Source organism: Corynebacterium sp. (assembly GCF_030538285.1).
Classification (GTDB): Bacteria; Actinomycetota; Actinomycetes; order Mycobacteriales; family Mycobacteriaceae; genus Corynebacterium.
Map to the genome: position 1 here is coordinate 1 of NZ_JAUNUG010000008.1, position 55,301 is coordinate 55,301.

57 protein-coding genes, 4 tRNA genes and 1 riboswitch are annotated in these 55,301 nt (G+C 66.2%); of the genes, 14 read left to right on the forward strand and 47 right to left on the reverse strand.

Going from position 1 to position 55,301, the window contains the following annotated elements; translation table 11 throughout:
* Positions 1-91: 91 nt before the first annotated feature.
* The 4 genes from Q4G50_RS04100 to rplJ form a co-directional block, all read right to left on the reverse strand.
* Positions 92-3,592, reverse strand: coding sequence for a DNA-directed RNA polymerase subunit beta (locus Q4G50_RS04100; RefSeq protein ID WP_303376375.1), 3,501 nt, complete (start codon positions 3,590-3,592; stop codon positions 92-94).
* A 249-nt stretch (positions 3,593-3,841) separates the two neighbouring features.
* Positions 3,842-4,774, reverse strand: coding sequence for a DUF3068 domain-containing protein (locus tag Q4G50_RS04105; protein ID WP_303376376.1), 933 nt, complete (start codon positions 4,772-4,774; stop codon positions 3,842-3,844).
* A 91-nt stretch (positions 4,775-4,865) separates the two neighbouring features.
* The gene (gene rplL / locus Q4G50_RS04110; protein WP_303376377.1) at positions 4,866-5,255 is read right to left on the reverse strand and encodes a 50S ribosomal protein L7/L12; all 390 of its coding nucleotides are present in this window, start codon (positions 5,253-5,255) and stop codon (positions 4,866-4,868) included.
* Between the two features lie 75 nt (positions 5,256-5,330).
* Positions 5,331-5,846 carry a 50S ribosomal protein L10 gene (rplJ, locus tag Q4G50_RS04115; protein ID WP_303376378.1) on the reverse strand — a complete coding sequence of 172 codons (516 nt, stop codon included), beginning with the start codon at positions 5,844-5,846 and terminating at the stop codon, positions 5,331-5,333.
* Between the two features lie 295 nt (positions 5,847-6,141).
* On the opposite strand from rplJ, the gene Q4G50_RS04120 reads away from it, so the two are divergent.
* Positions 6,142-6,462 (forward strand): DUF6508 domain-containing protein, encoded by a 321-nt coding sequence (locus tag Q4G50_RS04120; RefSeq protein WP_303376379.1) that lies wholly within the window; start codon positions 6,142-6,144, stop codon positions 6,460-6,462.
* Here Q4G50_RS04120 and Q4G50_RS04125 read toward each other — a convergent pair.
* Genes Q4G50_RS04125 through Q4G50_RS04135 form a run of 3 tightly spaced genes read right to left on the reverse strand, consistent with a single transcriptional unit; the run spans position 6,459 to position 9,575 of the window.
* Positions 6,459-7,064: an SIMPL domain-containing protein gene (locus Q4G50_RS04125; RefSeq protein ID WP_303376380.1), complete on the reverse strand. Its 606-nt coding sequence runs from the start codon at positions 7,062-7,064 to the stop codon at positions 6,459-6,461. The genes Q4G50_RS04120 and Q4G50_RS04125 overlap by 4 nt on opposite strands.
* Positions 7,061-7,630, reverse strand: coding sequence for a TetR/AcrR family transcriptional regulator (locus tag Q4G50_RS04130; protein WP_303376381.1), 570 nt, complete (start codon positions 7,628-7,630; stop codon positions 7,061-7,063). Before Q4G50_RS04130 ends, Q4G50_RS04125 begins: the two co-directional genes overlap by 4 nt.
* Positions 7,631-7,664: 34 nt before the next feature.
* Complete coding sequence (locus Q4G50_RS04135) at positions 7,665-9,575, reverse strand: heavy metal translocating P-type ATPase (protein ID WP_303376382.1); 1,911 nt, start codon at positions 9,573-9,575, stop codon at positions 7,665-7,667.
* A gap of 114 nt (positions 9,576-9,689) precedes the next feature.
* Between Q4G50_RS04135 and Q4G50_RS04140 the strand changes: the two genes are divergently transcribed.
* On the forward strand, positions 9,690-11,330 hold the full coding sequence (locus tag Q4G50_RS04140; RefSeq protein ID WP_303376383.1) for an alpha,alpha-phosphotrehalase: 1,641 nt from the start codon (positions 9,690-9,692) through the stop codon (positions 11,328-11,330).
* Positions 11,327-13,318 (forward strand): PTS glucose transporter subunit IIABC, encoded by a 1,992-nt coding sequence (locus Q4G50_RS04145; protein ID WP_303376384.1) that lies wholly within the window; start codon positions 11,327-11,329, stop codon positions 13,316-13,318. The genes Q4G50_RS04140 and Q4G50_RS04145 overlap by 4 nt, the downstream gene beginning before the upstream one ends.
* Before the next feature lie 167 nt (positions 13,319-13,485).
* Here the strand turns inward: Q4G50_RS04145 and rplA are convergent, their stop codons facing one another.
* The 9 genes from rplA to Q4G50_RS04190 all read right to left on the reverse strand — a co-directional run bounded on the left by rplA (position 13,486) and on the right by Q4G50_RS04190 (position 18,628).
* Positions 13,486-14,193 carry a 50S ribosomal protein L1 gene (rplA, locus tag Q4G50_RS04150; protein ID WP_303376385.1) on the reverse strand — a complete coding sequence of 236 codons (708 nt, stop codon included), beginning with the start codon at positions 14,191-14,193 and terminating at the stop codon, positions 13,486-13,488.
* A gap of 71 nt (positions 14,194-14,264) precedes the next feature.
* Entirely contained in the window at positions 14,265-14,699 is a 435-nt protein-coding gene (gene rplK / locus Q4G50_RS04155) for a 50S ribosomal protein L11 (protein WP_303376386.1), read from the reverse strand.
* A 191-nt stretch (positions 14,700-14,890) separates the two neighbouring features.
* Positions 14,891-15,793, reverse strand: a complete 903-nt coding sequence (gene nusG, locus Q4G50_RS04160) for a transcription termination/antitermination protein NusG (RefSeq protein WP_303376387.1) — start codon at positions 15,791-15,793, stop codon at positions 14,891-14,893.
* 114 nt (positions 15,794-15,907) lie between these two features.
* Positions 15,908-16,231, reverse strand: coding sequence for a preprotein translocase subunit SecE (gene secE, locus Q4G50_RS04165; protein ID WP_303376388.1), 324 nt, complete (start codon positions 16,229-16,231; stop codon positions 15,908-15,910).
* A gap of 112 nt (positions 16,232-16,343) precedes the next feature.
* Positions 16,344-16,419, reverse strand: a tRNA-Trp gene (locus Q4G50_RS04170).
* Between the two features lie 80 nt (positions 16,420-16,499).
* Positions 16,500-16,571: transfer RNA gene (locus Q4G50_RS04175), tRNA-Met, on the reverse strand.
* Between the two features lie 66 nt (positions 16,572-16,637).
* Positions 16,638-16,710 (reverse strand) — tRNA-Thr (locus Q4G50_RS04180).
* Between the two features lie 741 nt (positions 16,711-17,451).
* Positions 17,452-17,536, reverse strand: a tRNA-Tyr gene (locus tag Q4G50_RS04185).
* Between the two features lie 75 nt (positions 17,537-17,611).
* Positions 17,612-18,628 carry a polyprenyl synthetase family protein gene (locus Q4G50_RS04190; RefSeq protein ID WP_303376389.1) on the reverse strand — a complete coding sequence of 339 codons (1,017 nt, stop codon included), beginning with the start codon at positions 18,626-18,628 and terminating at the stop codon, positions 17,612-17,614.
* Between the two features lie 92 nt (positions 18,629-18,720).
* On the opposite strand from Q4G50_RS04190, the gene Q4G50_RS04195 reads away from it, so the two are divergent.
* A complete protein-coding gene (locus Q4G50_RS04195) occupies positions 18,721-19,959 on the forward strand; it encodes a geranylgeranyl reductase family protein (protein WP_303376390.1) in 1,239 nt (412 codons plus the stop codon).
* Here Q4G50_RS04195 and Q4G50_RS04200 read toward each other — a convergent pair.
* From Q4G50_RS04200 to Q4G50_RS04230, 7 genes are read right to left on the reverse strand one after another with little or no spacing between them, the layout of a single operon-like run.
* Positions 19,946-20,635, reverse strand: a complete 690-nt coding sequence (locus tag Q4G50_RS04200) for a demethylmenaquinone methyltransferase (protein ID WP_303376391.1) — start codon at positions 20,633-20,635, stop codon at positions 19,946-19,948. The two genes, Q4G50_RS04195 and Q4G50_RS04200, sit on opposite strands and share 14 nt — an antisense overlap.
* A 25-nt stretch (positions 20,636-20,660) precedes the next feature.
* Positions 20,661-21,860 carry a glycosyltransferase family 1 protein gene (locus Q4G50_RS04205; RefSeq protein ID WP_303376454.1) on the reverse strand — a complete coding sequence of 400 codons (1,200 nt, stop codon included), beginning with the start codon at positions 21,858-21,860 and terminating at the stop codon, positions 20,661-20,663.
* Positions 21,861-21,901: 41 nt separating this feature from the next.
* Positions 21,902-22,351, reverse strand: coding sequence for a DUF3592 domain-containing protein (locus Q4G50_RS04210; protein WP_303376392.1), 450 nt, complete (start codon positions 22,349-22,351; stop codon positions 21,902-21,904).
* Positions 22,348-23,952, reverse strand: coding sequence for a 2-succinyl-5-enolpyruvyl-6-hydroxy-3-cyclohexene-1-carboxylic-acid synthase (menD, locus tag Q4G50_RS04215; RefSeq protein ID WP_303376393.1), 1,605 nt, complete (start codon positions 23,950-23,952; stop codon positions 22,348-22,350). Before menD ends, Q4G50_RS04210 begins: the two co-directional genes overlap by 4 nt.
* Positions 23,953-23,962: 10 nt before the next feature.
* The gene (locus Q4G50_RS04220; RefSeq protein WP_303376394.1) at positions 23,963-24,394 is read right to left on the reverse strand and encodes a hypothetical protein; all 432 of its coding nucleotides are present in this window, start codon (positions 24,392-24,394) and stop codon (positions 23,963-23,965) included.
* Positions 24,395-24,405: 11 nt separating this feature from the next.
* Entirely contained in the window at positions 24,406-25,404 is a 999-nt protein-coding gene (locus Q4G50_RS04225) for an o-succinylbenzoate synthase (protein ID WP_303376395.1), read from the reverse strand.
* A gap of 5 nt (positions 25,405-25,409) precedes the next feature.
* Positions 25,410-26,000 (reverse strand): Type 1 glutamine amidotransferase-like domain-containing protein, encoded by a 591-nt coding sequence (locus tag Q4G50_RS04230; RefSeq protein WP_303376396.1) that lies wholly within the window; start codon positions 25,998-26,000, stop codon positions 25,410-25,412.
* A 35-nt stretch (positions 26,001-26,035) separates the two neighbouring features.
* Here Q4G50_RS04230 and Q4G50_RS04235 point away from each other — a divergent pair, with 35 nt between their 5' ends.
* The 3 genes from Q4G50_RS04235 to Q4G50_RS04245 are packed head-to-tail and all read left to right on the forward strand — an operon-like array spanning position 26,036 to position 27,822.
* Positions 26,036-26,329: a 4a-hydroxytetrahydrobiopterin dehydratase gene (locus Q4G50_RS04235; protein WP_303376397.1), complete on the forward strand. Its 294-nt coding sequence runs from the start codon at positions 26,036-26,038 to the stop codon at positions 26,327-26,329.
* A gap of 9 nt (positions 26,330-26,338) precedes the next feature.
* The gene (locus Q4G50_RS04240; RefSeq protein WP_303376398.1) at positions 26,339-27,295 is read left to right on the forward strand and encodes a 1,4-dihydroxy-2-naphthoyl-CoA synthase; all 957 of its coding nucleotides are present in this window, start codon (positions 26,339-26,341) and stop codon (positions 27,293-27,295) included.
* Positions 27,295-27,822, forward strand: coding sequence for a uridine kinase (locus tag Q4G50_RS04245; protein ID WP_303376399.1), 528 nt, complete (start codon positions 27,295-27,297; stop codon positions 27,820-27,822). Before Q4G50_RS04240 ends, Q4G50_RS04245 begins: the two co-directional genes overlap by 1 nt.
* On the opposite strand, the gene Q4G50_RS04250 is transcribed toward Q4G50_RS04245, so the two are convergent.
* Entirely contained in the window at positions 27,823-28,392 is a 570-nt protein-coding gene (locus Q4G50_RS04250; RefSeq protein ID WP_303376400.1) for a YceI family protein, read from the reverse strand.
* 70 nt (positions 28,393-28,462) lie between these two features.
* Here Q4G50_RS04250 and menE point away from each other — a divergent pair, with 70 nt between their 5' ends.
* The gene (menE, locus tag Q4G50_RS04255; RefSeq protein WP_303376401.1) at positions 28,463-29,590 is read left to right on the forward strand and encodes an o-succinylbenzoate--CoA ligase; all 1,128 of its coding nucleotides are present in this window, start codon (positions 28,463-28,465) and stop codon (positions 29,588-29,590) included.
* Here menE and Q4G50_RS04260 read toward each other — a convergent pair.
* Complete coding sequence (locus Q4G50_RS04260) at positions 29,587-30,453, reverse strand: glycosyltransferase (protein ID WP_303376402.1); 867 nt, start codon at positions 30,451-30,453, stop codon at positions 29,587-29,589. The two genes, menE and Q4G50_RS04260, sit on opposite strands and share 4 nt — an antisense overlap.
* Positions 30,454-30,635: 182 nt before the next feature.
* On the opposite strand from Q4G50_RS04260, the gene Q4G50_RS04265 reads away from it, so the two are divergent.
* A complete protein-coding gene (locus Q4G50_RS04265; RefSeq protein WP_303376403.1) occupies positions 30,636-31,541 on the forward strand; it encodes a 1,4-dihydroxy-2-naphthoate polyprenyltransferase in 906 nt (301 codons plus the stop codon).
* A complete protein-coding gene (locus Q4G50_RS04270; protein ID WP_303376404.1) occupies positions 31,542-32,477 on the forward strand; it encodes an AEC family transporter in 936 nt (311 codons plus the stop codon). It abuts the gene before it with no gap.
* A gap of 141 nt (positions 32,478-32,618) precedes the next feature.
* On the opposite strand, the gene Q4G50_RS04275 is transcribed toward Q4G50_RS04270, so the two are convergent.
* The gene (locus tag Q4G50_RS04275; protein ID WP_303376405.1) at positions 32,619-32,954 is read right to left on the reverse strand and encodes a DUF4229 domain-containing protein; all 336 of its coding nucleotides are present in this window, start codon (positions 32,952-32,954) and stop codon (positions 32,619-32,621) included.
* A 35-nt stretch (positions 32,955-32,989) separates the two neighbouring features.
* On the opposite strand from Q4G50_RS04275, the gene Q4G50_RS04280 reads away from it, so the two are divergent.
* The 3 genes from Q4G50_RS04280 to Q4G50_RS04290 are packed head-to-tail and all read left to right on the forward strand — an operon-like array spanning position 32,990 to position 34,298.
* Positions 32,990-33,262 carry a hypothetical protein gene (locus tag Q4G50_RS04280; RefSeq protein WP_303376406.1) on the forward strand — a complete coding sequence of 91 codons (273 nt, stop codon included), beginning with the start codon at positions 32,990-32,992 and terminating at the stop codon, positions 33,260-33,262.
* Positions 33,231-33,713 carry a nuclear transport factor 2 family protein gene (locus Q4G50_RS04285; RefSeq protein WP_303376407.1) on the forward strand — a complete coding sequence of 161 codons (483 nt, stop codon included), beginning with the start codon at positions 33,231-33,233 and terminating at the stop codon, positions 33,711-33,713. The genes Q4G50_RS04280 and Q4G50_RS04285 overlap by 32 nt, the downstream gene beginning before the upstream one ends.
* Before the next feature lie 18 nt (positions 33,714-33,731).
* Positions 33,732-34,298 (forward strand): hypothetical protein, encoded by a 567-nt coding sequence (locus Q4G50_RS04290; protein WP_303376408.1) that lies wholly within the window; start codon positions 33,732-33,734, stop codon positions 34,296-34,298.
* Here the strand turns inward: Q4G50_RS04290 and Q4G50_RS04295 are convergent.
* The 19 genes from Q4G50_RS04295 to Q4G50_RS04385 all read right to left on the reverse strand — a co-directional run bounded on the left by Q4G50_RS04295 (position 34,292) and on the right by Q4G50_RS04385 (position 53,366).
* Positions 34,292-34,561 (reverse strand): helix-turn-helix domain-containing protein, encoded by a 270-nt coding sequence (locus tag Q4G50_RS04295; protein WP_303376409.1) that lies wholly within the window; start codon positions 34,559-34,561, stop codon positions 34,292-34,294. The two genes, Q4G50_RS04290 and Q4G50_RS04295, sit on opposite strands and share 7 nt — an antisense overlap.
* Positions 34,562-34,728: 167 nt before the next feature.
* Positions 34,729-35,724: a c-type cytochrome biogenesis protein CcsB gene (ccsB, locus tag Q4G50_RS04300; RefSeq protein ID WP_303376410.1), complete on the reverse strand. Its 996-nt coding sequence runs from the start codon at positions 35,722-35,724 to the stop codon at positions 34,729-34,731.
* A gap of 76 nt (positions 35,725-35,800) precedes the next feature.
* Complete coding sequence (locus Q4G50_RS04305) at positions 35,801-37,408, reverse strand: cytochrome c biogenesis protein ResB (RefSeq protein WP_303376455.1); 1,608 nt, start codon at positions 37,406-37,408, stop codon at positions 35,801-35,803.
* A gap of 51 nt (positions 37,409-37,459) precedes the next feature.
* The gene (locus tag Q4G50_RS04310; RefSeq protein WP_303376411.1) at positions 37,460-38,254 is read right to left on the reverse strand and encodes a cytochrome c biogenesis CcdA family protein; all 795 of its coding nucleotides are present in this window, start codon (positions 38,252-38,254) and stop codon (positions 37,460-37,462) included.
* Entirely contained in the window at positions 38,251-38,850 is a 600-nt protein-coding gene (locus Q4G50_RS04315) for a TlpA disulfide reductase family protein (protein WP_303376412.1), read from the reverse strand. The genes Q4G50_RS04310 and Q4G50_RS04315 overlap by 4 nt, the downstream gene beginning before the upstream one ends.
* The gene (locus Q4G50_RS04320) at positions 38,850-39,452 is read right to left on the reverse strand and encodes a histidine phosphatase family protein (RefSeq protein ID WP_303376413.1); all 603 of its coding nucleotides are present in this window, start codon (positions 39,450-39,452) and stop codon (positions 38,850-38,852) included. The genes Q4G50_RS04315 and Q4G50_RS04320 overlap by 1 nt, the downstream gene beginning before the upstream one ends.
* A gap of 9 nt (positions 39,453-39,461) precedes the next feature.
* On the reverse strand, positions 39,462-40,787 hold the full coding sequence (gene hemL, locus Q4G50_RS04325) for a glutamate-1-semialdehyde 2,1-aminomutase (protein ID WP_303376456.1): 1,326 nt from the start codon (positions 40,785-40,787) through the stop codon (positions 39,462-39,464).
* 40 nt (positions 40,788-40,827) lie between these two features.
* Positions 40,828-41,142: a multidrug efflux SMR transporter gene (locus Q4G50_RS04330; RefSeq protein WP_303376457.1), complete on the reverse strand. Its 315-nt coding sequence runs from the start codon at positions 41,140-41,142 to the stop codon at positions 40,828-40,830.
* Positions 41,143-41,166: 24 nt separating this feature from the next.
* Positions 41,167-41,231, reverse strand: a riboswitch (guanidine-III (ykkC-III) riboswitch).
* A gap of 8 nt (positions 41,232-41,239) precedes the next feature.
* Entirely contained in the window at positions 41,240-42,649 is a 1,410-nt protein-coding gene (locus tag Q4G50_RS04335) for a protoporphyrinogen oxidase (RefSeq protein WP_303376414.1), read from the reverse strand.
* A gap of 2 nt (positions 42,650-42,651) precedes the next feature.
* Positions 42,652-43,728: a uroporphyrinogen decarboxylase gene (gene hemE / locus Q4G50_RS04340; RefSeq protein WP_303376415.1), complete on the reverse strand. Its 1,077-nt coding sequence runs from the start codon at positions 43,726-43,728 to the stop codon at positions 42,652-42,654.
* Between the two features lie 41 nt (positions 43,729-43,769).
* The gene (locus Q4G50_RS04345) at positions 43,770-46,376 is read right to left on the reverse strand and encodes a cation-translocating P-type ATPase (protein ID WP_303376416.1); all 2,607 of its coding nucleotides are present in this window, start codon (positions 46,374-46,376) and stop codon (positions 43,770-43,772) included.
* Between the two features lie 9 nt (positions 46,377-46,385).
* Positions 46,386-46,883 (reverse strand): hypothetical protein, encoded by a 498-nt coding sequence (locus Q4G50_RS04350; RefSeq protein ID WP_303376417.1) that lies wholly within the window; start codon positions 46,881-46,883, stop codon positions 46,386-46,388.
* A 6-nt stretch (positions 46,884-46,889) separates the two neighbouring features.
* Positions 46,890-47,429 carry a hypothetical protein gene (locus Q4G50_RS04355; RefSeq protein ID WP_303376418.1) on the reverse strand — a complete coding sequence of 180 codons (540 nt, stop codon included), beginning with the start codon at positions 47,427-47,429 and terminating at the stop codon, positions 46,890-46,892.
* A complete protein-coding gene (hemB, locus tag Q4G50_RS04360) occupies positions 47,429-48,424 on the reverse strand; it encodes a porphobilinogen synthase (protein ID WP_303376458.1) in 996 nt (331 codons plus the stop codon). Before hemB ends, Q4G50_RS04355 begins: the two co-directional genes overlap by 1 nt.
* Positions 48,425-48,518: 94 nt before the next feature.
* Positions 48,519-50,201, reverse strand: coding sequence for a uroporphyrinogen-III synthase (locus Q4G50_RS04365; protein ID WP_303376419.1), 1,683 nt, complete (start codon positions 50,199-50,201; stop codon positions 48,519-48,521).
* Positions 50,202-50,372: 171 nt separating this feature from the next.
* Entirely contained in the window at positions 50,373-50,744 is a 372-nt protein-coding gene (locus Q4G50_RS04370) for a hypothetical protein (protein WP_303376420.1), read from the reverse strand.
* 28 nt (positions 50,745-50,772) lie between these two features.
* Positions 50,773-51,660, reverse strand: a complete 888-nt coding sequence (gene hemC / locus Q4G50_RS04375; protein WP_303376421.1) for a hydroxymethylbilane synthase — start codon at positions 51,658-51,660, stop codon at positions 50,773-50,775.
* Positions 51,661-51,674: 14 nt separating this feature from the next.
* Positions 51,675-53,006, reverse strand: a complete 1,332-nt coding sequence (locus Q4G50_RS04380; RefSeq protein WP_303376422.1) for a glutamyl-tRNA reductase — start codon at positions 53,004-53,006, stop codon at positions 51,675-51,677.
* 123 nt (positions 53,007-53,129) lie between these two features.
* Positions 53,130-53,366 (reverse strand): glutaredoxin family protein, encoded by a 237-nt coding sequence (locus Q4G50_RS04385; protein ID WP_303376423.1) that lies wholly within the window; start codon positions 53,364-53,366, stop codon positions 53,130-53,132.
* Positions 53,367-53,455: 89 nt separating this feature from the next.
* On the opposite strand from Q4G50_RS04385, the gene Q4G50_RS04390 reads away from it, so the two are divergent.
* Positions 53,456-54,526, forward strand: a complete 1,071-nt coding sequence (locus Q4G50_RS04390) for an HAD-IB family hydrolase (RefSeq protein WP_303376424.1) — start codon at positions 53,456-53,458, stop codon at positions 54,524-54,526.
* 168 nt (positions 54,527-54,694) lie between these two features.
* Here Q4G50_RS04390 and Q4G50_RS04395 read toward each other — a convergent pair whose 3' ends face one another.
* A complete protein-coding gene (locus tag Q4G50_RS04395) occupies positions 54,695-54,796 on the reverse strand; it encodes an AURKAIP1/COX24 domain-containing protein (protein ID WP_003855542.1) in 102 nt (33 codons plus the stop codon).
* A gap of 203 nt (positions 54,797-54,999) precedes the next feature.
* Positions 55,000-55,191 carry a helix-turn-helix domain-containing protein gene (locus Q4G50_RS04400; protein ID WP_303376425.1) on the reverse strand — a complete coding sequence of 64 codons (192 nt, stop codon included), beginning with the start codon at positions 55,189-55,191 and terminating at the stop codon, positions 55,000-55,002.
* Positions 55,192-55,301 lie beyond the last annotated feature (110 nt).

The following is a 55,301-nucleotide window of genomic DNA, read 5'->3' on the forward strand; positions in this document are numbered from 1 at the left end:
GGAGCTCTTCGAAGAGGTTTACGTCGAACACGTAACTCCCTTTCCCCTCCCGGTGTGGGAGGGATTGAATGGCGAATATCGGGTTAGAGGTTTAGGAGGCGTCGACGTCGGAGTGCTCGTCGCGAGACAGGTTGATGCCCAGCGAGGATCCTGCCGAGTCGAGGTCGTCGTCGTCGGAGCCGGACAGTTCCATCGGGGTGCCGTCGGCGGAGAGGACCTCCACGTTGAGACACAGGGACTGCAGCTCCTTGAGGAGAACCTTGAAGGACTCCGGGATACCCGGGTCCGGGATGTTCTCGCCCTTGACGATGGCCTCGTAGACCTTGACACGGCCGACGACGTCATCAGACTTGATCGTCAGCAGCTCCTGCAGGGTGTAGGCGGCGCCATAAGCCTGCATCGCCCACACCTCCATCTCACCGAAGCGCTGGCCACCGAACTGGGCCTTACCGCCGAGCGGCTGCTGGGTGATCATGGAGTACGGGCCGGTGGAGCGGGCGTGGATCTTCTCGTCCACCAGGTGGTGGAGCTTGAGGAGGTACATGTAGCCCACGGACACCGGGTACGGGAAGGGTTCGCCGGAGCGTCCGTCGAGAAGCATGGCCTTGCCGTCGGGGTTGACCATGACCTCGCCGTCGCGGTTCGGGCGCGAGTTGCGCAGCAGACCGGCGAGTTCCTCGTTGGTGGCGCCGTCGAAGACCGGGGTGGCGGTCAGGGACTGGGCGGGAACGTCGTAGAGATCCTCGGGCAGGGTCTGAAGCAGCTCGGCGTTGGCCGGATCGGAGGGGTCGACGGACCAGCCGGCGGCGGCGAGCCAGCCGAGGTGGATCTCCAGGACCTGGCCGATGTTCATACGACGCGGGACACCGTGGGTGTTGAGGATGATGTCGACGGGGGTTCCGTCGGCCATGAACGGCATGTCCTCCGGCGGCAGGATCTTACCGACGACGCCCTTGTTGCCGTGGCGGCCGGCGAGCTTGTCGCCGTCCTGGATCTTGCGCTTCTGGGCGACGTAGACGCGGATCATCTCGTTGACGCCCGGTGCCAGATCGTCGTCGTCCTCGCGGGCGAAGCGACGCACGCCGATGACCTTGCCGTTCTCACCGTGCGGCACCTTCATGGAGGTGTCGCGGACCTCGCGGGCCTTCTCACCGAAGATGGCGCGCAGGAGGCGCTCCTCCGGGGTCAGCTCGGTCTCGCCCTTCGGGGTGACCTTGCCGACGAGGATGTCGCCGGCGCGGACGTCGGCACCGATGCGGACGATGCCGCGCTCGTCGAGGTCGCGCAGGACGTCCTCGGAGACGTTCGGGATCTCACGGGTGATCTCCTCGGCACCGAGCTTGGTGTCGCGGGCGTCGATCTCGTGCTCCTCGATGTGGATCGAGGTGAGGATGTCCTGCTCGACGACGGACTGGTTGAGGATGATCGCATCCTCGTAGTTGTGGCCCTCCCACGGCATGAACGCGACCAGCAGGTTGCGGCCGAGCGACATCTCGCCGTTGTGGGTGCCCGGACCGTCGGCGATGACCTGGCCGGCCTCGACGCGGTCGCCGATGTTGACCAGCGGGGTCTGGTTGTAGCAGGTGCCCTGGTTGGTGCGCTCGAACTTGCGCAGCAGGTAGGTGTCGCGGATGCCCTCGTCGTCCATGATGGTGATCAGGTCGGCGGAGACATTCTCGACGACGCCGGCCTTCGGCGCGATGACCATGTCACCGGCGTCATAGGCGGCGCGCTTTTCCATGCCGGTGCCCGCGAAGGGGGCCTCGGCGCGGACCAGCGGCACGGCCTGACGCTGCATGTTCGCACCCATGAGGGCACGGTTGGCGTCATCGTGCTCGAGGAACGGAATCATGGCGGTCGCCACGGAGACCATCTGGCGGGCGGAGATGTCGATGAAGTCGACGCCCTTGGCGTCGCGCACACCGATGTCACCGTCCTTGAGGCGGACCTCGACGCGGTCGGTGGTGATGTTGCCTTCGGCGTCGCGCTCGGTGGAGGCCTGGCCGATGGCGTAGCGGTCCTCCTCGTCGGCGGTGAGGTAGTGGACCTCGTCGGTGACCTTGCCGTCGACGACGCGCAGGTACGGGGTCTCGATGAAACCGAAGGCATTGACGCGCGCGTAGGAGGACAGGGATCCGATCAGACCGATGTTCGGACCCTCGGGGGTCTCGATCGGGCACATGCGTCCGTAGTGGGACGGGTGCACGTCGCGGACCTCGATGCCGGCGCGCTCACGGGACAGACCACCCGGGCCGAGCGCGGACAGACGACGCTTGTGGGTCAGACCCGACAGCGAGTTGTTCTGGTCCATGAACTGGGACAGCTGGGAGGTGCCGAAGAACTCGCGGATCGCAGCCGAGACCGGGCGGACGTTGATCAGCGAGGTCGGGGTGATCGACTCGGCGTCCTGCGTGGTCATGCGCTCGCGGACGACGCGCTCCATGCGGGACAGGCCGACGCGGACCTGGTTCTGGATGAGCTCGCCGACGGTACGCAGACGACGGTTGCCGAAGTGGTCGATGTCGTCGGTGTTGACCGGGATGGTCTCGCCGGCCGGGGAGGTCATGGTGCGTTCACCGGAGTGCAGGCGGACCAGGTACTCCAGGGTGGTGGCGATGTCCTCTTCGGTCAGGGTCATCAGACCCTCGTGGTCACCGCCGAGTCCGAGCTTACGGTTGACCTTGTAGCGGCCGACCTTGGCCAGGTCGTAGCGCTTCGGACGGAAGAAGGCGTTGTCGAGCAGGGAACGCGCGAGGTCGCGGGTGGGCTGCTCGCCCGGGCGCTGCTTGCGGTAGATCTCCAGCAGGGCCTCGTCGACGTTGGCGACGCCGTCGGATTCGAGGGTAGACATCATGATCTCGGAGAAGCCGAAGCGCTCCTGGATCTGCTCAGTGGTCCAACCGAGGGCCTTGAGCAGCACGGTGACCGGCTGGCGGCGCTTACGGTCGATGCGCACACCGACGGTGTCGCGCTTGTCGACGTCGAACTCCAGCCATGCACCACGCGACGGGATGACCTTGACGGAGTGCAGCGGGCGCTCCGTGGACTTGTCGATGGTCTGGTCGAAGTAGACGCCCGGGGAGCGGACCAGCTGGGAGACCACGACACGCTCGGTGCCGTTGACGATGAACGTGCCCTTGTCGGTCATCATCGGGAAATCACCGATGAAGACGGTCTGGGACTTGATCTCCTGGGTTTCGTTGTTGATGAACTCAGCCGTCACATAAAGCGGGGCGGAGTAGTTGATGTCCTTGTCCTTGCACTCATCGACGGTGTACTTGACATCCTCGAATCGGGGGGCGGACAGGGACAGCGACATGTTCTCGGAGTAGTCCTGGATCGGGCTGAGCTCGTCGAGAATGTCCTCAAGACCACTGGTGACGCGGGCCTCCGGCCCACGCTCCTCCTGCTGGCGGGCGCGCCACTCGGGCGTACCGATCAGCCATGCAAAGGATTCACGTTGCAGGTCAAGGAGACCCGGAACCTCGATCGGCTCCTCGTACTTGGAGAACGAGTAACGCTTCGGAGTTCCAGGGATATCGGCCACTGACTTGGTCTGGCGGGAGACTGCCAAGATGGGTCCTTCCAGCACCTCACGCGGGACGATGGCTGTTTAGGCGTACAACCACCGAATCCGCTGGTAGATTTAGCATTCGGTCTGCTGTGGAATAGCCGTCCCCAGATAGCACAAAATCACCTTGTCAAGTCGATCTTTTCGGATCGTTGAAACAAGGTTCCTGAGCAGTCCAGAGACGAATTCCAGCGCAACGAAGTAGCCTATATCAAGTCAGGCCTTTTGTAAAGCCCCGGGGTGTTGTGCGGGACTCTATCACGAGTTCGCTTATCGACGCCGCCCGAACGCGCCGAACGCACCCGCCAGGCCAAGCAGTGCCAGCACTGCGCCGATTCCGACGATCACCCACCGGATGATGTCAGCTGTCGCCGGATCCCGCACCTCGGCGGCGTCCGCCAGGTGCGCCTCGACCTGCTCGGCGGGCATGCGGCCCTCGAAGGTCAGGATCTGCTCGCGCTTCTCCCCTTCCAGGGTGCCGTAGTAGGAGTCGATGTCCTCGCGGATCTCCACGACCAGCCCGGAGAGTTTATCGACGAGGATGTCGCGGGTGGCGGAGTGGAAACGGTAGCCCTGTCCGTCCTCAAAGTCGATGGTGTTAAAGGGCGAGGCGTAGAGGGTGGCCAGGTTCGTCGGTTCGATCTCCTGGCGGTAGCGGTAGACGGTGCGCCCGTTCATCTCGAGGGATTCGGCGAACTCGGCCGGGCGGGTCTCCCGCAGGGCGGGGTCGAAGACCTCATAGGTGGTTTGCTCGGCGGGGGCCGGCAGTTTCAGCCAGTGCCCCTCCACGGCAACTTCGCTGACAGGGCTGGCCAGCTGGTCGGTCAGCGTCGCGGAGGTGAGGAACTCGCCGCTGACCCGGTCCACCCCGTAGGTCCACACCTCGGCGCTGATGAGGCGGTCGAGCTCCTCCTGCTGGCTGCCGCGCATGAACGTCTCGCCGACGCGCACAGTCGCGGAATCCTCATCGGCCGGGTTCTGGATCTCCATGTGCAGCTGATGGGTGACCGGGGCGGTAGCCACGCGATTATCGGGGAGTCGGGTGTCCGCGGCGTCGTCGATAAGCGAAAAAGTCCTCGCCCCCAGATCAAGCGGAAGCCTGGCGTCCTCATTGATGAAACGGGGTGCGACCAGCCCCGCCACCAGCAGGGCGACCCCGACGCCGAGCAGGAGGAAGGAGAGCAGGCGGGACTTAGGCAGCATGAGGCAGAGTTTACCCCCCACCCCCGGAAACGGGACAACCCCGCCGCGTCCACACGGGACACAGGCGGGGTTGCAACGATAAGGGATCCTCTTACTTGAGGGAAACCTTGGCGCCAGCCTCTTCGAGCTTGGTCTTGGCAGCCTCGGCGTCGTCCTTGGAGGCACCCTCGAGGATGGCCTTCGGGGCACCCTCGACGAGCTCCTTGGCCTCCTTCAGGCCCAGGCCGGAGACGATCTCGCGGACAGCCTTGATCACGCCGATCTTCTTGGCACCGGCATCCTCGAGGACGACGTCGAACTCGTCCTTCTCCTCGGCAGCAGCAGCGCCGGCATCGCCAGCGGCACCTGCAGCAGCGACGGCGACCGGAGCAGCAGCGGTGACCTCGAAGACCTCCTCGAACTCCTTGACGAACTCGGAGAGCTCGATCAGGGTCATCTCCTTGAAGGCCTCAATGAGCTCGTCCTTGGTGAGCTTAGCCATGGTGGCTTCCTTTCTTTGTGGGCCCGTGGGGCCCGAAATATTGGGGGTTGAAAATGGTGCGCCGTGCGGCGACTTTTAGGCTTCCTTCTTCTCGGCCAGTGCAGCGCCGAGGCGTGCGACCTGAGAAGCGGGAGCGTTGAACAGGCCTGCGGCCTTTGCCAGATTGCCCTTCATGGCACCGGCCAGCTTCGCGAGAGTGGTCTCGCGGTTGTCCAGCTCGGCGATGGCCTTGACCTGGTCGGCAGACAGAGCGTTGCCGTCCATGTAGCCACCCTTGACGATGAACGCCTTGTTGTCCTCGGCGAACTTCTTCATCACCTTGGCAGCGTCGACGGCCTCGCCCTTGATGAAGGCGACGGCGGTCGGGCCGGTCAGGTGCTCGTCAAGACCCTCGATGCCCTGTTCCTGGGCAGCGATCTTGATAAGGGTGTTCTTGGCGACGGAGTACTGGACGTCGAAGCCCAGAGCCACGCGCAGCTCAGAGATCTGCGCAACGGTCAGGCCGCGGTACTCGGTGAGGACGACAGAGGATGCCTCCTCGAACTTTGCCTTGAGCTCGTTGAGCTCGGCGGTGTTCTTCGCGTTTGCCATTACTTCGCCTCCTTCCAATTACGTGTCGTGTTGATCCGCCGGAGCTTTTCTCCCATGAAAAAAGCCCCGTGCAAGAGCACAGGGCGCGCATCTCCTCAAGAAAGGAGGTGAGCTCAAAAGTGTCTCCTGCGTGGGCCGTCCCATTCCTGGGAACCTTCGATCCTGCGAGAGGATGACCGACGGTCTTCGGTGAAACTTGAGCGCGGATCCCCCAACAGGGAGCCGATTCAAACTTCGGTGCATGATGTTAGCGCGCACCCACCCACAGCTCCAAATCGCGTGGAAGACTGGGCGCATGATGCGTGATGATCTCGCCTCGCTTGTCGACGATCTGCGTCGACATGACGGCCCCTGGGAGGAACCGGCCGCCCGCGCCCTGGCTTTCCTGGAGGAACACGGACCCGGCACGCACGACTGGCCCACCTGGGAGACGGGCGCGGAGCTCTACGCCGCGCTCACGCCCGAGCGGGCGTCCACCCTCGACCGGGCGACGACCCTCCTATTGCTGTCTGGTCTGGCCCGCGAGGAGGAACACCGACAGGGCAGCTGGGTGGCGATGTTCGAGTCCGGCCGGGGCACCTGGCTCATCGAGCGTTGGCTGGAGCTGACCCCTTAACCGATCCCGAAGTCGACCGTCACTGACTCGCTGACCGGTATCGTCTCGGGCACGAGGTCCATCTCCAGGGTGCGGGGCGGATGTTCACCTGCCCCCGCTTCGGCCGCCAGCATGCACGGTTCGGGGCCTGCACCGCTGTCCTGCCCGCTGTGGATCGCCCGGACCGACCCGAGGGTGCCACCCAGTGCGCCGATCATGATCTCCGCTTCCCGACGAGCGCGCCGCACCGCCTCCGCCAGCAGATTCTCACGCGCGGCCTGCCGCGCGGCCGCGGACAGGCGCCAGTAGGGGCCGGTGACCCCGACGGACGGGACGGCGGCGAGGCGGGACAGTACTTCCTGGAGCCCCGCGAAGGTGCCGGTGGCAGCCACCTCACACTCCCAGGTGGCGTGTGTGATGCCGTCCCACGAGTTCTCGTGGACGTTTTCCTCACGGACCACGAGGGTGGTGTCCGCGATGACCCGGAGGACCACTTCGCGGGCTTCCAGTCGGGTGCGATAGGCCTGCTGGGGGTCGACGTGCCGCCCGGAGACCAGGATCCGCAGGAAGGCGGTGTCAGCGGGGAACTCACCGGTGGCGGTGCCGGTGCACTGGATACTCACGGGAGCATCAGCCCCCGCGCCATGCGCTGCAGCATCCCCAGCACCCGGGCGCGGTCGGCGCCATCACGGGTGATGTGTTCGGCGCCGCGGTGGACGGCGGCGTCGAGAAGCGGGACCGCATCGGCAGGCAAGTCGGCGATGGCGGCCCGCAGGGCGGCGGCCATTGTCTCATGGGATTCCACGACGCGCTCATCAGTGAACGCCTCCGGGTGCTGCTGGGCGGCGGCCATGAGGGGTCCATGGGTGCCGTCGACGAAGAAGTCGAGGGTCTGGGCGAGGTAGGTGTCCACGCGCCCGGCGGGATCATCGCCGACGGCCTCGATGGCTGCGGCGACGCGCTCGGTCCAAGCGGGGATGGTCTCCAGCAGCAGCTGGATGACCAGGTCAACGCGGGAGGAGGCGTAGGCGTAGACGCTGGAGCGGGCGAGGCCGACCTCGGCGGCGACCTCTCCAAGCGAAGGGACCTGGCCGCCGGAGGCCTCGATGAGGCGGCCGGCGGCGTCGAGAACCGCGCGGTGCTGGGCGGCGCGGTGCTCCTCGACGGTGTCCCGGGTGATCTTCGGCATGTCTCTAGCCTAGGCGCCCGTCAAAGCTCTCCTGTCAACGGTCATCGAAATCACTCAACGGGCCCCGCACCACGGCCACGCGCGCGGCGTTGAGCACCGCCACCACGTCGATGACCTCCTGCGCGATTGCGCCCATGAGTGGGGTGAGCAGGCCGAACACCGCCAGCACCATACCGATGATGCTTAACCCCATGCCGCCGATGACCGATTGCAGCGCGATCCGCCGCATGCGGGCGCCAATGTGCAGCAGGTCGTCGAGGCGCTCCAGGGAGGAGTCGAGAATGACTGCATCCGCGGCCTCCGAGGTGACATCTGAATCCGCACCCATCGCCACTCCGACAGTGGCCACCGCCATCGCGGGCGCGTCGTTGATGCCATCGCCGAGGAACATCGTCGGCCCCCGCTGATTGTGCTTCTCGACGATCGCCAGCTTCCCCTCCGGACTGACCCCCGCATGCACCTCTCCGATGCCCACCTGCTCCGCCAGATAGCGGACCTCCGATTCCCGGTCGCCGGAGATGATCATGAGCTTATCGACGTCGTGGTGCTTCGGCAGGTGCGCAATGAACTCACCCGCCGAGGCGCGCGGTTCATCGCGCAGGCGGATCATGGCGGCGTAGGCGTCGTCGACCAGCACGATGGACTCCATGCCGGAGCTGGTGAGCGGGATGAGCTCGCGGCTGGCCGGGGCGATCTCATGGGCGGTACGGCGGTTAGTGATGCGGATGTGCCGTCCGCCGACCCGGCCCGTCAGGCCCTGGCCGGGGCGTTCGGAGACCTCGGTGACGTCGGGCAGCTCCAGTTCCCGCTTCTGCGCGCCTGCGCGGATCGCCTCGGCCAGCGGGTGGCGGGAGTAGCGCTCGACGGAAGCCGCCAGCGCCAGAACCTCATCCTCGGTGAAGCCGGGGCCGGTGTGGATGTCGGTGATGACGGGGCGGCCGTAGGTCAGCGTGCCGGTCTTGTCGAACATGACCGTTTTCACCTGGGAGGCGTTTTCCAGCATGCCGGGGTTCTTCACGATGATGCCGCGGCGGGCCGCCAGCGCGATCGCACCGATGATGGCCACCGGCACACCGATGAGCAGCGGACACGGCGTGGCCACCACGACCACGGCCAGGAAACGTACCGGATCCCCCGAGAACGCCCAGCCCACCGCGCCGAGGGTGAGAGCAATGACGGTGTACCACGCACCGAGCCGGTCGGCGAGGCGCCGGATGGCGGGCCGATTCTCCTCCGCCTCGCGCAGCACACCGACGATCTGTGCATAACGCGAGTCCTCCGACGGGCGGGTGGCCACGATGGTCAGTGGGTTATTACCGTTGACCGCACCAGACATGACCTGCGAGCCCTTCGATTTGCTCACCACATAGGGCTCGCCGGTGAGGTAAGACTCATCCATCGCGCCGTGGCCGTCGACCACCTCACCGTCGACCGGGCACAGTTCATGCGGGAGCACGGCGAGCAGGTCACCGGGGACGATGTCGGCCACCGCCACCTCCTCGGTGCCGTCCAGAATGCTGCCCCCGATAAGCCGGTGCGCGGTGGTCGGCGCGCGGCGGGCCAGCGCGTCGAGGGTGCCGGACGCGCGTTTCGACGCCGCCTCCTCCAGCGCCTCCCCTCCCGAGAGCATGAGCACGATAATCGCGGCGACCAGCCACTCCCCCAGCGCCACCGCCGTGATGATCGACACCGCGGCCAGGGTGTCCGCCCCACCCTTGGTCCTGATCGCCGACTTCAGCACCTCCCACATCAGCGGCAGGCCACCGATGACCACGATGACCACCAGCGGCCACTCCCGCGCCCAGCCCTCCAGCCCGAAACCGAACCACAACACCAGGTGGACGGCGATGGCCACCAGGGTGGCGATGGTGATCAACCCGTCCCGGGAGCGTAGGAACAGCGCCCAGGGGGTGGTGGCAGCAGGCGGGGCGTCGATAGTGGTCATAACCTCAGTATGACCTCAAAAAACGCCCTTGACCAGCAAGTACAGGCTACCCTCACCGCCCTGCTTTCTGTGGTACACATCATAAGGTACTAGTTTTTGATTACCTTGGGGGCCATGGACGGACGCACCGTGATCTATCAGATCTACCCCAGGTCGTTCCAGGACTCGACGGGCGACGGCATCGGCGACATCCGCGGCATCATCAGCCGCATCCCTTATCTCGCCGAGCTCGGCCCCGACATGGTCTGGTTCAGCCCCTTCTTCGTCTCCCCACAACGTGACAACGGCTATGACGTCGCCGACTACCGCGCCATCGACCCGACCATGGGCACGATGGACGATGTAGAGGAGATGATCGCCGGGCTCGCCGAGCACGATATCGGCGTGATGTTCGACATGGTCTTCAATCACACCTCCACCGAACACGAATGGTTCCAGCGCGCCCTGGCTGGCGATAGAAAATACCGCGACTACTACATCATCCGCCCCTCCGCCCCGGACGGCGGTCCACCCACCAACTGGGAATCGAAGTTCGGTGGCAGCGCCTGGGCCCCCTTCGGCGACACGGGGCAGTGGTACCTCCATCTCTTCGATGTCACCCAGGCCGATCTCAACTGGCGCAATCCCGCGGTGCGCCGGGAGATGGCGGACATCGTCAATTTCTGGTTGGACAAGGGGGTCAAGGGTTTCCGCTTCGACGTGATCAACCTGATCGGCAAGAAGGAGGAGCTGCTCAGTTCGGCGGAGGGGGTCGATCCGCGCGTGATGTACACCGACGGCGAGGATGTTCACCCCTACCTGCAGGAACTGCGCCGCGAGTCCTTCGGCCGGGTGCCCGACACCGTCACCGTCGGCGAGATGTCCTCGACGAGTATCGAGCGCTGCGTCGCCTACTCCAACCCGGCTAACGGTGAGCTGGACATGGTGTTCAACTTCCACCATCTCAAGGTCGATTACCCCGCCGCCGGGCAGAAATGGGCACTGAAGCCCTACGATTCCGCGGACCTGAAGCGGGTGCTCAACGAATGGGCGGAAGGTATGCAGGCGGGCGGGGGCTGGAACGCGTTGTTTCTGTCCAACCACGACCAGCCGCGCGCCGTCGGTCGCTTCGGGGATGCGGACACGCTGCGGGCGGAGTCGGCGATGATGCTCGCCACCCTCACCCACACCCAGCGCGGCACCCCATTCATCTACCAGGGCGAGGAGATCGGCATGACCGATCCCGAGTACACCTCCATCGACGATTACGTCGATGTCGAGGCGCACAATGCCTTTTCCTCGCTTATCGACGCCGGCCTCTCCCCCACCGAGGCCTTCGACATCGTCCATGCCCGCGCCCGCGACAACGGCCGCACCCCCGTCCAGTGGGATAACTCCCCCACGGCTGGTTTCACCACGGGTGAGCCCTGGCTCAGGCCGACGAACCAGGACCGCATCAACGTCGCCGATGAGCTGGCGAACGGTCGCATTTTCCGCCACTACCAGCACCTTATCGAGTTGCGGCGCAGGCACCCCGCCATCGCCGAGGGCAACTACGAAGCCTGGGACCGCGAGCATCCGGCGGTGCATGCCTTCCTGCGCACTGAAGGGGATGAGCAACTGGTGGTGGTGTGCAACCTCACCGCCAACCCCCAACAACTGAATCTTCCGGACGGGTTCGAGGACGGCCCCGTGCTGAGCAACAACTACCCCGAGGTATCCCCCACTCTCCAGCCCTACCAGGCGCTGGTCATAGCTAAAGGAGCACAGTCATGACAGACACCGTGGTCGCGCCCATCGCGGGGCGGATCATCGACTTAAGCGAGATCCCTGATCCGGTCTTCGCCGGCAAATCCATGGGCGAGGGTTTCGGCATCCTCGACACCCCCGGCGGTGAGGTGGTTTCCCCCGTCACCGGCAAGGTGTCCATGGTGGCTAAGACCGGCCACGCCATCGGCATCACGGCCCCCTCGGGGCTGCAGTACCTGGTCCACCTCGGCATCGACACCGTCGAACTGGAGGGCAAACCCTTCGAGATCACAGTGAGCAAGGGCGATGAGGTCTCCGCCGGTGACAAGATCGGCACGATGGATAACTCGGCCATCGAAGAGGCCGGGAAATCCACCGCCACCGTGGTGATTGTCACCAACACAAAAAAGAAGCTCGATAACCTCGACGTTGACTACGGCGCCGCCGAACTCGGCCAGAAAGTCGCCCGCGGCACCGCCCGGACGGCGGAGAAGAAGCAGGAAGTGGCGACGGTGAGTGACGGGGACGTCGATAAGCAACGCCCCGCGGAACTCACCGGATTCGACGCCCTGGCCTGGGACATCATCAACAACATCGGCGGGGCGGATAACGTCCGCTCCGTCACCCACTGCATCACCCGCGTGCGTTTCTACCTCAAGGACGAGGCCAAAGCCGACGACGCCGTGGTCGCGGACCTCGACGGCGTCATCGACGTGGTGAAAGCCGGCGGCCAGTACCAGGTGGTCATCGGGCCCGAGGTGGAAAACGTCTACAATGCCATCGAGGCACAGCTCGGCCCCACCGACGACGCCCCCGAAGACGTCCGCGAGAAACCCACCACCGCGGTCGGCTGGGTGAAATACGGGTTCTCCGAACTCATCGGCGTGATCACCGGCTCAATGATCCCGATCATCGGCCTGCTGGCGGCCTCGGGCATCATCAAGGGAATCCTCTCGCTGCTGCTGACGTTCGACGTCATCACCGACGACTCCAACACCTTCCAGATCATCAACGCCATGTCGGACGCGGTGTTCTTCTTCCTGCCGATCTTCGTCGGCTTCACCGCCGCGCGACGTCTGGGCGCGGACCCCATCATCGTCTCGATTATCGGTGGCGTGCTTACCTATCCGACGCTGGTGGAGATGTCCAACAGCGGAGCCGACGCCAACATCCTCGGCATGCCGCTCAACTCCGACTTCTTCGGTATCCCCTTCCACATGGCCAGCTACAGCTACTCCATCTTCCCGATCATCGTCGCCGCCTGGGTGGCCTCCATCGTGGAACCGTGGCTGAAGAAGGTCATCCCCGCCATCCTGCGCATGATCTTCGTGCCGCTGCTCGAGGTCATCATCGTCTCCGTGGTGATTCTCCTGGTGCTCGGCCCGATCGTCATGTTCATCTCCACCGGCATCGCCAGCACGATCCAGGCGCTCTATGATCTCTCCCCGACGATCTCCGGCGCGGTCATCGGTGCCTTCTACCAATCGCTGGTCATCTTCGGCCTGCACTGGGCCGTCATTCCGCTGGTGGCGCAGGACATCGCTGCCTCCGGCAACTCCTACCTCAACGCCATCATCTCCTCCACCATGGTCGCCCAGGGTGGTGCGGTGCTCGCAGTCTTCATCAAGACGAAGCTGGAGAAGATCAAGTCGCTGTCCGGCCCGGCCGCCATCTCCGCGTTCTGTGGTATTACCGAGCCCGCCATGTACGGCGTCAACCTCAAGTACGGCCGCGTGTTCATCATGGCCTCGATCGGTGGTTTCGTCGGCGGCCTGCTCACCGGCCTGTTCAACGTCAACATGTGGGGCTTCACCGGCTCGCTCATCGGCTTCACCTCCTTCGTCAACCCGGCCGGCCTGGACTTCAGCTTCTGGGGCTTCCTGATCGCCTCCGCCGCAGCCCTGGGCACCGCCTTCGTACTCACCTGGTTCTTTGGCTTCAAGGACGCGGACGTGGAGGCCGAACGCACCGTGAAGAAGGTCCGCCTCGGCCGCCGCGACCCGGTGGCGAAGTAGCCGGGCTGTCCATTTGCACCTGACGCAAGCGCCGCATTGCCCCAGGAAGAGCCCAAAACAGGCGATTAACGTCAGGTCCAAATGGACACCTGGGCGGAGCCGCCGCAGCACAAACGACGCCCCGCCTGCTCGACAGGAGCAAACGGGGCGTCGAAAAGCGAAGGGGTTTAGGCCTCGCCGTAGTTCTTCTGAACGTGGGTGTCAACGGGGACGCCCGGGCCGTTCGTGGAAGACAGGGTGATCTTCTTCAGGTAGATGCCCTTGGCGGAGGACGGCTTGATACGCAGCAGCTCGTCGAGCAGCGCGCCATAGTTCTCAGCCAGAGCCTTCTCGTCGAAGGAAGCCTTGCCGATAGCGGCGTGCAGGTTGGAGGCCTTGTCCACGCGGAAGGAGATCTTGCCACCCTTGACGTCGGCGACAGCCTTAGCGACGTCGGTGGTGACGGTGCCGGTCTTCGGGTTCGGCATCAGACCACGCGGGCCCAGGACGCGGGCGACGCGACCGACCTTGGCCATCTGATCCGGGGTGGCGATAGCGACATCGAAATCGATGGTGCCGGCGTTGATCTGCTCGATCAGCTCGTCGGTGCCCACGATATCGGCGCCCGCCTGCTCAGCCTCGGTGGCCTTCTCGCCAGCGGCGAAGACGGCCACGCGGACGGTCTTACCGGTGCCGTGCGGCAGGGAGACGGTGCCGCGGACCAGCTGGTCAGCCTTACGCGGGTCAACGCCCAGGCGCATGGCGACGTCCACGGTGGCGTCGAAGTTCTTGGAGGAGGTCTCCTTGACCAGCTTCGCGGCCTCCAGCGGGGAGTACTCGCGGGACTTGTCGATCTTCTCTGCAGCAGCCTTGTATGCCTTGGAGTTCTTGCTCATTGATGCAATTCCTTATCGGATTGTGTGGTCAGCGGGCCGGAGCTGGCCCTGCCACGGATTCTTTGTACGGACTAGCCCTCGACGGTGATGCCCATGGAGCGGGCGGTACCGGCGATGATCTTCGCAGCAGCGTCGATGTCGCGGGCGTTGAGGTCCTTCTGCTTGGTCTCGGCGATCTCCTTGACCTGCGCCATGGTGACCTTGCCCACCTTCTGGGTGTGCGGGACGCCCGAGCCCTTCTGCAGACCAGCGGCCTTGAGCAGCAGCTTGGCGGCCGGCGGGGTCTTGAGGATGAAGTCGAAGCTACGATCCTCGTAGACGGTGATCTCCACCGGGATCACGTTGCCACGCTGGGACTCGGTGGCGGCGTTGTAGGCCTTACAGAACTCCATGATGTTGACACCATGGGCACCGAGAGCCGGACCGACCGGGGGAGCCGGGTTAGCGGCGCCAGCCTCGATCTGCAGCTTGATCAGGCCAGTGACCTTCTTCTTCTTGGGAGCCATCGGATTACCTCGTTCCTGGGTACCGGTGGGCCGCCACGATGATGACGGCCCCCGTCCGGATGCCGGGCCCCGCTACCAGCCTCAACTGGGTCTTCGCGTATCCCGGCCACCGGGGATGAATGCTTGAATGCGCGCATGTGTACACGCGCGAGGGTCAAGCCTACGGCACGAGGGAGGTGGTGCCCAAATCCTTAAGAGATCTTCTCGATCTGATCCGCGGTCAGCTCCACCGGCGTCTCACGACCGAAGATGGACACCAGCGCCTGGATCTTGCCGGTGACCGGATCGATCTCGGAGATCGTCGCGGACACGGACGCCAGCGCACCGGTGAGGATGGTGACAGCCTCGCCCACCTCGAAGTCGATGGCCACGGTCGGCTTCGCCTGCTCCTCCGGCATGGCGACGACCTTCTCACCGTCAGAGGTCACAGCCGCGGCCTCACCCTCGACGGAAGCTTCCTTCGGCATCAGGAACTTAGCGACGTCGCGGTGCTTCACCACCGTCGCATTGCCCTCATTGCCCACGAAGCTGGTGACACCCGGGGTGTCACGCACCACGGACCACGCCTTATCGTTCATCTCCATCCGGACCAGCACATAACCCGGCAGCAGCTTGCGCTTGCCGGTCTTACGCTTGCCGTCCTTGATCTCGATGACCTGCTCGATCGGCACGACCACGTCGTAGATGTACTCCTCGACTTCCAGGGTCTGAGCACGCATATCAAGGTTGGTCTTCACCTTGTTCTCATAGCCCGAGTAGCACTGGATGATGTACCAGTCACCGGGCAGCTTCTTCAGCTCAGACACGTAGCGACGCAGGCGGCGACGGTACTCGGCCTCCGAATCCTCCTCGGTGGTATCGCCCAAGGCCGCCGCAGCAGCCGCGAGATCGTCCTTTTCCTCGGCCGACTCCTCGGTCTGCTCCTCGGCCTGTTCTTCGGGGATGTCCTCGTCGGTGCTCGGCGCGACAGCCGGCTCAGTGGCCAATGTCTCATCCACGTTAGAGGCGTCATCGCCGAGGATCTGCTCGGCGGCGCTGGTCTCCTCCGAAGGGATCTCGGTCTCGGACTCGTAGTTGGTGATCTCGTCGTTCATTCGTGTCTCCTGTGTAGGGCCTTTGGGGCCAGCTTACCGGCCACTGCCCAATGAATAATCCCGCCTGACCCAGGGCGGATCCGGCGGGATAAAAACTGATGGTGTTTACTCTACCTAAGGAGTAAGAACTTCCTCAACTCCCAGACCGACAACGAAGTCCACACCAGAAACCAGTGCGGTCACCACGATGAGGAAAGCGAACACGACCAGCGTGTACACCACCATCTGGCGAGCGGTCGGCCAGATGACCTTCCTCATCTCAGAAACGACCTCAGGCACGAAAGCGGTGACGCCACCGCCCGGCTTCTCGTCTTCCGGCGCGGTCTTCGCCACACGCTTCGCCTCATAGGAGGAGCTGGTGGTCGTGCCGACACCGGTCAGCTGACGCTTGCCCGTCGGGCGGGCCACACCGGGCCGATTGGGCTGTTGATCGGTCACAGCGCTCCTCGCAGATGGTCGTCACGGATAGAACTTTGATGAGCCTACCAGAGGGCCCCCTCAACAAGCAGAACGGGCCGGTACCGAGGACAACCTCAGTACCGGCCCGTGTTGGCAGGGGCGACAGGACTTGAACCTGCAACCTACGGTTTTGGAGACCGTTGCTCTGCCAATTGAGCTACGCCCCTAGGTGCACTGCTTTCGCAGCACGGTTTACCCTACCAGACCGGATTTCCCTCACGGAACCTCCCGCCGGCCGGCGAACCAGTAGCGATGGCGAGAATTGAACTCGCGACACAGCGATTATGAGTCGCTTGCTCTACCACTGAGCTACACCGCCAGATGGCTGCTTCACACTCTCCCAGCCACCGACGGTGAGCCCGCGACCGAGGGAGAAAAGAAACAGAGCCCCCTATCAGAATCGAACTGATGACCTTTTCCTTACCATGGAAACGCTCTGCCGACTGAGCTAAGGGGGCACAGCCTCTAGTAGCTTTGGCCTTGATTTCTCTTGGCCGCTCCGTTGAAGCCTTGTAAAGGTTAACCCGATACGCGGTATTTACACAAATCGGCAGGTAGGAGCCTATTTCTGGGCGTTCCATAACGGCCCATAAACACCTTTTCTAGACCCTTTAAAGTGCCCCCTTGGGAGCATGCTTGGGCGGGGTGGGGGACGTGGTGCGGGGTGCCCCGGCCTGCCAAACGTCAGACACCCATCCACACCTACGCCCAGAACTCCGCACCTAACCCCCAGCCCCCGTCTGACGTTACGCAGACGACCCCCGGGCCCGAGCACACCTACCGCCCCGGTGTGCCAAACGTCAGACACCCACCCACGCCTACGCCCAGTACTCCGGGCCTAACCTCCAGCTCCCGTCTGACGTTACGCAGACGCGACAAGGTTAAGAGACACAATGTGTGTCTGAGAGCGTGTAGATCTCGCGGCTGGCCTGCGGATAGTCCGCGACATTGAGTTGCACACCCCGGAACGGACTAAGTAGCAGAATGCGTGTCCGGAATTCGGGGTACGCCATGGCCAGGGCAGGAAAATGACCGTTGCATAGCTCCCCCACAGCTACTCCCGGCTTAAGGGACAAATTGTCTGCCTGAAACTGTGCAGATCTAGCACCTGACCTGCGCCTACCCGCTGGCATTGAGTTGCTACTACCCACCAACCCACCAATGAAAAACCCACCCGGGGGATCCGGGTGGGTTTTAAATGGTGCCAGGTAGAAGATTCGAACTTCTGAAGGCTATGCCGGCGGATTTACAGTCCGCTCCCTTTGGCCGCTCGGGCAACCTGGCAAGCACCGTGGTGCGCTACACACTTTACTATGACGTACCGATCAACTAGCAAATCGGCTGGTCACAGCATAGAAACTAGCCCACGCGCCGGATGGTGTAATCGGCGAGCAGGCGCAGAGCATCGGTGGCGGCGCACTCCGGGAGGCGCGCGATCTGGGTTTCGGCCTCGTTGAGGTAGCGGTGGACGTCGGCAAGCGCTTTCTGGCGGCCCTGGGATCGTCCCAGCAGCTCGAGCGCGCGGTCGACGTCCTCATCCGCGGTCAAAGGCCCGGTGAGCAGGCCACGCAGTTCTTCGCCCACCTCGGAGTCCTCGCGCAGCGCGTGAAGGACAGGAAGGGTGAATACGCCTTCCCGCAGGTCGGTGCCGGGTGTCTTCCCGGATTGTTCGTGGGCGGAGAAGATGTCGATGATGTCGTCGACGATCTGGAAGATCATGCCTACCGCCATGCCGATCTTGTGCAGGGCATCGGAGTGTTCTGCGGAGGCGCCGGCGTGGTAGGCGCCGAGGTAGCCGGAGGAGGCGATGAGCACGCCGGTCTTCTCGCGGATGACATCCAGGTAGTGCTCGATGGGGTCGCGGTCGTCGGCGCCGATGGTTTCGCGCATCTGGCCGGTGACCAGGTCCTGGAAGGTGGTGGCGAAGTGGCTGACGGTGTGGGTGTCCAGCTCGCCCATGAGGCGGGAGGCGTGGGCGAAGAGGATGTCGCCGGCCAGGATGGCGACGGCGTTGTCCCATCGCGCGTTGGCGGAGTCGACGCCGCGGCGTAGCTCGGCTTCGTCCATGACATCGTCGTGGTAGAGGGTGGCCAGGTGGACGGTTTCCAACGCGGCTGCTGCCTTGACCACTTCAACGGAGCCGGCGCGCGGCCCGTATTCAGAGGCCAGCAGTGCCATCATGGGGCGAAATCGTTTGCCACCGGCGGCGAGCAGGTGGGTGACTTTGTCGGCGAGGAAGTCCGCGCCTTTGGCCAGTTCCTCGCGCAGCAGGACTTCAACCTCAGTCATGCCGGCCGCGATGCGGTCGTTGAGCTCGGCGTCTCCCAGGTCCACATGCCCGGCCGGGCGGGGCTGGTCGGTTGTGCCGTGGGTCATGTCGGAATGTCCTTGCAACGAGGTGTGCGGGTGATGGTGATCGCGTTCAACCGTAGTCCACAATTGCCGTTCACCGTAGTTGGGGTGCCACAATGGGGCGCATGAGTGTGGTGGATGTCCTTGTCGTTGGTGCGGGTCCTGCGGGTGCGGCGGCTGCGATCCATGCGGCTGATGCGGGGTTCGATGTTCTGCTTATCGATACCGCCACCTTCCCCCGCGACAAAACCTGCGGCGATGGCCTGACTCCGCGCGCCATTCACGCCCTTCACCGACTCGGCCTGGCGGAGGAGGTCACCCGTGACTACCGCAACCAGGGGCTGAAGCTGCGAGGTTTCGGCGGGGCGGTGACGGCACCGTGGCCAGAGGGTTATTACGGCACGGTCGGTTCGGCGATGCCACGCAGTACATTCGATCATCTGCTGGTCCGCGCCGCCGTGGAACGCGGCGCGAACCTGTGGGAGGACGCCACGGCCCTGGACCTGGACGGTGAACTGGTGACGGTGCGTGTGGGGGGCGTCGATAAGCAGGTGCGGGCGCGGTGGATCCTGGTGGCGGACGGGGTGCGCTCGACGTTCGGCAAGAAGCTCGGTCGGGTGTGGCACCGCGGCGAGGTGTATGGCATCGCGGCGCGCTCCTATTGCGAGACGCCGTTGTCGACGGAACCGTGGATCCATTCCGATGTCGAGCTTCTCGACGACACCGGCACCGTCCAGCCCGGCTACGGCTGGATTTTCCCGCTTGGCGACGGCCGCGTGAACCTCGGCGCCGGCGCTTTATCCACTGACGAGCGTCCTGCGAAGGTCAATACGAAGAAGCTGCTTGCCCACTATGCGGCACTGAAGCGCGAGGAATGGCAGCTGGGCCCCGAGCAGGATGTAGCCTCCGCGATGTTGCCGATGGGCGGGGCTGTCTCCAACGTTGCCGGCCCGAACTGGATGCTCATTGGCGATGCCGCCGCCCTGGTCAACCCCCTCAACGGCGAGGGCATCGACTACGGTCTCGAATCGGCGGAACTGGCGGTCGGGCTGCTGCAGGAGGGCCGTGACCTGACCCTCGTGTGGCCACATGTGCTGCGCGAACACTACGGCGAGGCCTTTCTGATGGCGCGCACCGCCGCACGGCTGCTGACCTACCCGCAGTTCCTGCCGATCTTCGGCCCGCTGGGCCTGCGCGGTCCGATCGGGGCGGCACTCATGCCGGCGGCCGCCCGCCTGATGGGCAACCTCATCAGCGACGAGGACCGGGACCTCATCGCCCGCGCCTGGCGGCTGGCTGGCGGGGCGGTGTCCCGGGTGCGACGGGATACGCCGCTGTGGTCTACAACGGCTTAGTGGCCGAGTGCAGTGCCACGATCCCGAAGCTGAGGTTCTGCCAGCCGGCGTTCTCCCAGCCGTTGGCGTTGATCACCTGCGCCAGACCCTCCTGGCCGGGCCAGGCGCGGATGGAGTCCGCGAGGTACTCGTAGGCGTCCGGGTTGGAGGAGAACACACGCGCCATTTGCGGCAGCAGGCGCGTGAGGTACTCCTTGTACACGGTGCCGAAGACGGGCACCACCGGGGTGGAGAACTCGGCGATGGTCAGGCGGCCGCCTGGCTTGGTCACGCGCGCCATCTCACGCAGGCCGGCTTCATGGTCATGGATGTTGCGCAGGCCGTAGGAAATGGTGACGGCGTCGAAGGTGTCGTCCGCGAACGGCAGCTGCATGCCGTCGCCGCAGACCTTCGGTACGTCGCGCTCCCGGCCGGCGGCGAGCATGCCCTGGGAGAAGTCGCAGGCCACGCACCAGGCGCCGGACTTGGCCAGCTCCACGGTGGAGACGGCGGTGCCGGCGGCCAGATCGAGGACCTTCTCCCCCGGCTGGAGGTTGAGCCGCTCGCGGGTGCGACGCCGCCAGCGCGCGTCCTGCCCGAAGGACAAGATGGTGTTGGTCAGGTCGTACTTCTCGCCGACGGCGTCGAACATTGACGCCACGTCGAAGGGTTTTTTGTCCAGGTCTGCCTTAGCCACCCGTTCAGTCTAGGCGAGCACCCGCTTAAGCGACGCGGGCACCCAACGCCTTCGCCGCCCACAGCGGCAGTTCGGGGCGCGGCCCGAAGAAGGTGAGCGGTACGCGGCGGGTCTCATCGATGACCTCGTCGTAGTAGCCCAGGAGCTGCTCGCACAGTGCTTCCCAGGTCTTGTTCTGCACCGAGGTGCGCGCATTGTGGCGCAGGGCGTCGTGGCGTTCATCGTGGAGCAGCCACTCGGCGGCGACGGGCAGATCACGGGTGAAGGTGTCGACGTCGAGCAGCAATCCGTTGTAGCGCTCCTGGATGAGGTCGACCGGACCGCCGGCGCGGGGACCGATGGTGGGCACGCCGGAGGCCTGCGCCTCCTGAATTGCCTGGCAGAAAGTCTCGAACTCGCCCGCGTGGACGAACAGGTCGAGGGAGGCGTAGGCGCGGGCCAATTCCTCCCCGCCCAGCGCGCCGGTGAACACCGCCTTCGGCATGAGGGATTCCAGCTCCGGGCGGGAGGGGCCGTCGCCGACGATCACCAGCTGGATGTCGCGGCGCCCGTGCAGCGAGACCAGGCGGTGCACGCCCTTCTCTGCGGCCAGGCGGCCGACGAAACCGACGATCTTCTTGCGGCCCGAGCGGTCCCACTGGCGGCGCAGGGCCGGGTCGCGCTTCTCCGGGTGGAAACGCACGGCGTCAACGCCGCGGCCCCAGTGGCGGACATTGTTGATGCCGTGATCCTCCAGCTCAGAGATGGTCAGCGAGGAGGGCGCCAGGGTCATCTGGCACATGTTGTGGATGTGGCGGGTCCACTCCCACGCCGCCGCGGCCAGCGGGGCGAGGTGGTATTTCGTGGCGAAGCCGGCGACATCGGTCTGATACAGCGCCACCGCCGGGATGCGCAGCTGGCGGGCGGCATAGGCACCGGCGGCACCGAGCACGAAGGGGCTGGCCAGGTGGATGATATCGGGGGCGAACTCGCGCAACGCGTCGGTAACGGTGGCGTTGGGCACCCCGATCGGCAACGAGTCGATCAGCGGCATGCGCACGGTGGGCACCCGGACGATCTCAAAGCCGAGGTAGGAGTGGATCTCCTCCTGAAAATCGCGGGCGCCGGGGGCGATGACCATCGCCTCATGCCCCTCACGGTGGAGGTGTTCGAGCACCCGGAGGACCGAGTTCGTCACACCGTTGACGTTGGGGAGGAAGGATTCGGCGACGATGGCAACACGCATGCGTGACATGATCTCCTACCTATGCGACATCGCCCTGAGCTTTAGTTCAACTTGGGGCGAACTTCCGGTGAACTGGGGCGGGTGCGGGTGGCCCGTCCGACTGCCCACCACAATACGGCAGCGATAACCGTTGTCACTAGCGCGACGCTGAGAGCAGGGATGATCGCCAACGTCCATTCCCTCCCCTCCACTTTGACGAGGTCGGGGTCGGACTTGGCGTAGGTCACCCACACGCGTTGCCCTTCGCCCAGCCCGGTCGGGTAGAGCAGACCGGTCGGGGGCGAGTGATAGATGCCCTCTTCGTCGCGGAAGTCGATCGTGGTGCGCACCCAGCTGGTTCCGGTCACGGTGGCCAGCGCCCGGCCGGGATCGGCGCCTATGGTGCGGTCGTTGAGGGCGGGCCCGATGACCATGGCCACTGCCCCGAGCAGCGCCGCCGCATACAGCAGCAGCACCAGTTGCCGGCCGCGGCGGCCGATGCTCTCCCTCACTTGCTCAGCGCCTCGTGCATGGCGCGGCGGGTGGCGCGGGTGGTGCGCGCCTCGATGACGCTGAGGCCGTCGTGGGGTTCGCTCAGGGCGTCGAGAAGCTCGCGCAATCCCGTGACCTCCCGGTGTGCGACGCCGAAGCCGGCGCACAGATCGCTTATCGACGCCCCGTGCGGCGTCCCGAACGCCCGCTCAAAGCTGGCGCGCAGCTCGGGGGCACCGATTTCAAGGGTCTCGAAGATGCCGCCGCCGTCGTCGTTGGCGACGACGATGGTGAGGTTCTCCGGGTGGGTGTCCGCGGGCCCGATGAGCAGGCCGCCGATGTCGTGGAGGAAGGTGACATCACCGAGCAGGGCGACGGTGCGCGGGGCGCGCGGTTCATCCGGGTGGGCGGCCTGGGTGGCCAGGGCGATGCCGATGGCCTGGGAGACGGTGCCGTCGATACCCGCGGCCCCGCGTGGCGAATAGGTGTCCACCCCGTCATAGGGCAGGCCGACGAAGCTGGCGTCACGCACCGGGTTCGAGGCGCCGAGCACCAGCGTGTCGCCGGTGCCGAGGGTGTCGGAGATCGCCGCCGCCACGTGCAACCCGGTGAAACCGTGCGCCGGATCCGCGATGACCAGGCGCACCGTATCGGCAGCCAGGTCGGAAGCGGCCTGGCAGATCTTCATCCACTGATCACTTGGCTCGCCCGTGACCTTGACCGTGCTGCCGCGGCGGGAGTCGGGGCGCGGATCGCTGAAATCGGCAGTGCGGCTGAGCGTGATCAGCTCGATGTCCGGGTCATTGATCAGCCCCAGCACATCGCGGTGCAGCGTCGGATGCCCGACAACGATCACCTGTTCCGGCTTGGTGTCCACCACGTAATCGTTGGCGCTGATCTGCGGTTTCCGGAAGATCCCGGCCGCCAGGGGATGCACCGGATGGTAGGGGGCGGGCGCGGTGGGCTCCGCGATGGTCGGCACGTCTTCCAGGCCTTCGACGGCCCAGGCTTCGTCACCGGCGATGACGAGGGTGTTGCGGCTCAGGTCGACGGTGACCTCGCCGTGGTCGTGCGGTCGTGGCCCGGGCGCGCGCCCCAAGGTCCGGCTGCTGGGTTCCGCAGGCAATTGCTTTCCGACGAGCGGGGCCTCCAACTCCACATTGATGTGTACCTGCGCCTGCGTGGTGAAGGCCTCGGCTATCCGGGGAATGTCCGCCGCCGCCACAATGGGCGTCGTCTCTGCGTAACGGCCGAAGATGTTGACCTGGTCGATGGTCTGGCTGGCCCCGGTGCCCTGCATGCGGCGCGGGCGATCAGCGCTGATCACCGCCAGTGGGGTATGAGAATAATGGGCCTCCACCATCGCGGGAAGGCAGTTGGCAACAGCCGTCCCGGAGGTCATCACCACGCCGACGTGCCGCTTCTGCACCCGGGCGATACCGAGGGCGAGGAAGGCGGCGCTGCGCTCGTCGTGACGCACATGCACCTTGATATCCCGGCGCGCCAGCAGCGCCAGGCTCAGCGGCGAGTTGCGCGAGCCCGGGCACACCACGACGTCACTTAAGTGGCGCGAGAGCTGCTCGACGACGCCCTGCGCCAGGTCCATCGACTTGTTATCCATGCCGATGAGTCTACTGAGCGGGCTCCGATCCCAGCAGTTCGTTGAGCCAGCCCTCAATGTCGACCTCCGGCAGGTTCTCCGGCACCTCCGGCAACTGGGTGGGGATATCGGTGGGCAGGGCCCGCTCGGTGGTGGTCTCGGTGACGGTGATCGAGGTGGTCTGGGTAACGGTGGTCGGCTCGACGGGCTTATCGGCCTCCGCGGCGGCCGAGCGCCACAGGAAGAAGAAGGCGACTGCGGCCAGCAGGGTCAGGCCGAAAAGGATGCCCAGCAGCATCGGCCACGCGCCGCCGCTTTTCGACGCCCGCGGCGGCTCCTGGTAGGCGGGCTGCTCATAGCTGTACTGCGGCGGTTGGTAGCCGGGGTCATTGTCGCTGGGGAAGTACTGACGCGGCCGGTCGCCGCCGGTGGGGCCGATATAGCGGGTGTCGTCATCGTTCATGGGGCTTTAACCTACACGTACTGCCAGGCCTGTCGAACCCTCTCGAACCACCAGTCCCGCCGATCCACAGGCGCCGCCAAGGCGCTGAGACGCTCGGGTTCAGGGGCCACCGGATCCACGGACATGTGCCCGTCGCTGATCTCACGCGGTCGCGCCACATCCTCCACGAACAACGATCCGGTGGCCAGGCCCGCGGCGGCGGGTGGGACATCAAGGCCATCATCGTCTTCGAGGACCGGCAGGGCGGCCAGGGCGGCCAAACCGGCGTTCATGCCGACGGCCGTGTCCAGAGCGGAGGCCACCGTGACGTCCATGTGGCGGGCACGCAGGTGCTCCGTGAGGTCGAGGACGCGCTGCACGCCGCCGAGCGGGGCGACCTTGAGCACCGCGACATCTGCGGCGCGCAGCTCCGCCACCCGATAAGGGTCATCGGATCGACGGATCGACTCATCCGCCGCCACCCGCACGAACAACCCGGTGCGCATGAGCTCCCCCCGCAGCTGTGCCAGTTCCTCCACCGAGTGGCAAGGCTGTTCCATATAGTCCAAGGGCCCGAGCGCGCGGGCCGCCTCGAGAGCCTCGGGGACGGTCCAGCCACGGTTGGCGTCGACCCGCACGACCGCCCCGGGCAGCACCTCGCGCACGGCCTGCACGCGGGCGACGTCGTCGGCCAGCGACTGCCCTTTCTCCGCGACCTTCACCTTCACCACCCGGCACCCCGGGTAGCGGGCCAGCACCGATTCCACCTCACCGGGCGCCACCGCCGGGACAGTGGCGTTGACTTCGACCACGCGACGTCGATAAGCAGGAAAACCCTGGAACGCTGCCTCCAGCCCGGCGCGCAACCACGCGGCGGCCTCGACCGCGTCGTACTCCAGGAACGGGGCGAACTCGCCCCAGCCAGCGGGGCCGTCGATAAGCAGGGCCTCGCGGGTGTCCACCCCGCGGAAACGCACCGCCATCGGCAGAGCAACAACGTGGGCGCGGTCGAGGATGTCATCGATGTGCATGGGACCTACAGTAGGCGGGCCTCGTCGTCCTCGATGAGCAGGGCCTGCCCGTCCCGCAACAGCACCAGTTGCCACTCCTCCCCGAAGCGGCGCACCGTCTCCGCATAGAGGTCGATGGGGAACGTCTCGCTACCCTGCGCGTGCGGGATGACCACCAGATCCGTGAACCCGAGGCCGGTGTGCTCAACCAGGTCCGGGGCGACGCCCGGCGAGTCGAGCAGGCTGACCGGCCCGATGTCCGGGCCCGCCACCACCGATCCCGCCGAACACCCGACATAGGTCAGCCCGGCGCGGACATGCCGGGTGAGGATCTCGTCGGTACCGGTCGAGCGCAACACGTGCAGCAGGTCGAAGGTCTCCCCACCCGCGACGTACACGGCGTCAACTTCGCCGAGGATGCGGTCCACCTCCGCGGGCGGGGTCTCGGCCAACGGCAGCTCCACCAGCTCCAGGCCGTGAGCGCGCAGGCCCTCGCGTTCGGTATTCACCCACGGGGCATCCCCGAAGGAGCGGGCGGCATCGGAGACGTAGGCGACCGTCCCGGACACGTGATCGGCGAGGCGGTCGTGGAGGAAAGAGGTCAGCAGCAGCTTCATGGCACCAGCCTAGAAACTTCCGGACAATGGCGACCATGACCGACACCAAGCAGATCCTCACCCCAGAACAGATCACCGACGCCGACCTCCAAGGCTGGGAGAACAAGGGCGATCAGATCGCCGCCACCTTCGACACCGGCGACTTCGCCACCGGCCTACGCCTGGTCAACCTCATCGGAGAATCCGCCGAGGAAGCCAACCACCACCCGGACATCACACTCACCTACGGACAGGTCGATGTCACCTTGTCCAGCCACGATGTCGGCGGGCTGACCATCCGCGACGTCCGCCTCGCCCGGGTGATCAACGAGCATGCGGCAGGCCTTTAAGCTGGGGGCATGAGCTACAGCACAGACAATCCCTTCGATGCCTCCCAGTGGGAGACGGTCGCAGGTTTCGAGGACCTCACCGACATCACCTACCACCGCCACGTGGGCACGCAACGCAAGGACGGCATCGTCCGCATCGCCTTCGACCGCCCCGAGGTGCGCAACGCCTTCCGCCCGCACACCGTCGACGAGCTCTACCGCACGCTCGACCACGCGCGGCGCACCCCCGATGTCGGCGTCATCCTCATCACCGGCAACGGGCCCTCCGCCAAGGATGGCGGCTGGGCGTTCTGCTCCGGCGGTGACCAGCGCATCCGCGGCCGCTCCGGCTACCAGTACGCCCGGGAGCACGACTCGAACGACGCCGCGGCCGATGTCTCCACCGTCGACGAGGCCCGCACCAAGGCCGAGGGCGGGCGCCTGCACATCCTCGAGGTGCAGCGTCTTATCCGCACCATGCCCAAGGTGGTCATCGCCGTGGTCAATGGTTGGGCGGCCGGCGGCGGACACTCGCTGCACGTCATCTGCGACCTGACCATCGCCTCCCGCCAGGAGGCCCGCTTCAAACAGACCGACGCCGACGTCGGCTCCTTCGACGCCGGCTACGGCTCCGCCTACCTGGCCAAGCAGGTCGGCCAGAAGTTCGCCCGTGAGATCTTCTTCCTCGGCCGCGCCTACTCCGCCGAGGACATGCAGCGCATGGGGGCGGTCAACATCGTCGCCGACCACGCTGCGTTGGAGGAGGAGGCGATCCAGGTGGCGCGGGAGATCAACGGCAAGTCCCCCACCGCGCAGCGCATGCTCAAGTTCGCCTTCAACCTCACCGATGACGGCCTCATGGGCCAGCAGGTCTTCGCCGGCGAGGCCACCCGACTGGCGTATATGACCGACGAGGCCGTGGAAGGCAAGGACGCCTTCTTAAACAAGCGCGAGCCCCACTGGGATCAGTACCCCTTCTATTACTGATGCTCTCCCAACTCAACCTTCCGCCCCGCGCCGTGCTGGCCATCGACGGCCACGGCGCCAGCGGCAAGACCACCCTGGCCCGGCGCCTGGCCGCCGAACATGGCGCGGCGTGCGTGGTGGGCACCGATGATCTCGCCTGGCACCACTCGTTCTTCGACTGGGCCGACCTGCTTATCGACGCCGTCCTCCTCCCCTACCGCGCCGGGCACCCGGTCTCCTACCGTCCGCCGGGTTGGGTGAAGATGGACCGTCCGGGTTCCATCGAGGTGCCCGCGGAGACGGAACTACTCATCGTGGAGGGCACCGGCGCGGGCCGCCGCGAGGCGGCACCCTTCGTCGACGCTCTCATCTGGGTGGATGTCGACCTGGACGTCGCCCGCGAACGCGGCCTGGCCCGTGACGTGGCCAGCGGCGTCAACGGCACCCGCGAGGAGGCGGAGAAGTTCTGGGACGAGTGGATGGCCGAGGAGATTCCCTTCCTCGACCATCACCGGCCGTGGGAACGCGCTGATCTCATCGTGGAATGATCATCCGGCAACGGACGGTGGGTCGAGGTAGAGGATCGACCCCTCGACCGCGATGGTGACCTCCTCGGAGACGAGCACGCTGCCGGATTCGAGGATCTTCTGGAACTCCACCCCGTAGTCCCGGCGGTTGATCCGCATGGAGGCAGAAAAACCGACGCGGTACTTGTGCTCGAGGTCGATGTCCGCGCCGCCGAGTTCCACGGTGAAAGTCTCCGGGCGGCTGACGCCGCGCATGGTGAGGGTGCCTTCCACGACGCCGTTGCGGTCATCGTGGAAGTGGGTGGCGGTCGACTCGAAGGTGATGTACGGGTGCTCGCGGACATCCAGGAAATCGGCGCTGCGCAAATGAACGTCGCGGGGCGGGACCCCGGTGTGCAGGCTGGCCGCGCGAATCTCAGCACGCACACGCAGGTCATTGAGGTGATCTCCGGCGCTCAGGGTGGCCGACCAGTCTCTGAACTCGCCGCGGATTTTGGTCACCATCGCATGGCGAGCCTCGAAGAACACCGCCGTGTGTGCATGGTCGAACTCGTACTCACCCTTGATGACGATCATCCGCGGGCCTTTCATCTATGACAGTTTGCTTCTCGAACACACACCATAAGGCCTATTCCTGTGAACACGCTACGATCTTGTCTTTGTGACCCGCCTGCTGGAACCCCTCGTCGTCGACCCGCGCGATCCTGTCGCCATCCTGCCCGCCCTGGAAGAGGCGATCGCCGGGCAGCGGACCCTGCTGCCGGTGCCCGCCGATGACCCCACCCGGGCCGCATTGCTGCGGGATTCCCAACGCGCCGGCCACCCCATCTCCGCGGACATCGCGCTGGTGGTGGCCACCTCCGGATCCACCGGTACCCCGAAGGGCGCCCAGCTCACCCCAGCGAACCTGGTCGCCAGTGCGGACGCCACCCACCGCCGCCTCGGCGGGGAGGGCCAGTGGCTGCTGGCCATGCCCGCCCACCACATCGCCGGCCTGCAGGTGCTCATCCGCTCGCTTATCGCGGGTGTTGATCCCCTGGCCATCGATTTGAGCACCGGGTTCCACACCGCCCGTTTCGCCCGCGCCGCCGCGGAACTCCACGCCACCGGTGACCGTTGCTACACCTCGCTCACCCCGATGCAGCTGGCCAAGCTCATGGACACCCTCCAGGGCATCGACGCGCTGCGGCTTTTCGACGCCATCCTCGTCGGCGGCGCCGCCCTTAACCCACAGTTGGCCCGCGCGGCCGCCGACATGCAGATCACGGTGGTGACCACGTACGGCTCCTCGGAAACCGCCGGCGGCTGCGTCTACGACGGCCAGCCGCTGCCCGGCGCGCGTGTCCGCGTCGACGAGGGGCGCATCCACCTCGGCGGGCCCATGATCGCCCACGGCTACCGCAACGCCCCCGGGCACGAGGCCTTCGCGGAACCGGGCTGGTTCGCCACCTCCGATGCCGGGCTTATCGACGCCGACCGCCTCACCGTCACCGGCCGCCTCGACGCGATCATCGATTCGGGTGGCCTCAAGCTGCAGCCCGAGGTCCTCGAACAAGCGATGCTGGGGGTGCGCGGCGTGACCGGGGCGTGCGTCGTCGGTATCCCCCACCCGCGGCTCGGCCAGGCGATCGTCGCAGCCTACACCGGGCCCGCCACCCCGGGCGAGGTCATCGCCGGCCTCGAACACATCCCCCGCTGGCAGCTGCCCAAGGAACTCAAGCGCCTCGCCGAGCTGCCGGTGACGGGGCCCGGGAAGGTGGACCGGCGGGGCGTCGAGAAGCTCTTCTAGTCCTCCGAACGGCTCGCCGCGACGAGCTTCTCCACGTCTTCGACGCTGTAGACGCGCTGGATCTGCTCATCGTTGCCGCCCATCAGCGTATTGCCGATGACCAACGCACCCGCCTGCGTCGACGGCACCACCGCAAAGTTGCGCGGGTGCGAGTACACCTGCCGCACGCGGTGCCCGGAGCGCAGGGCGCAGGCATGCAGCCAGACGTCGTCGGCACGCGGGGTAAGCTCCTGGAATACATCGCCCTGCTCCACGACGAAGTCGATGAAGGACGGCGGGTAGAGCACCCCGGACACACCGGTGGCGAAGTGCAGGTAGCTGGCCCGGCAGGTGTCGGCGGCGGTCCACTTGACGTAGGGCATAAGCTCCTCGTCGCGCAGTTCGATGCGGTGCGCGCGGTAGGCGATGACAACATCGCTGCGCAAATCACCGATGAACAGCAGGCGCTCGAGGAACCACTCGGGGTAGATCATGTCGTCGTCGATGGTGACCACACGCCTGCCCGTGCCCACCAACTCGCGGAACTGCCCCCAATATTTGGTGTGCGGGCCGTAAAGCCCGTCGGAGCAGCGCACCTGCAGGCCGCGTTTGACCAGGCGGCGGAGAGTTTTCGGCCATTCAGCGTCATAGTCTTTGCGGTCCAGCCACAGGACGACCGGGGCCTTGGTGTGGCCGCGGACGATGGATTCGAGGGTGTAGTGGACGCGATTGAGGCGCTCGCCGTGCGAGGTCAGCGATATGACGACGTCACCGTCCTGCGGGAAGCGGGCCCGCGAGACGCGGTTGTTCCACGCCAGCGGGATCATCCGGAAGAGAGTGAAGAAGAAGCTGACCACCTGGCCGAGCACATATGAGATCCACATAACCCGCTTGATCCTACTTTCGTCGGCTGCAGGCTGCCTGCCAGCCCCTTTAAGGTATGGTGTGGCCGACATGAATGCTTATCGACGCCCCGCCCGCACTTCCGCTGCCTGGAACCGGGCACCTACGCACCGGGCGACCCCCGGGTGAGCGCCGCCCACGCCGATGAAGGACAATAGGCCCCATGTCCGTTGATCATCACACCTACCCGGCCACGGCCCGGGACTGGTGGCAGGCCGCCCGCCCGCACACCTGGCCCAACGCCTTCTCCCCCGTCATTGTCGGTTCGGGAGCCGCCGCCTTCCAAAGTGGTTTCTCCTGGTGGCGGGCGCTGCTGGCACTCGTGGTCGCGTGGGCGCTCATCGTCGGCGTCAACTACGCCAACGACTATTCCGACGGCATCCGCGGCACCGACGAGGACCGCACCGGCCCGGCGCGGCTAACCGGCGGTGGCCTGGCGAAACCAGCGCACGTCAAACGCGCCGCCTTCCTCGCCTTCGGGGTGGCGGCAATAGCGGGTGTGACACTCTCCCTGGCGAGTGCCTGGTGGTTCATCCTGGTCGGCGCGGTAGCGATCCTCGGCGCCTGGTTCTACACCGGCGGCAAAAGCCCCTACGGCTACCGGGGCCTGGGGGAAGTGGCGGTGTTCATCTTCTTCGGCCTCGTCGCCGTACTGGGTACCGAATACACCCAAGCCGGGGCGGTCTCCTGGATCGGTCTCGGCGGGGCGGTGGCCATCGGTGCGATCTCCTCCTCGGTGAACCTGGCCAACAACCTGCGCGACATCCCCTCGGATACCGCCGCCGGCAAGGTCACCCTCGCGGTGCGGCTCGGCGACCGCAACACCCGCTACGCCTACACCGCGCTGGCGCTGACCCCCTTCGTGGTCTCGCTCATCCTGGCCACCCAACTGCTCCCGCTGCTGCTGGGCCTGCTCGCCCTGCCCCTGGCGGTCGGCGGCATCATGGTTGCCCTGCGCGGGGCGCAAGGCCCGGCGCTCATCCCGCTGATCAAGTCCACCGGCCAGGCCATGCTCTTATGGGCCGTCCTCACCACGGCGGTGCTTATCCTCAACGCCCCGGGGGTGTAGATGACCGGCGTCATCACCGGCTTCGCCATCATCCTGGCGGTCATCGCCGTGGGCGTGATCCTCTCGCGCATCGGCATCATCAAGGATGACCGCGAACGCCTGGTACTCAACCGGGTGGCCTTCTACGCCGCTTCCCCGGCACTGCTGTTCACCGCGGTGGCCAAATCGGACGCGCAGACCCTGTTCTCCCCGGTCATCCTGGTGATCTTCCTGGCGACACTGGCCACCGCCATCGTCTACATCATCGCCTCCGCGCTGTTCTTCCGGCAGGACCTGCCCACCACGACGATGGGTGCGGCGTCCGCCTGCTACTTCAACTCCGTCAACATCGGCCTGCCCGTGAGCATCTATGTTCTCGGCGAAGCCACTTATGTCGTCCCGGTCCTGGTGCTGCAGATGGTGGTGTTCACCCCGTTCATCCTCGCGGGACTGGTCGCCGATGACGCCGGTGGCCGCTCCCGACTGGCGCGCATCTGGGAGCCGGTGCGCACGGCAGTTTTCTCCCCGGTCGTCATCGGCTCGGTGCTGGGCCTGGTCGTGGCACTGGTCGGATTGCAGATCCCCGACCCGGTCATGCGCCCCCTGGAGATCCTCGGTGGCGCGTCCATCCCGATGATCCTCATCAGCTTCGGCGCCTCACTGCGCAACACCGCACCGCTGACCACCCCGGCCGACCGCCCCGGCACCATCACCGCCACCGCCCTCAAACTGGTGGGCATGCCCGCCATCGCCTGGGGCATCGCCCTGGCCTTGGGGCTTCAGGGCAACGAGCTCTACGCCTCCGTCATCCTCGCGGCCCTGCCCGCCGCGCAAAACGTGTACAACTTCGCCGCCTCCTACCAGCGCGGCATGATCATCGCCCGCGACACGGTCTTCCTCACTACGTTCGGCTCTCTGCCGGTGATGCTGGCGATCGCCCTGCTCTTCGGGCGTTGATCGGGCCCCGTCCTTCGGTTCGGGGCTCGGGGTTCGCGATCGTGCCGTCGCGATCACCCCGATCAGGGCCCGAAAGACCCTCCCAGCCGTCCCTCCCGAGGGGACGACAGCGAGCCCCGAGCCCACGCGGAGGGGACGCCCCTAGCGGGAGTCCAGCTCTCGCTTCACCCACTCCTTGCGGGCCTTGCGCTGCGCGTTCCACGCCCCCACGGAACGGTTCGCCTCCACGCGCAAGCCCTTGAAGACGAGCATCGACAACGGGAACGCCACGAGCAGCGCCAAGAGGGCGGACATGACGAGGGGGACGGGGGCGTCGATAAGCACCGCGAACAGCTGGATAACAATGGTAAGGACGACGAACAACCCGAGGCGGGCGCCGCCGTACTTGAGCAGCGCCATGTTGGCCTGGCGGCGGACCTGCGGATTAAGCTCCGGGGGTGCGTCGGAAGGGTGCTGGGGATTCTCAGGTGCAGTCACACCTGCAGTCTACTTCGGCCCGTAGAGTGGACTGCATGGGACGCCTGTTACTTCTTCTGCTGATCGTCGTCGCCATTGTGCTCGTGTGGAAGGCCTTCGGGCCGAAGACCTGGAAGCGCAACCAGGCGACCCCGCCTCCCCGCGCGATCAAGGGGCCGGACGATGACGAGGATTTCCTGTGGAAGATCGAGAAGGATCGTTTCAAGGAGCGTCGCGCCCGGGAAGCCGCGCAGCGCGAGGAAGAGGAACGCCGTAAGCGAGCCGAGGAGCGCTACCGTGACCCCGACGACGATCAGCCGGTGGATTGAGGCTGATCGCACCGGCGATCTCGCCGGGATGCGTGCCTGCCTGGCTGCGGATGCGCGCCTGATCTCCCCGCTCACCGATGGTTTTTCTTTCCAGGGGGCGGAAGAGGTCATGGCGGTGTTCGCGGCGGCGTTCGAGCTGCTCGATGACATCACCATCCACCGCACCACCGGTGCCGACGCGGACTGGGTCATTTACGGCACCAATCGGCTCGGCGCGCAGAACCTGGAGGAGATCCAGTGGCTGCGCCTGAACAACGAGGGGCTCATCGCAGAGATCACGCTGTTCATCCGCCCCATGCCCGCAGCCGTCATGCTGCTGGGGCGCATCGGGCCCGGGCTGGCCACGCGCGGGGCGCTACTTCCGGCAGCGAAAGTGGCCTCGACGGCGGCGCGCCCGCTGGGGTGGATCGTGCGCTTGGTGGAGCAGTTTCTCATGCCGCGCCTGCGCTAATCCCATAAGGTGGTCGGCATGACTGACCCCGCTGAGATCGCCGCTGTCGTTGCCGCTGCCCGGTCCATCCCGCCGGAGAATTTCGACGGCTTTGAGGGGGTGTGGCCGGGGGAAATTGCCACCGCGCTGATCGACGCCGTCACCTCCCAAGGCGCCGCGTTCCGCCAGCAGCACCCGCAGGCCCGCGACGATCTCCGCGCCCTCCCCGCGGATGTTCCGCACCGCGTCCACGAGGTGGCGAACAAACTTATCGACGCCCACCTCATCCACGCCGCCGACCTCGTCGACGTTCCTACCGCCCGGCTGCGCGAGATCTACCTCAGTGTCGATGGCCTCGGCGAGACCACCTTCCATCATTTCTGCCTCAACCTGGGGCGCACCGGCCGCAAGGCCGACCGCCTACTTACCACTTTCCTCGGGGATGCTCTCAACCGGAAGGTCAGTCGTGCGGAGACGCATGACCTGGTCACTGCCGCTTATGGTGTGCTCAGCGCCGAGCCGGAGCACCGCTATGGCGCCACGCTCGCTGATTTCGGGGACGGACTGCGCCGGATGAGTCTGGAGATCCTCCGCCAGCCCTACTGAGCCTGCTCCCCCGCCACCTCAAAGTTCATCGTCATGCCCAGCGCATGGGCGACGGCCGCGACCTTTTCCCAGCGGACCCCCGTGCCGCCGTGCTCGATGGTGTGCAGCGTCGAGCGGGAGACCCCGGCCTTTTCCGCGATGTCGGCCTGCAGCCCGCCGATGTCACGGCGGCGCTGAGCCAGCTGGGCCCCGAGCTCCAGCAGGACAGGATCATTGCCTGCCGGTTTACCGGTCTTCTTCCTGGGGGCAGAGGTTCCTGTCACTGTTCTCACTCCTCACTAAGAAGCTGTTGGGCCACAGTTTAGCGCGAAACAGCTCACGAGGGCCGGGTGCTGCTGACACACCATCGAATTCACCCCGTCGAAAGGAATGCTCCAGGACGGATCCCGGGGCTCCTTTCGACGGGGTGAATTCGATGCGGCAGGCAGCCCTAGTTCAGTCCGGCATAGGAGTGCAGGCCAGAGACGACCATGTTAATGAAGAAGAGATTGAAGATAGTGGTGGCCAGGGCAGCGATGTTGATCCAGGCGGCCTTCCAGTTGCGCCAGCCGGCGGTGGCGCGGGCGTGGAGGTAGGCGGCGTAGAGCACCCAGGAAATCAGGGAGACGGTCTCCTTGGGGTCCCAACCCCAGAAGCGACCCCACGCGGCCTCCGCCCAGATGGCGCCGAGGACAATGCCCAGGCCGAAGACGGGGAGGGTGAGGATGGCGGTGCGGTAGGCCATGGCGTCGAGCTTCTTGGCGCTCGGCAGCGGCTTGGCGATGGCCCCGAAAATGCCGTGTTCCTTACCTTGCGGCTGCCAGATACGCAGCAGGTAAAGCAGGGAGGCGATGCCGGAGAGCATGCCGATGGACGCGCCGGAGGACACGACGGAGACGTGGATGGGCAGCCAGTTGGACTGCAGCGCCGGGACGACCGGGGCGGAATCCGCGTAGAGCTTGGTGCCGCCGAAAAACAGCAGCGCGAGGATGGGCACCAGCAGCCAGGGCCAGACGATGCGCCATTCCTTGCGCTGGATGACCACCGCCGCCCCGATCATGATGAAAGCGGTGGTGACCAGCACGTACTCATAGAGGTTGCCGAAGGGGAAACGGTCGGTGGCCAGGCCGCGCAGCACCACGGACACGGAGTGGACGATGATGCCCAGCCATACCAGCGACTGGGTCATGCCGCCGAACTTGTTGGCGCGGGCCTCCAGGCGCTCGACTTCCGCGACCTCGGGGACATCGTCGACCACGGTTGACCCGCCGTCGCCGACGGCCACGAGTTCCTTGCTTTCTGCGCGGGCGAGGGCGCGACGGGCGTCGATAACGCCCTGCATTCGGCCGTAGTAGATGAGCGAGAGCACCAGCGCCAGCGTGTAGATGACGAAGGCGGACTGGAACGCCACATCCGAGAAGTTGGAGAGAGTCTGATTGACAGGCATGAAGGGACACCCTCAGGAGGTAGGCCGATGGTTTTTCCCCAGTGACGCTACCCCACCTGAGCGGGCGAATCCAACTTTAGTTGGTGGCGTGGCGGGCGTCCTCGGGGACGAGCAGATCCTCCTCGACCTCGTCCGGGTCGGGCAAGCCGAGCAGCTGGCGGTGGATGCGGTCGAACTCGTCTCCCCAGCCGGCGCGGTCGGTGCGTGCCAGGCCACCGAGCTCGACGTGCGTGCCTCCCTCGGGCAGCGGGGTGAGTCGGATCCACACGCGCCGACGCTTGATCAGCAGGGAGCCGACGAGTGCGGTGAGCATGATCATGGTGGTCACCAGGACCCAGGGCTGGAAGGGGTCGCGGGAGATCTGGAAGTTGGCGAACTCGCTGGCGCCGTCGAAGGTGATCTCGGTGCCGTCGTCGAGGGTGACGGAATCACCGCGGGAGAGGTTGACGCGTTCGATCTTCTGCAGCTGGCCGGAGTGCAGCAGCGTGGTATCGAGGTCGAAGATGGACTGGCCGCGGCCGGTGTCCAGGCCGGCGTCGCCGCGGTAGATGTCGATGGCCACGGCCGGGTCGGTCATCGCCGGGAAACGCGAGGTGAGCAGTTCGTTGTTCTCACCGTCCCACTGGGCGGTGGGCGCGAACAGACCCTGGATGGCCAGCTGGTTCTGGCGGCGGTCGAAAAGCTCGGGGTACATGCCGGCGGGCGGGTCAAAACGCATGACGCCGGAGGAGAGGAAGAAGGTGAGGTCGTCCGGGCGCCACTGGATGGTCTGGGTGCGGGTCTCCCCGCCTGGCCAGGTGACGGTGAAGGTCGGGGCGAAGCCGTGGCCCTGGAGGTAGACGCGGTCGCCGGCGATGCGCAGCGGGTGGTTGACCTTGAGCTGGTAGTCCTCCCACTCGGACTTGGGGCGGTGGATGTCCTCGCCGACGGCGTAGGAGACGTTCGAGGTGAACATCTCGGCCTGACCGTTGGGTAGGTAGTCGGCGGAGAAGTCGTGGGCGTCGAAGCAGAAGGTGGTCAGGCCGGTGCCGTCGAAAAGCGGGCCGGCGCGGAAGGAGTCGAAGTTAGAGGTTGAGGTGTTGCAGAATTCGGTGGACTGCTCGATCGGCGGGGTTTCGTAGTTGCCGGATTCGGTGACGACGATGACCTGCCCCTCGTAGTACACCATCCGCCCGGCCGCCACGGTGATGATCATGCCGACCAGACCCAGGTGGAAAAGGAGGTTCGCCAGCTCGCGGCCGTAGCCGCGTTCGGCGGACAAGGAGTAGGCCCCGGCGCGGTCCTCCTCTGGCGTGTACTCGGCCGTTTTCCAGCGCTTGAGTAGGCCGCGCGCATCCGCGGCGACCTCGTCCAGCTGCTTGTCGACGCCCCCTTCCGCATGCAGCGGCAACCGTTCCAGCTTGCGGGGCGCCCGGGTGGGCGGGGTTTTCCATGCGACGTAGTGGTCCCAGGAGCGCGGCAGGATACAACCGATGAGGGAGATCGTCAGCAGGACCAGGATGGCGAGGAACCAGGTGGACTCGAAGACGTCGAAAAGCTGGAGTCGATCGTAGATCTCGGCGAGGCGGCCGTTGTTCTCGATGTATTCGATGACGTTGGTCTCGTTGAGCGAACGCTGCGGCAGCAGGGCGCCGGGGATGGCGGCGACAGCCAGCAGGAACAGCAGGGCCAGCGCGGTTCGCATGCTGGTCAGCCAGTTCCATGCCTTCTTGAGATACGTCACGAACGACTCTTCCTAGATGATGGTGGCGCCGTACTCGACGGTCCACTGGCGAACAAAGTTGATGAAGTGCGCCCACACGCCGGTGAGCAGGGCCAGCCCCACGAGGATCATGAGGACACCGCCGAAGATCTGCACCTTGCGGGAGTGGCGGCGCAGCCAGCCGATGGTGCGCATGGCGCGGGCCGAACCCAGGGCGATGAGCAGGAAGGGTAGGCCGAGGCCCAGGCAGTAGGCGATGATGAGGAACACGCCGCGGGCGGCGGTCATGCCCTCCGTGCCAGCGGAGACAGAGATGATCGCGGCCAGTGTCGGCCCCAGGCACGGGGTCCATCCGAGGGCGAAAACGCCACCGAGCAGCGGCGCCCCCACCCAGGTGGTGAGTTTCTTCGGGGCCATGCGGGTGTCGCGCTGGAGCGCCGGGACCATGCCCATGAACACCACGCCCATGAGGATGGTGATGACACCGCCGACCCGCATGAGGGTCTCCGCGTTGAGGGTGAGCATGCTGATCGCGCCGAACACGGTGACCGTGGCCAGCACAAACACCACGGTGAAACCGAGGATGAACAGAAGGGCCGCCCCGGCGACCGCCCACTGGCGTTTTTTCGTCACGACGGCGCCGTGCTCGGCGTCGTGGCGCACCTCACCGCCGACGATGCCGGCGAGATAGGACATGTAGCCGGGGACCAGCGGCACCACGCACGGCGAGGCGAAACTGACCAGACCGGCGGCCGCCGCAGCCAACAGCCCCAAAATGAGGGGACCGGAGGCGGCGGCGTCCGCGAAAAGCTGCCCGAGTTCGGTCATGCAGTGCCCTCGATGAGGGGGAGGGCGACGTCGAGAAGCTCCTGATCCGTGATCTCCTTGAGGAACACCGCCGCCGGGCGGTGCTCACGGTCCAGGATGATCGTCGTCGGGATGACCGAGGACGGCACACCGCCGAGGTGGGCGGCCGAGCGGAACGGCGGATCATAAATCGAGGGGTAGGTCAGACCGTTATCCAGGATGAAGTCCTGCGCGATGGTGCGGTTGTAGTCCTTGACGTTGATGCCCAGCACCGTGCCACCGAGGGGCTCGATCTCCTCTTGGACACGCTGCAGATCATCAGCCTCGGAACGGCACGGCGCGCACCACTGGCCCCAGGCGTTGAGGATGACCACCTCGCCCTCAAAATCCGACAAGGAGATCTCGGTGCCTTCCTCCATGAGGGAATCGCCGCCGAAATCGGGCAGCGGGGCGCGCTCGTCCTCCTCGTAGAAGATCTCCATCTGCCCGCCCGGGGAATGGAACTGGAAGGTGCCGCCCACGGCGACGGCACTCTTCGCAGCGTCCGAATCCTGGCCGCAGGCCGTCAGCGTGAGGGAGACAGCGGCGAGCACGGCCGCAGTCAGGCGCAAGCGCATCAGATGTCCTTCGCGGGGGTGGTGTAAAAGATGTCGGTGATCTCCCCGCCGTCGAAAACCAGCGAGGTCACAGACGCCAGCTCACACTGGCGGCTGGCGTGCGCCAGCGGCAGGCCCATGACGTGGCGCTGCACCATGACGATCGGCAGCTGATGGCTGACCAGGATCGCCTCGTGGCCCTGCGCTTCGCGACGCGTGGCGTGCACGGCGTTCATCATGCGCTCGGCGATGTCGACGTAAGACTCGCCCCAGCTCGGCTCAAGCGGGTTGACCATGAGCGGCCAACGGACGGGGTTCCACAGCTGGGAACGCCAGCCCTTGGTACGCAGCCCCTCGAAGCGGTTGCCCGCCTCGACGATGCCCTCGACGGTGTCTACTTCCAGTCCCGTGACCTCGGCGAAAGGCTCGGAGGTCTCCTGGGCGCGCTGCAGCGGGGAGGCACCCAGGTAGGTGACGTCATGGTCCTCGAAGGACCGGGCCACGCGCGCGGCCTGGGAACGGCCGCGGGAGGACAGGTGGTAGCCGGGGATCGTGCCGTAGAGGATGCGACCCGGATTGTGGACCTCGCCGTGGCGGATGAGGTGGACGATCGTGTGCGACATGACAGTTCCTTAAGCGGTGGCTGCGGCGGCGGCCTGGGCGGCCGGGACGAGTGCTTCCTCGATACGGGAGAAATCTTCGTCGGAAAGCGCCGTCGACACAAACCAGGTCTCGAACACGCTCGGCGGGGCGTAGACGCCGTTGTCCAGCAGGGCGTGGAAGAACGGCGGGTAGCGGAAGGTGTCGGCGGCTTTCATGTCGGTGAAGTTGTGGCCCTCGCCCTCGGCGAAACGGATGGACAGCATCGTCGCGGCGCGCTGGATGTGATGGGCCACGCCCTCGCGGCTCAGGGCCTGCGAGATGAGATCGGCAAGCCGATCGGCGTTAGCGTGCAGGACCGGGTAGATGTCCTCGGAGGCCAGACGCAGGGAGGCCTGCCCCGCCGCCATCGCCACCGGGTTACCGGACAGGGTGCCCGCCTGGTACACGGGGCCGGAGGGAGCCAGGTGCTCCATGATGTCGGCGCGCCCACCGAAGGCGGCGGCCGGCAGGCCACCGGAGACGACCTTGCCGAAGGTGGTGAGGTCACCGGCCACGCCGTCGACGCCGTACCAACCCGAGTAGGAGGTGCGGAAACCGGTCATGACCTCGTCGAGGATGAGCAGCGCGCCGTCGGCGTGGGCGATCTCCTTGAGAGCGGCGTTGAAGCCCTCGCGCGGAGCGACCGTGCCCATGTTGCCGGCCGCGGCCTCGGTGATGATGCAGGCGATCTCCCCCGGGTGCTCGGCGAAAGCCTGCTTCACAGCCTCCAGGTCGTTGTAGGGCACGACGATGGTGTCAGCCGCCGAGGCACCGGTGACACCCGGCGAATCCGGCAGGGCGAAGGTGGCGACACCGGAACCGGCGGAGGCCAGCAACGCGTCGACGTGTCCGTGGTAGCAGCCGTCGAACTTGATGATCTTTGGACGCCCTGTGAAACCGCGGGCCAGACGCACGGCGGACATGGTGGCCTCGGTGCCGGAGTTGACCAGGCGGACCTCCTCGACGGAGGTGCGGTCGATGATCATCTGGGCGAGGTCAATCTCCGCCTCGGTCGGGGCGCCGAAGGACAGGCCTTTGGCGGTGGCATCGACAACCGCCTGAGTGATCTCCGGGTGGGCGTTGCCGTTAATCATCGGCCCCCAGGAGCAGACGAGGTCGACGTAGTCGTTGCCGTCGACGTCGATAAGCGTCGAACCGTGCGCCGAATCAATGAAACGCGCCTGGCCGCCGACGGAACCGAAGGCACGGACCGGGGAGTTCACCCCGCCGGGGATGACGGCGCGGGCGCGATCGTGCAGCTGCGCGGACTTGTGGGTGCGAGCGGAGGTCGGGGGCGTCACAGTCATGCCCACCATCATACGACCGGGGTCAACCGGGGTTAAACTTTCCCCCCGCTCAGTTGACCACCTTCAGGCCGATGATCCCCCCGATGATCATGACCAGGAAGAACGCCTTCGCCAGGGAGAACACCTCCTGGCCGGTAGCGAAAGACCACACGATGGCCAGGGAGGCGCCGATGCCCACCCACACCGCATACGCAGTCCCCACCGGCAGCTGTTTCAGGGCGATGGCCAGCCCACCCATGGAGACAATGAGCGCCGCGACAAACACCACCGAGGGCCACAGGCGGGTGAAACCGACGGAGCGGTCGAGCGCGATGGCCCACACCGCCTCGAAAGCACCGGAAAGGACGAGAATGATCCAGGACATGGTGACGGACATGAGGAAACCTTTCCTGGCCGTCTTGTCGCGACACCGGGTACGGCTCCCTCGTCCGGGCCCGACTCAACCGGGCTGACTACGCTGGTCAGCCTACCTGAACCAGGCGCGCGGCTGCGGCGCGTGCATCGTCGATGACGGCCGGCACGCCCACTCCCCCGGCCCACGCGCCGGCGACCTCCAGACCCGATACCGCCTCAATGCCCGCGCGGACAGCGGCGACGGTGGCCAGGTGGGTCTCGTCGTAGCGGGGCAGGCCGCCGAACCAGCGCTGCACGTAGATCTCGGCCAGGCCGGCCGCGCGGCCGTCGAAGCCGGTGATGTGGGCGAGGTCGTCGAGGGCGGCGTCGACAAGCAGATCTTCCTCGGCGCGCACCAGCGCGTCATCGCCGAAACGGCCGAAGCTGGCGCGGACCAGGGCGCCACCGCGCTCGCCGACATGCGGCCACTTCTTCGAGGAGAACGTGAATGCCTTGGCCTGCACGTCAGGTTCATCGATGGCGACGAGCACACCGGAGTTGTCCGGCAGGCCCTGCGCGGAATCAAACTTCATGCCGACGACCACCGACGACGCCAGCTGCACCGACTTCAGCTGGGCGGAAGCCTCCGGGGCCACCGACTTCAGCAGCACCGCGGACGTCGGCGCGGGAGCCGTGAGCAGCAGGCGATCATAGGGGGCGTCAGGGTGCACGCCCGGGCCGGAGAGCACATAGCGTTCATCTTCGCGGGCGATGCCAGCCACGAAAGCATCGAGATGGATATCCGCGCCCGACTTCTCCGCCAGGGCCTCATACACCTGGGCATAACCGTGACGGAAGGTGGCGAACACCGGGGTCGGCGTCGAACCAGGATCACGTGGGGTGCGGCGTGACTCGCACAGCGCCACCGCCGCCGACAAGGTGATGTTCTTGCCGGCCTCAGCCAACTCATCGAGAGCCTGCGCCAACTGCGGGATCGTGGCGCGCACACCGAGGTCATCAGCGGCACACGAGTACACCCCGCCGAGCAGGGCGGAGACGATCCGGTCGGTGACTTCCGCGCCGTAGCGCTCACTCACGAGCTTGCCGACGCTGGCGTCACCCCCCACTTCCCAGTCGATCGACGGGGCGTTGCCCTCATCGTCGATACGCGCGGCCGTCTCCGCGGACACGAGGTCAGCGACAGGAGCGGAGGAGGACGGGATACCCATGACACCGCCGCTCGGCAGTGCCCGCAGCTCACCGTCGGAGTAGACGAGCGAACGCAGCCCCGAGGGGCTCACCAGATCATCGGCCAGCCCCAGCTCGGTGAAGAAATCCGTGGCATCGGAACGTAAGGCCAGGTAGGCCTCCGCCCCCATGTCAGTGGGACCCGAATCGAAGGCGACGGTGTGCAGCTTGCCGCCGATGCGGTCCTCCGCCTCGAAGACGTGGATCACCGCCTCCGGGTCAGCCTTGCGGATCTCGTAGGCGCTGACCAGGCCGGCCAGGCCCGCACCGATGATGGCGTAGCGGGTCACGCTCAGTTCTCCTTGTGGTTGGCGTTATCTGCGTGAATGGAGGCGACGGCCTCGGTGATGTCTTCTGCCTTCGTGTTCGGCAGGACACCGTGGCCCAGGTTGAAGATGTGGCCGGTGGCATGGCCCGCCTCCATGGCGCGGGCGGCCTCGGCCTTAATACGGGCAACCTCGGAGGTCACCGCATCGCGGCCGGCGAACAGGATCGCCGGATCCAAGTTGCCCTGCAGGACCTTCGGCCCGGACACGGCGTGAATGCGCTGGGCGGCGACATCGAGCGGCACCCGCCAGTCCACCCCCATGACCTCCGAACCGGCCTCCGACATCGCGCCGAGGATCTCGCCGGTGCCCACACCGAAGTGGATGCGCGGGATCTCCCCCTCGATCTCCTGGAGGATCTCCACCGAGTACGGCAGCACGTGCTCGCGGTAATCACGCTCGGTGAGGAACCCGGCCCAGGAATCGAAGAGCTGCATGGCGTCGATACCGGCGTCGATCTGCTGGCGCAGGAAGGCAGACACCGTCGGGGTGAGTCGACGCATGAGGGCGTGCCAGGTGTCCGGATCACCGTGGATCATGGCCTTGGTCTTCTCGTGGTTCTTGCTCGGCCCGCCCTCGACCAGGTAGCTGGCCAGAGTGAAAGGCGCCCCGACGAAACCGATGAGGGTCTGGGCCTCGGTGAGCTCATCGAGGATGATGCGGATGCCGTCGACGACCTCCGTGACCTCCTCCTCCAGGATCGGCAGCGCGTCGATGTCCGCGCGGGTGGTGATCGCCTTGTCCATCACCGGGCCGCGGCCGGGCACGATCTCCACGCCGACCCCGGCGGCGCGCAGGGGTACGACGATGTCGGAGAAGAGGATCGCGGCGTCGACATCATGGCGGCGCACCGGCTGCATCGTGATCTCCGCCAGCAGCTCCGGCATGAAACAGGAGTCCAGCATGGAGATACCCTCGCGGACCTTGAGGTACTCGGGGAGCGAACGACCCGCCTGGCGCATGAACCACACCGGGGTGCGGGACGGGGTGCGGCCGGCAGCGGCGGCCAGAAGCGGGGCATCAGGAATATCACGACGAGTCATGCCCACCATTGTGGTCCAAAAGTTGGATCCGGGGGTAATTGTCAGCCGACCGCGCGTCGGAAAGCACGCGCACTGTTCGACCTCGCCTCAATCAGCAACGACGACCCGAGCATGAGCACCGTCGCCGCCATGGGGTGCAACACCCCCGCCACCGACGCCAGCAGGGCAATGCCGTTGTAGGTCCAGGCGAAGATGATGTTCGTGTCGATGATCCGGCACACCCGGCGCGACTGGGCGATCAGCTGCGGGATCGCGGACACATCCTGGCGCAGGATGATGACATCGACGTCCGGGTGCCCCGAATGCGTGATGTGGTCGACGTCGTCGCTGGTGTCACTATCGCCCATGAGGATGCCCACATCCGCCACCCGCAGCGAGGACATGACACTCACGTCGCCGACCATCGCCACCGTCGCACCCTGGGTGTGCACCGCCCGCACCGTCTGCGGCTTCTTCGCAGGGGCGATGCCCGCCAGCACCTGCGAGATGCCGATCCGGTCCGCGTATCGACGCGCCACCGGGTACGTGTCCCGCGACAGCATCACCGTCTCAATGCCCTGCTGCTCCAGCTGCTCCACGGCCTCCTGCGCATCGGGCTTGACGTTGTCGTGCAGGCTGATGACACCGCGGTCCTTTCCCTTCCACCGCACGACGATGGGGGTGCCTCCGGAGACCACGGCCGCGGCCAGCCGTCCGTGCAGATCAGACATAGTGCGCGGGCGCCACAGGATCGCCTCCACCTGGGTGGTGGTGACGGTGCCATCGGAGCCGCGGAGCGGCAGATCGACATGCCCCCGGAAACTACCTTGGCCGTCATCCTCCGCGTGGGAGACCTCGATCCAGTGGGGGATGTCCTCGCCGCCGGCGCCCGTGTCGCGGGCCTCGCGGGCCGCCTTGACCAAGGCGCGGGAGACCGGGTGATCGGACTCCAGGGCCAGGGCACCGGCCACGCGCAGGACCAATTCCGGGTTCTCCCCGTGCGCGGCGGTGACCGATTCGACGTGCATGTCGTTTTCCGCGAGGGTGCCCACCCGGTTGAAGATCACCGTGTCGATCATCTCCGCCCGCCGTACCGTGGCGCCGTCGCCGAGGAGGATGCCGTTGCGGGCGGCGGCCTCGATACCGTGGCGGATCGCCAGCGCCGGGGACAGCGCCAGGGCCACCGGTGCCACCGAGGCCAGCACCGCCAGGGAGGTGGCGAATGCCGCGTTGAAGTTACCGGCGATGAGCACCCACAGCAGGAAGTCCAGCGCCGCCAGACCAAGCGCCGCCGGGATGAGCATCGCCGCCGTGCGGGTGGACAACAATGTGGAGTGATTCTGCTTGATGTTGGCGTCGGTCACCCAGCGGTGGATCGCCGCCAGGCGGGTGCGGTGGCCGGTGTGGACGACACGCACCTTGATCCGCCCATCCAGGTTGCGGGAGCCGGCGAAGACATAGGAATTAACCTTCACCTGCTCTTGCTCCTGCTCCCCCGTGCTGATCAACCCGCGATGGACAGTGCAGGAACCACCGACGACCGTGCCGTCGACCGGGATGATCTCCCCCGACTGGACAATGACATCGTCGCCGACGTTGACCTCCTGCAGTGGGATCTTCTCCTCCTCCCGGGCCGGGGTGCCGGGCGCCCGGGACTTCGGGGCCAGGCGCACCAGGTGCTGTGGATCGGGTTTACGCGCCTCCATCTCATCGAGCAGGCTCACCCGGGTGCGCATAGTGATCAGCCGCCCAGCCAGGAGCAGGACGGTCATGCCGCAGGCGACATCGAGGAACAGCTCACCATCGACGATGCGCTGCTGCTGGAACGCGAACCAGTGCGGGGTGGACTGCCAGCCGAGATCGCCCGCCGCGGTGAACAGCAACATGACAATCGACCACACCGTCGCCGCCAGCACCGCCACCGAGCTCGCGGCGTCAAGCGCTGTCAGCCCGCGGCGGGCGCCACCGACCATAGCCCGGTGGAAGGGCCAGGCACCCCAAGTCACCACCGGCGCCGCCAGCGCCAGGGTCAGCCACTGCCACCCATCGAACTGCAGGTCCTCGATGTAGGACATGAGCAGGATCGGAATGGTCAGAGCCAAGCAGATAATCAGCCGGGTGGGGGTCAGCAGGTCACGGGCGGTAAACAGCAGATCCTTCGGCTGGGCGTTGACGGCCTGACGGACCCGGTCCTCGTGCTTGCCCAGAAACCCAGAGCGGCGGGCGCGCTCAAGGTTACGTTCCTCATCCTCCAGGTGTCGCCGGTATTTCCACGGCAGGCGGGAGGCGCGGACCGCGGGGCGGGTGCGTTCCACCGGATCGGGTCGCATGATGCGGCGTCGCAGGGAAGCATCCGTGAGCGTGGCACGCAGGCCGAACGCCTTGATGATCTCGGCGAGATCATCCGGGTCGAGGGTGTCAGGTGCCGTGATCCAGGCCGTCGCACTCGGGGCGACGATGCGGGCCCGCACACCCGGGACCTCCTCCAGGGCGCTTTCGATGTCGGCAACATCGGGGGCGGCGAAATCCCCCTGCAGCTCGAAGGCGTAGGAGACCTTGGGACGGTCCTCGCCGACATACAGGGGGCCGGTGTCCATATCGATGCCCACCGCCCGGGCTGCCGCCCGCGCCTCCTCCAGAGCGGAGGTCACCTGATCATTGCGGGTCATGGGACCAGATTAGTCCCGCTCGTCGCTCATCCGGCGGATGTAGGCGTTGGCATCCGGGCGGAACACCATCACGGCCGCCACGCCGAGCAGCACGCAGATGGCCACCATCGCCAGGCCACCGACCTGGATGGCAAAGGCGGCGATGTTGAAGAAGATGGTCAAGGCGATGACACCGGCGAGCACCCGGCGCGAGATCTTTCCGCCGGATTTCAACTGGGCGCCGAGGGCGGCGATGACCAGGCCGGCGATGATGTTGTACACGCCGATGAAGCGGACGTTGCGATGGTAGGCGTCGATCACCTCGGGCGCGGCGTCTGGGTCACCGCCATAATCCTGGGCCAGGGCGATCATGCCGACGAGCACCAGGAGGATCGCGGTGGCCACCAGGACGTAATAGCCCCAGCGCAGCGAGGACGGCCAAGTGCCGGGAGCCTCGCCCGACTGGCGGCGTGGCCCTCGGTTGGGGTCATCCGGGTTGGCGTACATCCCGGGGAACATGCTGGGCATCGGGGCCTACTTCCTTCGCGGGTCGGTCCGGTTGCCGGAGGGGTCGATCTCCCGGGTCCACCGCAGTGTCTCCTCCCGGAAGGTGAACACCAGACCCATGACGGCGGCCACTCCGACGATGATCTGGACGCTACCGTCAATGACATACATTGCCATGGGCACGTCGTTTCCGCCCGGAGTAGCCATGAACAGCATGAGAATGCGGAAGCCGAAATAGAACCCGAAGACCAGGAGCATGCGGCGGGCCAGGCCGGCGTGTTTGGAACGTCGTTGAATGAGCACCAGCATGAACACCAGAAGCCCCATGACGAGGATGCCCACCGCACCTGCCATGATGATCGACCCGGTGACCATGAGCCTGAGCATGTTGTCGGAGATCTCGGTCGCCTGCTCGGCGCTCATCGTCTCCTTCGCGGCGGCGGTGAGTCCGGAGGGGTCGAGCAGTCCGATGGTGATACTGAGGATCTGGTGGAGGATCTCCCCACCGACCGCCACCCCGAACAGCAGCAGCATGAGGCGGACGGCCTCGGGTTTCTTCTCTGCCATCAGCGGGTGAGTATCCGGGCCGCGTCGGTGGCGAAGTAGGTGAGGATCTGGTTCGCGCCGGCGCGTTTGATGGAGGTCAGTGATTCCATCATGACGGCATCCAGGTCGAGCCAGCCGTGGCGGGCGGCGGCGTGCAGCATCGCATACTCGCCGGAGACCTGGTAGGCGGCGACGGGGACGGGGCTGTGCTGCGCGACGGCGGCGAGGACGTCGAGATACGGCATGGCCGGCTTGACCATGATGAAGTCGGCGCCTTCGTCGATGTCCAGTTCCGCCTCCAGGAGGGATTCACGCAGGTTTGCCGGGTCCTGCTGGTAGGTGCGGCGATCGCCCTGTAGGGAGGAGCCGACGGCCTCGCGGAAGGGGCCGTAGAAGGCGGAGGCGTACTTCGCGGAGTACGCCATGATGGACACATCCTGGTGGCCGGCGGCGTCGAGGGCCTCACGGATGGCCAAGATCTGGCCGTCCATCATGCCGGAGGGGCTGATGATGTGGGCTCCGGCATCGGCCTGGGCGACGGCCATGCGCTGGTAGAGGTCCAGGGTCGCATCATTATCGACGACCGCGCGCCCCCACCGGTCCTCCCGTACGACACCGCAGTGCCCGTGGTCGGTGAACTCATCCAGGCAGGTATCGGCCATGAGGAGCAGGTCATCGCCGAACTCCTCCCGCATGGTGGCCAGCGCCCGGTTGAGCACGCCGTCCGCGGCGCAGGAGGGGCTGCCGTCGGCGTCCTTGTCCTCCTCACGCGGCACGCCGAACAGGTCGACGCAGCGCACACCCGCCTCGAGGGCCTCGTGGGCGGCGCGCTTGAGGCTGTCCAGGGTGTGCTGGTGCACGCCCGGCATGGAGGAGATCTCCCTGGGCGTGTCCAGGCCGTCGGCGATGAACATCGGCAGGATGAGATCCGCCGGGCGCAGGGTCGTCTCCGCGACGAGCTCCCGCATCGCCGGGGTGGTGCGCAGGCGGCGCGGGCGGCGGGTCGGAGTGGACAGGAACGGGGTGGACTGGTCAGTCACAGCGGGCGCTGATCCTTCCATATCAAGGTCTTATGCGGGTGTTCCCCGCCATCTTAGGCGTCTGCCGGATCTAGGCTTCGTCGTTTGCTTTACGACGCGTGCGTCGCTTCTTGCGCGGCGGCGGCAACTGACCGGCCGCACGCAGACCGGCGACGTGGTCGGCGAGGGCGTCGACAAGTTCGGGTACCTCGGCGATCTCCGGCACGACATCCACCCGCAGTCCCATCTCCTTGGCGGTGGCCTCGGTCATGGGGCCGATGCAGGCGATGATGGTGCGCGGGTGCGGCTTACCGGCGATACCGACCAGGTTTTTCACCGTCGACGAGGACGTGAAGCACACGGCGTCGAATCCGCCGGACTTGATCATCTCGCGGATCTCGGCCGAGGGCGGGGCGGCGCGCACGGTGCGGTAGGCGACCACGTCGTCGACTTCCCAGCCGAGGTCGACCAGGCCGTCGACAAGCACATCGGTGGCGATGTCGGCGCGCGGCAGCAACACCCGACCAACCGGGTCGAGTTCCTCCACGTACTCGGGGAAGACCTCGACCAGGCCGGCGGCGTTCTGCTTGGTCACCGCCGGCAGCAACTCCGGTGTCATACCGAGGTCGCTGACCGCCTGCGCGGTCTTCGTGCCAACAGCCGCCAGGCGCACACCGGCGAAGGAGCGGGCGTCCAGCCCGTACTCGACGATCTTCTCCCACACGGCCGCCACGGCGTTGACGGAGGTGAACACCACCCACTGGTAGCGGCCTTCGACGATGCCCTTGATGGCGCGTTCCATCTGTGCCGGGTTTCGCGGCGGTTCCACGGAGATCGTCGGCACGGCCTGCGGGATCGCGCCGTAGCCGGAGAGCCGGGCGCTCATCGACGCCGCCTGTTCCTTGGTACGCGGCACAAGCACACGCCAGCCGTAGAGCGGGCGGTTCTCCCACCAGGAGTACTTGGTGCGGTCATCGACACCCTTGCCCAGGGTGACCACGAGCTGCCCGGGCAGTTCCACGTCGAGGCGGCTCAGGGTGCCCAGGGTCGCGTCGTGGGTGCGCTGCAGGCGCGTGGTGCCGTTGACGGTGACGGAGACGGGCGTGTCCGCAGCCATGCCGCGTTCGCTGAGTTCGGTGGCGATGGTGTCCAGGTCCGCCTCGGTGGCCTGCAGCACCAGCGGCTGCGGGGCGGAGGCGAGCTGCTCCCAGTCGACGTTGTTCTCCGTGACGTCGGTTTCGGTGTACGTCGAACCCAGGGCGATGCCCGCGAAAGACGGCACCGTCGACGGCAGAGACATACCCGGCACCACCTGGAACTCCAGGCCTGCGGCGGCGACGGCGGCAATCTCCGCCATCGTCTGGTCACGGGTGAGCGGGTTGCCGGTCACCAGGCGGATGACGTCGCCGTCACCTTCGGCCAGTGCCTCCGACAGCTGCTTCACGACGTCGCCCGTCTCCCCCACCACGACCTCGCGGATATCCGCGGCAGTCGGGGCCGGGGGGCGCGGCGGGCGGCGGCGGGCACCAGCGGCCTTGGCCTCGGCGCAGATGCGCTCGTACTCGGCCTCGGCGGCGTCGATACGCTCCTTCGGCACGGGCAGAGAGGAGGCGACGACCTCGCGTACCCCGGCGAGCACCCCCGGATCGGTCACTGCGATCGAGGTCGTGGCGAGTACCTCGCGGGCTCGCACGGTCAGCAGATCGGGGTTACCGGGGCCTGCACCGACGAAAACGACCTTTCCCGGCTGGGAGGTCTGTGGGGCCATGCTCATACGGATCTTTTCTAGTGTGGGGGATGCTCACAACAGGTCAGGACACACATCGTTGCCCGCGTCACGCCTTTAAGGGGGCCATAAGATCACGGGCAAATGATGGTGTGGTATTCACACCTTAATTTAGGAAGCCCGGATTACGAAAACACGGGCTTGTCCGGTGCGGGCTACTCAGCCGACGATGCGGGCCAGTTCCTCGACATACTCGTCGGCCCGCGGGGTCGAGATGATGATGCGGTTGACGGTCGCGGACTGCAAATCAATGAGGATGCCGGGGCCTTTACCATGACAGACCGCGAAGGTCTGGGCGCCGGTGCCATCACTGGCCGTGAAGGTCCCGGTGCTGGTCACGCCCTTGATGCGGGTGCCGGGGGCACGCTTGTGGGCGGGCACCGCGCGGGCCAGGCTGCAGGCATCGTCGACAACGCGGACGTCGGTGATCACCCGCGTGGGGATGGTCAGGTGCGAACGCCGGGCGGCGATCTTCTCCCACCAGTCCAGAGTGACGGTCACCTGCCGGTCAGTGATCTTGAGTACAGCCATGATCAAACAACTCTACCCCTGCCGGGGGTTAGCGGTCGATGAGCTGGGAGGCACCACGTCCCAGCAGGTCTGCGGCCGCTTCCTCGCCGAGGGTGACCGGATCACGGCCGGTGCCCTCGAAGATCAGCTGCTGCGAGCCGTCGAGGGCGAAAACACCGGCGGTGAGTTGGATGGTGCCGTCGGCGTCGAGGGTGGCATGGGAGGCGACCGGGGCGGTGCAGCCGGCCTCGAGGCGGTTGAGCACGATGCGTTCGGTGCGGGCGCAGGTGGAGGCGGCGGCGTCGAGCAGCTTATCGATCGCCGCGACGGCGTCCGCGTCATCCGCGCGGCACTCGATGGCCAACGCGCCCTGGGCCGGGGCCGGGAGGATGAGCTCCGGGCCGAAGACCTGGGTGGCGCGGTCGCCCATGTCAACACGGGTCAGCCCGGCGTAGGCCAGGACCACCGCGTCCAACTCCCCGTCGGTGACATAGCCCATCCGGGTCTCAATGTTGCCGCGCAGCGGGCGGATGTCCAGGTCCGGGCGGTGGGCCTTAAGCTGGGAGATGCGGCGCGGGGCGGAGGTACCCACCCGGGCGCCTTCCGGCAGGGTGTCCAGGGTGAGGCCATCGCGGGCGATGAGGGCTTCGCGGGCGTCGGCACGCACCGGCACCACGAGGTGGAAGCGCTCGTCGGGGGCGGTGGGCAGGTCCTTGAAGGAGTGCACCGCGATATCGCACTCACCGTCATCCAGCGCCTCGCGCAGCTTCTGGGTGAACACGCCCACCCCGATCCGCTCGACGGGGGCCATGTTGACATCCCCCTCGGTGGTGACCAGGTGCAGCTCCGCCTCATGGCCAGCGGCGATGAGCGCATCGCGCATGTGGCCAGCCTGCGTGGTGGCAAGCTTCGAACGACGGGTTCCGATCTTGAACATTCGGGAGGTCTCCTTTAAGTGGTGGTGAGCTTGCCCGCAGGCAGGTCGGCGACGTCAACGGCGACGGGCGGGGCATCTGTGACCAGGCCAAAGAGTTCCTGCAGCGCGGATTCATAGGACACGACACCGGATTCGGCGGCGAGTTTTTTCACCCGCACGGTCGGCTCGTGGAGGAGCTTATCGACGACCCGCCGCACCGTCCGCGACACTTCCTCAAATTCCGGCTCGTCGATGCCGGGGGTGCGGCCACGCAGGCGGTCCAGTTCACCGTTGATGAGCTCGGCCGCGTGTCGACGCAGCGCCGACACTGCCGGCACCACATCCCGCACCCGCTGTTCGGAGCTGTACTCCTGGAGTTGTTCGGCCACGATGGCCAAGGCCTCCTGATGGCCGGTCGAATGGTCGCCGCGGCCGGAGATGGTCTGGTGCAGGCGCTCGATGTTGACCAGGTGCACGCCGTCGAACTGGGCGACAGCGTCGTCGATGTCACGGGGCATGGACAGGTCGATGAGCATGAGTTCGCGTCCACGTGCGGCGGGAATGTCGGCCGGGGTGATGGTGAATTCATCGGCGCCGGTAGCTGATACCGCCAGGTCAACGTCCCCCAGGGTGGTGGCGCGGTCGCGGAAGTCGACGACCCCGGCCGGCACGCCGGCCTCCCGCGAATGCTCCGCCAGGCGTTCTGCCCGGCTGCGGGTCCGATTGGCGATGATGAGCTTATCGACGCCCAACCGCCCCAGATGCGTCGCCGCCAGCGAGGCCATCGCCCCGGCCCCGAGCACCAGCGCGGTCTTGCCCTGCAGGTTGTCAGTGTGCAGGTGCTCGAGCGCCTCGTCGACAGCGACGGTGACCATGGAGGCACCGGCGTCGTCGATATCTGTCTCCGAGTGGACACGCTTGCCGGTATGCAGCGCAGTCTGCGCCAGTCGGTGCAGGCTCTGGCCGACGGTGCCCTTCTCGGAAGCCTCCTGGTAGGCGGTACGTACCTGCCCGATGATCTGCTGCTCACCGACGACCATGGAGTCCAGCCCGGAGGCGACGACCATCATGTGCTCAGCGGCAGCGTCGGCGTAGCGGACATAGAGGTAGCCGCGGAGGGTATCGATGTCGACATCCGAGATCGCATGCAGCACCTCGACCACATCCTGGACGCCGGAATGAAAGGAGTTGGTCACGCAGTAAATTTCCAGGCGGTTACACGTGGAGACGATCATCGCCTCACTGAGCGAGGGGCGCTCCACGAGCCGGGAGGTGGTGTCGTTGCGGACCGTCTCGTCCATGCTCAACCGCTCGAGCAACGCCACGGGCGCCGACCGGTGAGACATTCCCACGACGAGCACACTCACGTTTTCCTTCACCGCTTTCCATTCAACTACATCGCCCCGGGGCACGCCGTGCACGCACCCTCGGGGCGGATCATACAAAAGGATACCCCCGACTGACAGGAAATCCACACCCGGCCCGCCCGATCAGGCCAGAGCCTCCTGAAGTTCGGCATCGTCGACCTCCCAGCAAGCGAACTCCTCACCGTCGATGACCACCACCGGAACCCGGTCGCCGAACTCCACAGCTAAGGCACGATCATGATCGACGTTGCACACTTGCAGGGTGAGACCGGCCGCTTCCACGATGGGGGAGATCTGCTTCTCGACGCGCGCACACGATCCACACGTCGTCCGGATCATCAGCTCCACCGTTTCCGCCATGCTCCACAGTCTCCTTCGTCGGGGCCTACCATGGACACGATACCGCCCCACCCCACGCCCGATGTACACAGGAAGGCTCGGACACGACCATGAGCCCCTCCCCGCAGGACCCCCTCTTCCCCGGCAGCCCCGGCGAATTCCTCGCCAGCTGGAGCGCCACCCGCGGCAACCTGCGCCGCTTCCTGGAGGACCGCGCCCTGCCGCCCATCGACGAACAGTCCCAGCGCGCCGCAGGCGAAGCCGCCGCAGCCGCCGCCGTGCAGGAGACCTTCGGCATCGAGCTCGACGCTTTCTCCTCCGGCGTCGACTCCGTCTCCGGCTCCATCGAGGCCGCCGGCGGCTTCCACATCTCCCTCCCCGATCCGGACATCCCGCAGGACGTCGGCGCCGCCGCCTTCTTCGACGTCGACAACACCCTCATCCAGGGTTCTTCACTCGTCGTCTTCGCCATCGGACTGGCCCGCAAGAAATACTTCCGACTCTCCGAGATCCTCCCCATCGCCTGGAAGCAGATCAAGTTCCGCATCACCGGCTCCGAGAACGCCGCCGACGTCGCCGAAGGCCGCACCCAGGCCCTGGAGTTCATCAAAGGCAAGCGCGTCGACGAACTGGTCGAACTCTGCGAGGACATCGTCGACTCCACCATGATCGACAAAGCCTGGCCCGCCACCCGCGAGCTCGCCCGCATGCACCTCGCCGCCGGCCACCAGGTGTGGCTCGTGTCCGCCACCCCGGTGCAGCTCGCCCACATCCTGGCCAAGCGCTTCGGGTTCACCGGCGCCCTGGGCACCGTCGCCGAAGTCAAAGACGGCGTCTTCACCGGACGTCTCGTCGGCGACATCCTCCACGGGCCCGGCAAGAAGCACGCCGTCGCCGCGCTCGCCGCCATCGAGCAACTCGACCTCCAGCGCTGCACCGCCTACTCCGACTCCATCAACGACATCCCCATGCTGTCCATGGTGGGCACCGCCGTCGCCATCAACCCCGACGCCAAGCTCCGCAAGGAGGCCGCCCAGCGCGGCTGGCAGGTCCGCGACTACCGCTCCGTCCGCCGCGCCGTCCGGGCATACGGCCTGCCCGCCCTGGCCACCGCCGCCGCGAGCCTGTTCTCCTGGCGGGTCTTCCGCAAGGGCAAGCCGCCCGCCGGCGCGGCCGAGTAGCCGGGTCCGGCCACCCTCTGCGCAACGTCAGACACCCCCACCCCACTACGCCCGACCCGGCGCACCTAAGACCCCAGGGCCGTCTGACGTTCGGCAGATACCGCCCGCCCCTGGAATCACCACGGGCCGCCACCCGGTGAAGGGTGACGGCCCGTGGTCGGCCAAGAATTACTTGCCCAGCTTACGACGCTGAACGCGGGTGCGGCGCAGCATCTTGCGGTGCTTCTTCTTGGACATGCGCTTGCGGCGCTTCTTGATGACAGAACCCATGGGGTCTCCTCGGATTGTTGAGACTTACGTACGTAACCTGCCGACTTCTCCTCGAGGTGCACTCTCGACCGCGCTGGCTGCGCGGGTAGGTACCGTCGGCACGAATGCGGTCCATCATACCGGGGCCCTGCCACTCGACCAAAAAACCTGCGGCGCCGACCACTCCGGAGGAGTGGGCGACGCCGCAGGTCACTGATGCGGGCTTAACCGACCTCGTAGTACGAGGAGTCGAGGTAATCGTTGACCGCCTTCTCGTGGACACGGAAGGAGCGGCCGACGCGTACCGCCGGCAGGTCACCTGAGTGAACCAGCCGGTAGACGGTCATCTTGGAAACGCGCATGATCTCCGCGACTTCCGCGACCGTCAGAAAAGAGCCCTTGTCTGCATTAGTCATATTCATTCAACCCTTCAGCATGTGGCGCGCTGCAGGCTTCCCCTCCCGCAGGACGGTCACGCACGTGCTTGGAACAGCTTAGCGTGAATTGTGTGACTGTTGCGACTTAA

What these genes read in the sequence shown, in the direction of transcription:
- Q4G50_RS04310 (WP_303376411.1), bottom strand. Translation starts at nt 38,254, where the DNA reads ATGACCGAACTCGGGCAGCTTTTCGCGGACGCCGCCGCCTCCGGTCCC.
- Q4G50_RS04315 (WP_303376412.1), bottom strand. Translation starts at nt 38,850, where the DNA reads ATGCGCTTGCGCCTGACTGCGGCCGTGCTCGCCGCTGTCTCCCTCACG.
- Q4G50_RS04365 (WP_303376419.1), bottom strand. Translation starts at nt 50,201, where the DNA reads ATGAGCATGGCCCCACAGACCTCCCAGCCGGGAAAGGTCGTTTTCGTC.
- rplJ (WP_303376378.1), bottom strand. Translation starts at nt 5,846, where the DNA reads ATGGCAAACGCGAAGAACACCGCCGAGCTCAACGAGCTCAAGGCAAAG.
- Q4G50_RS04230 (WP_303376396.1), bottom strand. Translation starts at nt 26,000, where the DNA reads ATGAAGCTGCTGCTGACCTCTTTCCTCCACGACCGCCTCGCCGATCAC.
- Q4G50_RS04130 (WP_303376381.1), bottom strand. Translation starts at nt 7,630, where the DNA reads ATGCCGAAGATCACCCGGGACACCGTCGAGGAGCACCGCGCCGCCCAG.
- Q4G50_RS04145 (WP_303376384.1), top strand. Translation starts at nt 11,327, where the DNA reads ATGACAGACACCGTGGTCGCGCCCATCGCGGGGCGGATCATCGACTTA.
- Q4G50_RS04250 (WP_303376400.1), bottom strand. Translation starts at nt 28,392, where the DNA reads ATGAAAGGCCCGCGGATGATCGTCATCAAGGGTGAGTACGAGTTCGAC.
- Q4G50_RS04385 (WP_303376423.1), bottom strand. Translation starts at nt 53,366, where the DNA reads ATGGCGGAAACGGTGGAGCTGATGATCCGGACGACGTGTGGATCGTGT.
- Q4G50_RS04390 (WP_303376424.1), top strand. Translation starts at nt 53,456, where the DNA reads ATGAGCCCCTCCCCGCAGGACCCCCTCTTCCCCGGCAGCCCCGGCGAA.
- menD (WP_303376393.1), bottom strand. Translation starts at nt 23,952, where the DNA reads ATGGATAACAAGTCGATGGACCTGGCGCAGGGCGTCGTCGAGCAGCTC.
- Q4G50_RS04305 (WP_303376455.1), bottom strand. Translation starts at nt 37,408, where the DNA reads ATGCGAACCGCGCTGGCCCTGCTGTTCCTGCTGGCTGTCGCCGCCATC.
- Q4G50_RS04350 (WP_303376417.1), bottom strand. Translation starts at nt 46,883, where the DNA reads ATGCCCAGCATGTTCCCCGGGATGTACGCCAACCCGGATGACCCCAAC.
- Q4G50_RS04400 (WP_303376425.1), bottom strand. Translation starts at nt 55,191, where the DNA reads ATGACTAATGCAGACAAGGGCTCTTTTCTGACGGTCGCGGAAGTCGCG.
- Q4G50_RS04240 (WP_303376398.1), top strand. Translation starts at nt 26,339, where the DNA reads ATGAGCTACAGCACAGACAATCCCTTCGATGCCTCCCAGTGGGAGACG.
- Q4G50_RS04205 (WP_303376454.1), bottom strand. Translation starts at nt 21,860, where the DNA reads ATGCGTGTTGCCATCGTCGCCGAATCCTTCCTCCCCAACGTCAACGGT.
- rplA (WP_303376385.1), bottom strand. Translation starts at nt 14,193, where the DNA reads ATGAGCAAGAACTCCAAGGCATACAAGGCTGCTGCAGAGAAGATCGAC.
- Q4G50_RS04280 (WP_303376406.1), top strand. Translation starts at nt 32,990, where the DNA reads ATGGGACGCCTGTTACTTCTTCTGCTGATCGTCGTCGCCATTGTGCTC.
- Q4G50_RS04235 (WP_303376397.1), top strand. Translation starts at nt 26,036, where the DNA reads ATGACCGACACCAAGCAGATCCTCACCCCAGAACAGATCACCGACGCC.
- Q4G50_RS04195 (WP_303376390.1), top strand. Translation starts at nt 18,721, where the DNA reads ATGGGGCGCATGAGTGTGGTGGATGTCCTTGTCGTTGGTGCGGGTCCT.
- Q4G50_RS04245 (WP_303376399.1), top strand. Translation starts at nt 27,295, where the DNA reads ATGCTCTCCCAACTCAACCTTCCGCCCCGCGCCGTGCTGGCCATCGAC.
- Q4G50_RS04320 (WP_303376413.1), bottom strand. Translation starts at nt 39,452, where the DNA reads ATGTCGCACACGATCGTCCACCTCATCCGCCACGGCGAGGTCCACAAT.
- Q4G50_RS04120 (WP_303376379.1), top strand. Translation starts at nt 6,142, where the DNA reads ATGATGCGTGATGATCTCGCCTCGCTTGTCGACGATCTGCGTCGACAT.
- nusG (WP_303376387.1), bottom strand. Translation starts at nt 15,793, where the DNA reads ATGAACGACGAGATCACCAACTACGAGTCCGAGACCGAGATCCCTTCG.
- Q4G50_RS04270 (WP_303376404.1), top strand. Translation starts at nt 31,542, where the DNA reads ATGACCGGCGTCATCACCGGCTTCGCCATCATCCTGGCGGTCATCGCC.
- Q4G50_RS04395 (WP_003855542.1), bottom strand. Translation starts at nt 54,796, where the DNA reads ATGGGTTCTGTCATCAAGAAGCGCCGCAAGCGCATGTCCAAGAAGAAG.
- Q4G50_RS04330 (WP_303376457.1), bottom strand. Translation starts at nt 41,142, where the DNA reads ATGTCCTGGATCATTCTCGTCCTTTCCGGTGCTTTCGAGGCGGTGTGG.
- Q4G50_RS04225 (WP_303376395.1), bottom strand. Translation starts at nt 25,404, where the DNA reads ATGCACATCGATGACATCCTCGACCGCGCCCACGTTGTTGCTCTGCCG.
- hemE (WP_303376415.1), bottom strand. Translation starts at nt 43,728, where the DNA reads ATGACTCGTCGTGATATTCCTGATGCCCCGCTTCTGGCCGCCGCTGCC.
- Q4G50_RS04345 (WP_303376416.1), bottom strand. Translation starts at nt 46,376, where the DNA reads ATGACCCGCAATGATCAGGTGACCTCCGCTCTGGAGGAGGCGCGGGCG.
- Q4G50_RS04135 (WP_303376382.1), bottom strand. Translation starts at nt 9,575, where the DNA reads ATGACCACTATCGACGCCCCGCCTGCTGCCACCACCCCCTGGGCGCTG.
- Q4G50_RS04355 (WP_303376418.1), bottom strand. Translation starts at nt 47,429, where the DNA reads ATGGCAGAGAAGAAACCCGAGGCCGTCCGCCTCATGCTGCTGCTGTTC.
- hemL (WP_303376456.1), bottom strand. Translation starts at nt 40,787, where the DNA reads ATGGTGGGCATGACTGTGACGCCCCCGACCTCCGCTCGCACCCACAAG.
- Q4G50_RS04265 (WP_303376403.1), top strand. Translation starts at nt 30,636, where the DNA reads ATGTCCGTTGATCATCACACCTACCCGGCCACGGCCCGGGACTGGTGG.
- Q4G50_RS04370 (WP_303376420.1), bottom strand. Translation starts at nt 50,744, where the DNA reads ATGGCTGTACTCAAGATCACTGACCGGCAGGTGACCGTCACTCTGGAC.
- rplL (WP_303376377.1), bottom strand. Translation starts at nt 5,255, where the DNA reads ATGGCTAAGCTCACCAAGGACGAGCTCATTGAGGCCTTCAAGGAGATG.
- Q4G50_RS04220 (WP_303376394.1), bottom strand. Translation starts at nt 24,394, where the DNA reads ATGAACGATGACGACACCCGCTATATCGGCCCCACCGGCGGCGACCGG.
- Q4G50_RS04190 (WP_303376389.1), bottom strand. Translation starts at nt 18,628, where the DNA reads ATGACCCACGGCACAACCGACCAGCCCCGCCCGGCCGGGCATGTGGAC.
- ccsB (WP_303376410.1), bottom strand. Translation starts at nt 35,724, where the DNA reads ATGCCTGTCAATCAGACTCTCTCCAACTTCTCGGATGTGGCGTTCCAG.
- hemC (WP_303376421.1), bottom strand. Translation starts at nt 51,660, where the DNA reads ATGTTCAAGATCGGAACCCGTCGTTCGAAGCTTGCCACCACGCAGGCT.
- Q4G50_RS04260 (WP_303376402.1), bottom strand. Translation starts at nt 30,453, where the DNA reads ATGTGGATCTCATATGTGCTCGGCCAGGTGGTCAGCTTCTTCTTCACT.
- Q4G50_RS04140 (WP_303376383.1), top strand. Translation starts at nt 9,690, where the DNA reads ATGGACGGACGCACCGTGATCTATCAGATCTACCCCAGGTCGTTCCAG.
- rplK (WP_303376386.1), bottom strand. Translation starts at nt 14,699, where the DNA reads ATGGCTCCCAAGAAGAAGAAGGTCACTGGCCTGATCAAGCTGCAGATC.
- Q4G50_RS04105 (WP_303376376.1), bottom strand. Translation starts at nt 4,774, where the DNA reads ATGCTGCCTAAGTCCCGCCTGCTCTCCTTCCTCCTGCTCGGCGTCGGG.
- Q4G50_RS04290 (WP_303376408.1), top strand. Translation starts at nt 33,732, where the DNA reads ATGACTGACCCCGCTGAGATCGCCGCTGTCGTTGCCGCTGCCCGGTCC.